Origin of the sequence: Cyclobacterium lianum (assembly GCF_900143075.1) — a bacterium.
Classification (GTDB): Bacteria; Bacteroidota; Bacteroidia; order Cytophagales; family Cyclobacteriaceae; genus Cyclobacterium; species Cyclobacterium lianum.
Genome location: NZ_FRCY01000002.1, coordinates 519,041 through 576,711 on the forward strand (window position 1 = coordinate 519,041; position 57,671 = coordinate 576,711).

Annotated in this window: 51 protein-coding genes and 3 tRNA genes (2 of these 54 running past the window's edge); 30 read left to right on the forward strand and 24 right to left on the reverse strand. The window is 45.7% G+C overall.

Annotation, left to right across the window (positions count from 1 at the left end; translation table 11 throughout):
• A protein-coding gene (locus BUB19_RS04845) for a ribonucleoside-diphosphate reductase subunit alpha (protein ID WP_073092909.1) crosses the window boundary here: on the reverse strand, positions 1-823 show its start. 1,571 nt of this gene lie to the left of the window's left edge; the window shows 823 of its 2,394 coding nt (coding positions 1-823); the start codon lies at positions 821-823; its stop codon lies beyond the left edge, outside the window.
• A gap of 33 nt (positions 824-856) precedes the next feature.
• Positions 857-1,843, reverse strand: coding sequence for a ribonucleotide-diphosphate reductase subunit beta (locus BUB19_RS04850; protein ID WP_073092912.1), 987 nt, complete (start codon positions 1,841-1,843; stop codon positions 857-859).
• A gap of 575 nt (positions 1,844-2,418) precedes the next feature.
• On the opposite strand from BUB19_RS04850, the gene rplU reads away from it, so the two are divergent.
• The 3 genes from rplU (at position 2,419) to BUB19_RS04865 (ending at position 3,473) form a co-directional block, all read left to right on the forward strand.
• Positions 2,419-2,730, forward strand: coding sequence for a 50S ribosomal protein L21 (gene rplU, locus BUB19_RS04855; protein ID WP_073092915.1), 312 nt, complete (start codon positions 2,419-2,421; stop codon positions 2,728-2,730).
• A 32-nt stretch (positions 2,731-2,762) separates the two neighbouring features.
• Complete coding sequence (gene rpmA, locus BUB19_RS04860; RefSeq protein ID WP_073092918.1) at positions 2,763-3,023, forward strand: 50S ribosomal protein L27; 261 nt, start codon at positions 2,763-2,765, stop codon at positions 3,021-3,023.
• A gap of 138 nt (positions 3,024-3,161) precedes the next feature.
• Positions 3,162-3,473, forward strand: coding sequence for an HPF/RaiA family ribosome-associated protein (locus BUB19_RS04865; RefSeq protein ID WP_073092921.1), 312 nt, complete (start codon positions 3,162-3,164; stop codon positions 3,471-3,473).
• A gap of 20 nt (positions 3,474-3,493) precedes the next feature.
• Here BUB19_RS04865 and BUB19_RS04870 read toward each other — a convergent pair whose 3' ends face one another.
• The 5 genes from BUB19_RS04870 to lipB all read right to left on the reverse strand — a co-directional run bounded on the left by BUB19_RS04870 (position 3,494) and on the right by lipB (position 8,951).
• A complete protein-coding gene (locus BUB19_RS04870) occupies positions 3,494-4,123 on the reverse strand; it encodes a rhomboid family intramembrane serine protease (protein WP_073092924.1) in 630 nt (209 codons plus the stop codon).
• A gap of 7 nt (positions 4,124-4,130) precedes the next feature.
• Positions 4,131-5,117, reverse strand: coding sequence for a polyprenyl synthetase family protein (locus tag BUB19_RS04875; RefSeq protein ID WP_073092926.1), 987 nt, complete (start codon positions 5,115-5,117; stop codon positions 4,131-4,133).
• A complete protein-coding gene (gene rnr, locus BUB19_RS04880; protein ID WP_073092929.1) occupies positions 5,107-7,284 on the reverse strand; it encodes a ribonuclease R in 2,178 nt (725 codons plus the stop codon). Before rnr ends, BUB19_RS04875 begins: the two co-directional genes overlap by 11 nt.
• Before the next feature lie 43 nt (positions 7,285-7,327).
• Positions 7,328-8,077, reverse strand: coding sequence for a 3'-5' exonuclease (locus BUB19_RS04885; RefSeq protein WP_073092936.1), 750 nt, complete (start codon positions 8,075-8,077; stop codon positions 7,328-7,330).
• Between the two features lie 127 nt (positions 8,078-8,204).
• The gene (gene lipB / locus BUB19_RS04890) at positions 8,205-8,951 is read right to left on the reverse strand and encodes a lipoyl(octanoyl) transferase LipB (protein ID WP_073092943.1); all 747 of its coding nucleotides are present in this window, start codon (positions 8,949-8,951) and stop codon (positions 8,205-8,207) included.
• A 41-nt stretch (positions 8,952-8,992) separates the two neighbouring features.
• On the opposite strand from lipB, the gene BUB19_RS04895 reads away from it, so the two are divergent.
• Positions 8,993-9,349: a YraN family protein gene (locus BUB19_RS04895; protein ID WP_073092949.1), complete on the forward strand. Its 357-nt coding sequence runs from the start codon at positions 8,993-8,995 to the stop codon at positions 9,347-9,349.
• Here BUB19_RS04895 and BUB19_RS04900 read toward each other — a convergent pair whose 3' ends face one another.
• The gene (locus tag BUB19_RS04900) at positions 9,350-10,201 is read right to left on the reverse strand and encodes a toxin-antitoxin system YwqK family antitoxin (RefSeq protein WP_073092955.1); all 852 of its coding nucleotides are present in this window, start codon (positions 10,199-10,201) and stop codon (positions 9,350-9,352) included.
• 237 nt (positions 10,202-10,438) lie between these two features.
• On the opposite strand from BUB19_RS04900, the gene BUB19_RS04905 reads away from it, so the two are divergent.
• The 3 genes from BUB19_RS04905 to BUB19_RS04915 all read left to right on the forward strand — a co-directional run bounded on the left by BUB19_RS04905 (position 10,439) and on the right by BUB19_RS04915 (position 14,039).
• Positions 10,439-11,641, forward strand: a complete 1,203-nt coding sequence (locus BUB19_RS04905; protein WP_073092961.1) for a pyridoxal phosphate-dependent aminotransferase — start codon at positions 10,439-10,441, stop codon at positions 11,639-11,641.
• A 45-nt stretch (positions 11,642-11,686) separates the two neighbouring features.
• Positions 11,687-12,397: a glycosyltransferase gene (locus BUB19_RS04910; RefSeq protein WP_073092966.1), complete on the forward strand. Its 711-nt coding sequence runs from the start codon at positions 11,687-11,689 to the stop codon at positions 12,395-12,397.
• A gap of 625 nt (positions 12,398-13,022) precedes the next feature.
• Positions 13,023-14,039: a DUF4421 domain-containing protein gene (locus tag BUB19_RS04915; RefSeq protein WP_073092970.1), complete on the forward strand. Its 1,017-nt coding sequence runs from the start codon at positions 13,023-13,025 to the stop codon at positions 14,037-14,039.
• Between the two features lie 318 nt (positions 14,040-14,357).
• Here the strand turns inward: BUB19_RS04915 and BUB19_RS04920 are convergent.
• From BUB19_RS04920 to mutS, 3 genes are all read right to left on the reverse strand, one after another.
• A tRNA-Leu gene (locus BUB19_RS04920) sits at positions 14,358-14,441 on the reverse strand.
• A 90-nt stretch (positions 14,442-14,531) separates the two neighbouring features.
• Positions 14,532-14,607, reverse strand: a tRNA-Gly gene (locus BUB19_RS04925).
• Between the two features lie 137 nt (positions 14,608-14,744).
• Positions 14,745-17,345, reverse strand: coding sequence for a DNA mismatch repair protein MutS (gene mutS, locus BUB19_RS04930; RefSeq protein WP_073093215.1), 2,601 nt, complete (start codon positions 17,343-17,345; stop codon positions 14,745-14,747).
• Between the two features lie 132 nt (positions 17,346-17,477).
• Between mutS and BUB19_RS04935 the strand changes: the two genes are divergently transcribed.
• Positions 17,478-18,017: an RNA methyltransferase gene (locus BUB19_RS04935; RefSeq protein WP_073092976.1), complete on the forward strand. Its 540-nt coding sequence runs from the start codon at positions 17,478-17,480 to the stop codon at positions 18,015-18,017.
• 100 nt (positions 18,018-18,117) lie between these two features.
• On the forward strand, positions 18,118-18,888 hold the full coding sequence (locus BUB19_RS04940; RefSeq protein WP_084096967.1) for a copper resistance protein NlpE N-terminal domain-containing protein: 771 nt from the start codon (positions 18,118-18,120) through the stop codon (positions 18,886-18,888).
• A 121-nt stretch (positions 18,889-19,009) separates the two neighbouring features.
• Here the strand turns inward: BUB19_RS04940 and BUB19_RS04945 are convergent, their stop codons facing one another.
• The 5 genes from BUB19_RS04945 to BUB19_RS04965 form a co-directional block, all read right to left on the reverse strand.
• Positions 19,010-19,498, reverse strand: coding sequence for a DUF4252 domain-containing protein (locus BUB19_RS04945; RefSeq protein ID WP_073092982.1), 489 nt, complete (start codon positions 19,496-19,498; stop codon positions 19,010-19,012).
• A 37-nt stretch (positions 19,499-19,535) separates the two neighbouring features.
• Positions 19,536-20,063: a DUF4252 domain-containing protein gene (locus tag BUB19_RS04950; protein WP_073092987.1), complete on the reverse strand. Its 528-nt coding sequence runs from the start codon at positions 20,061-20,063 to the stop codon at positions 19,536-19,538.
• Complete coding sequence (locus BUB19_RS04955) at positions 20,060-20,488, reverse strand: hypothetical protein (RefSeq protein ID WP_073092992.1); 429 nt, start codon at positions 20,486-20,488, stop codon at positions 20,060-20,062. Before BUB19_RS04955 ends, BUB19_RS04950 begins: the two co-directional genes overlap by 4 nt.
• Positions 20,469-20,966, reverse strand: a complete 498-nt coding sequence (locus tag BUB19_RS04960) for an RNA polymerase sigma factor (protein WP_073093003.1) — start codon at positions 20,964-20,966, stop codon at positions 20,469-20,471. The genes BUB19_RS04955 and BUB19_RS04960 overlap by 20 nt, the downstream gene beginning before the upstream one ends.
• Positions 20,967-21,232: 266 nt before the next feature.
• A tRNA-Phe gene (locus BUB19_RS04965) sits at positions 21,233-21,308 on the reverse strand.
• Between the two features lie 88 nt (positions 21,309-21,396).
• On the opposite strand from BUB19_RS04965, the gene BUB19_RS04970 reads away from it, so the two are divergent.
• The 6 genes from BUB19_RS04970 to BUB19_RS04995 all read left to right on the forward strand — a co-directional run bounded on the left by BUB19_RS04970 (position 21,397) and on the right by BUB19_RS04995 (position 28,734).
• Entirely contained in the window at positions 21,397-22,734 is a 1,338-nt protein-coding gene (locus tag BUB19_RS04970) for a 4Fe-4S dicluster domain-containing protein (RefSeq protein ID WP_073093006.1), read from the forward strand.
• A 10-nt stretch (positions 22,735-22,744) separates the two neighbouring features.
• Complete coding sequence (locus BUB19_RS04975) at positions 22,745-23,542, forward strand: (Fe-S)-binding protein (protein ID WP_245802772.1); 798 nt, start codon at positions 22,745-22,747, stop codon at positions 23,540-23,542.
• A gap of 168 nt (positions 23,543-23,710) precedes the next feature.
• Positions 23,711-24,199 carry a hypothetical protein gene (locus BUB19_RS04980; RefSeq protein WP_073093009.1) on the forward strand — a complete coding sequence of 163 codons (489 nt, stop codon included), beginning with the start codon at positions 23,711-23,713 and terminating at the stop codon, positions 24,197-24,199.
• Positions 24,200-24,221: 22 nt separating this feature from the next.
• A complete protein-coding gene (locus tag BUB19_RS04985; RefSeq protein WP_073093012.1) occupies positions 24,222-26,171 on the forward strand; it encodes a CHU_0125 family OmpA-like outer membrane integrity protein in 1,950 nt (649 codons plus the stop codon).
• Positions 26,172-26,216: 45 nt separating this feature from the next.
• Positions 26,217-27,386 carry an AIR synthase related protein gene (locus BUB19_RS04990; protein ID WP_073093015.1) on the forward strand — a complete coding sequence of 390 codons (1,170 nt, stop codon included), beginning with the start codon at positions 26,217-26,219 and terminating at the stop codon, positions 27,384-27,386.
• Between the two features lie 16 nt (positions 27,387-27,402).
• The gene (locus tag BUB19_RS04995) at positions 27,403-28,734 is read left to right on the forward strand and encodes an alkaline ceramidase (protein ID WP_073093018.1); all 1,332 of its coding nucleotides are present in this window, start codon (positions 27,403-27,405) and stop codon (positions 28,732-28,734) included.
• Here the strand turns inward: BUB19_RS04995 and BUB19_RS05000 are convergent.
• Together BUB19_RS05000 and BUB19_RS05005 are read right to left on the reverse strand one after the other, a co-directional pair.
• On the reverse strand, positions 28,683-29,354 hold the full coding sequence (locus tag BUB19_RS05000) for a class I SAM-dependent methyltransferase (RefSeq protein ID WP_073093020.1): 672 nt from the start codon (positions 29,352-29,354) through the stop codon (positions 28,683-28,685). The two genes, BUB19_RS04995 and BUB19_RS05000, sit on opposite strands and share 52 nt — an antisense overlap.
• A 3-nt stretch (positions 29,355-29,357) precedes the next feature.
• Positions 29,358-30,212 (reverse strand): UbiA prenyltransferase family protein, encoded by an 855-nt coding sequence (locus BUB19_RS05005; protein ID WP_143155911.1) that lies wholly within the window; start codon positions 30,210-30,212, stop codon positions 29,358-29,360.
• A 102-nt stretch (positions 30,213-30,314) separates the two neighbouring features.
• On the opposite strand from BUB19_RS05005, the gene BUB19_RS05010 reads away from it, so the two are divergent.
• From BUB19_RS05010 to BUB19_RS05035, 5 genes are all read left to right on the forward strand, one after another.
• Positions 30,315-30,947 carry a GDSL-type esterase/lipase family protein gene (locus tag BUB19_RS05010; protein WP_073093026.1) on the forward strand — a complete coding sequence of 211 codons (633 nt, stop codon included), beginning with the start codon at positions 30,315-30,317 and terminating at the stop codon, positions 30,945-30,947.
• Between the two features lie 302 nt (positions 30,948-31,249).
• Entirely contained in the window at positions 31,250-33,139 is a 1,890-nt protein-coding gene (locus BUB19_RS05020) for a CBS domain-containing protein (protein WP_073093032.1), read from the forward strand.
• Positions 33,132-34,289 (forward strand): succinylglutamate desuccinylase/aspartoacylase family protein, encoded by a 1,158-nt coding sequence (locus BUB19_RS05025; protein WP_073093035.1) that lies wholly within the window; start codon positions 33,132-33,134, stop codon positions 34,287-34,289. Before BUB19_RS05020 ends, BUB19_RS05025 begins: the two co-directional genes overlap by 8 nt.
• A gap of 80 nt (positions 34,290-34,369) precedes the next feature.
• On the forward strand, positions 34,370-35,143 hold the full coding sequence (locus BUB19_RS05030) for an alpha/beta fold hydrolase (protein WP_073093039.1): 774 nt from the start codon (positions 34,370-34,372) through the stop codon (positions 35,141-35,143).
• Between the two features lie 104 nt (positions 35,144-35,247).
• Positions 35,248-37,677 carry a hypothetical protein gene (locus BUB19_RS05035; RefSeq protein WP_073093042.1) on the forward strand — a complete coding sequence of 810 codons (2,430 nt, stop codon included), beginning with the start codon at positions 35,248-35,250 and terminating at the stop codon, positions 37,675-37,677.
• A 498-nt stretch (positions 37,678-38,175) separates the two neighbouring features.
• Here the strand turns inward: BUB19_RS05035 and BUB19_RS05040 are convergent, their stop codons facing one another.
• Positions 38,176-38,910, reverse strand: a complete 735-nt coding sequence (locus BUB19_RS05040; protein ID WP_073093044.1) for a ZIP family metal transporter — start codon at positions 38,908-38,910, stop codon at positions 38,176-38,178.
• Between the two features lie 22 nt (positions 38,911-38,932).
• On the reverse strand, positions 38,933-39,991 hold the full coding sequence (locus BUB19_RS05045) for an FAD:protein FMN transferase (protein ID WP_073093048.1): 1,059 nt from the start codon (positions 39,989-39,991) through the stop codon (positions 38,933-38,935).
• Positions 39,992-40,148: 157 nt separating this feature from the next.
• Between BUB19_RS05045 and ruvB the strand changes: the two genes are divergently transcribed.
• The 4 genes from ruvB (at position 40,149) to BUB19_RS05070 (ending at position 46,928) form a co-directional block, all read left to right on the forward strand.
• The gene (ruvB, locus tag BUB19_RS05050; RefSeq protein ID WP_073093051.1) at positions 40,149-41,186 is read left to right on the forward strand and encodes a Holliday junction branch migration DNA helicase RuvB; all 1,038 of its coding nucleotides are present in this window, start codon (positions 40,149-40,151) and stop codon (positions 41,184-41,186) included.
• Positions 41,187-41,218: 32 nt separating this feature from the next.
• Positions 41,219-42,145, forward strand: coding sequence for a tRNA epoxyqueuosine(34) reductase QueG (gene queG, locus BUB19_RS05055; protein WP_073093054.1), 927 nt, complete (start codon positions 41,219-41,221; stop codon positions 42,143-42,145).
• A gap of 416 nt (positions 42,146-42,561) precedes the next feature.
• Complete coding sequence (locus BUB19_RS05065) at positions 42,562-45,531, forward strand: SusC/RagA family TonB-linked outer membrane protein (protein WP_073093060.1); 2,970 nt, start codon at positions 42,562-42,564, stop codon at positions 45,529-45,531.
• A 20-nt stretch (positions 45,532-45,551) separates the two neighbouring features.
• Positions 45,552-46,928 carry a RagB/SusD family nutrient uptake outer membrane protein gene (locus tag BUB19_RS05070; protein ID WP_073093063.1) on the forward strand — a complete coding sequence of 459 codons (1,377 nt, stop codon included), beginning with the start codon at positions 45,552-45,554 and terminating at the stop codon, positions 46,926-46,928.
• A 148-nt stretch (positions 46,929-47,076) separates the two neighbouring features.
• Here BUB19_RS05070 and BUB19_RS05075 read toward each other — a convergent pair whose 3' ends face one another.
• The 3 genes from BUB19_RS05075 to gltX are packed head-to-tail and all read right to left on the reverse strand — an operon-like array spanning position 47,077 to position 49,518.
• A complete protein-coding gene (locus BUB19_RS05075; protein ID WP_073093066.1) occupies positions 47,077-47,715 on the reverse strand; it encodes a porin family protein in 639 nt (212 codons plus the stop codon).
• A gap of 29 nt (positions 47,716-47,744) precedes the next feature.
• Entirely contained in the window at positions 47,745-47,942 is a 198-nt protein-coding gene (locus BUB19_RS05080) for a hypothetical protein (protein WP_073093225.1), read from the reverse strand.
• A gap of 40 nt (positions 47,943-47,982) precedes the next feature.
• Positions 47,983-49,518 carry a glutamate--tRNA ligase gene (gene gltX, locus BUB19_RS05085; protein WP_073093070.1) on the reverse strand — a complete coding sequence of 512 codons (1,536 nt, stop codon included), beginning with the start codon at positions 49,516-49,518 and terminating at the stop codon, positions 47,983-47,985.
• Between the two features lie 128 nt (positions 49,519-49,646).
• Between gltX and BUB19_RS05090 the strand changes: the two genes are divergently transcribed.
• The 3 genes from BUB19_RS05090 to BUB19_RS05105 all read left to right on the forward strand — a co-directional run bounded on the left by BUB19_RS05090 (position 49,647) and on the right by BUB19_RS05105 (position 51,361).
• Positions 49,647-50,255: a hypothetical protein gene (locus tag BUB19_RS05090; RefSeq protein ID WP_143155912.1), complete on the forward strand. Its 609-nt coding sequence runs from the start codon at positions 49,647-49,649 to the stop codon at positions 50,253-50,255.
• Positions 50,256-50,411: 156 nt separating this feature from the next.
• Positions 50,412-50,867 (forward strand): hypothetical protein, encoded by a 456-nt coding sequence (locus BUB19_RS23940; RefSeq protein ID WP_143155913.1) that lies wholly within the window; start codon positions 50,412-50,414, stop codon positions 50,865-50,867.
• A 50-nt stretch (positions 50,868-50,917) separates the two neighbouring features.
• Positions 50,918-51,361 (forward strand): hypothetical protein, encoded by a 444-nt coding sequence (locus BUB19_RS05105; protein ID WP_073093085.1) that lies wholly within the window; start codon positions 50,918-50,920, stop codon positions 51,359-51,361.
• Between the two features lie 120 nt (positions 51,362-51,481).
• Here BUB19_RS05105 and BUB19_RS05110 read toward each other — a convergent pair whose 3' ends face one another.
• A complete protein-coding gene (locus BUB19_RS05110; RefSeq protein WP_073093089.1) occupies positions 51,482-51,790 on the reverse strand; it encodes a hypothetical protein in 309 nt (102 codons plus the stop codon).
• 376 nt (positions 51,791-52,166) lie between these two features.
• On the opposite strand from BUB19_RS05110, the gene BUB19_RS05115 reads away from it, so the two are divergent.
• The 3 genes from BUB19_RS05115 to radA all read left to right on the forward strand — a co-directional run.
• Positions 52,167-52,805: a hypothetical protein gene (locus BUB19_RS05115; protein ID WP_073093092.1), complete on the forward strand. Its 639-nt coding sequence runs from the start codon at positions 52,167-52,169 to the stop codon at positions 52,803-52,805.
• A gap of 745 nt (positions 52,806-53,550) precedes the next feature.
• Complete coding sequence (polA, locus tag BUB19_RS05125; protein WP_073093099.1) at positions 53,551-56,361, forward strand: DNA polymerase I; 2,811 nt, start codon at positions 53,551-53,553, stop codon at positions 56,359-56,361.
• A 57-nt stretch (positions 56,362-56,418) separates the two neighbouring features.
• Positions 56,419-57,671, forward strand: the 5' portion of a protein-coding gene (gene radA, locus BUB19_RS05130; protein WP_073093103.1) for a DNA repair protein RadA. 121 nt of this gene lie beyond the right edge of the window; only the first 1,253 of its 1,374 coding nucleotides appear in the window; it begins with the start codon at positions 56,419-56,421; its stop codon lies beyond the right edge, outside the window.

The following is a 57,671-nucleotide window of genomic DNA, read 5'->3' on the forward strand; positions in this document are numbered from 1 at the left end:
TGGGCACAATGCCATTGGAAACCCCGTTGGTACCTCTTATATAAGAGCCCTTGGCCCGCACATTATGAATGGAAAGACCGATTCCTCCGGCCGACTGGGATATTTTGGCACACTGCTTTAGCGTGTCGTAGATGCCATCTATGCTGTCATCTTTCATGGTCAGGAGAAAACATGAAGACAATTGAGGTTTTGGCGTACCAGCATTGAACAGTGTAGGGGTGGCGTGGGTAAACCACTTCTGAGACAGCAGGTGGTAGGTTTCTATAGCAGCATCTACATCATCTTTGTGTATACCTATGGCCACACGCATGAGCATGTGCTGCGGACGTTCCACTACTTTGCCGTCCAGCTTGATCAGGTAGCTCCGCTCCAGAGTTTTGAACCCAAAAAAGTCATAGTCGAAATCCCGACTGTAATCGATTACCTCATCCAGCTTGGCAGCATGTTTTTTTACGATGCCATACACATCCGGAGCGATCAACGCCGCATTTTCATCTGTTTTGGGGTTGATATAAGTATACAACCTCTTCATGGTATTAGAAAAAGACTGGCTGGTCGTTTTGTGAAGGTTTGAAATGGCAATTCTGGCCGCCAGAATTGCGTATTCCGGATGCTTTACCGTCAATGAAGCACAGACTTCTGCCGCCAGGTTATCCAATTCAGCCGTGGTGACCCCATCATACAGACCGTCAATTACTTTTTTGGCTACGTCGATCGGCTGGATGTACCGGGCATCCAATCCATAGCAAAGATTTTCAATTCTTGTGGTGATTTTGTCAAATCTTACAGATTCTCTTCGGCCATCTCTTTTAATTACTAACATACTTACACAGTTATTAAGGTGGTTAAAAAATGCTTAAAAGTCTTCTTCAACGGAAAATTTCCCCGGACCGCTGGCGGCATCCCTGTTTTTCATTACGCCCGCTTTCTGATAATCACCAACCCTTTTCTCAAAGAAATTGGTTTTCCCCTGAAGGGAAATCATGTCCATGAAATCAAATGGATTGGTGCTGTTCCAAACTTTGGCACATCCCAATTCCTGTAGCAACCTGTCGGCTACAAACTCTATATACTGACACATCAATGTGGCATTCATACCGATCAGCCTCACCGGTAAGGCATCAGTGACAAACTCTTTTTCAATCTCTACGGCATCCTTGATAATGCCGGTGATGGTTTCCTCCGGCAATTTGTTAATCACGTGATCGGTGTACAAATGACAAGCAAAATCACAATGCAACCCTTCATCCCGGGAAATCAACTCATTGGAAAAAGTCAAACCTGGCATCAATCCCCTCTTTTTCAGCCAGAATATAGAACAAAAAGAACCCGAGAAGAAAATGCCTTCTACGGCAGCAAATGCGATAAGTCTTTCATGGAAACTTCCATTGTCAATCCACCTCAATGCCCACTCAGCCTTTTTCTTGACGCAATCCAGGTGTTCTATCGCATTGAGTAACCGCTCCCTTTCGGCAGCGTTTTTAATATAAGTATCAATCAGCAGGCTGTAGGTTTCGCTGTGAATATTTTCCATGGCTATCTGAAATCCATAGAAAAACTTCGCCTCTGTATATTGTACTTCAGACACAAAATGCTCGGCCAGGTTTTCATTGACAATCCCATCACTGGCAGCAAAAAATGCCAGGACATGAGAAATAAAATGTCTCTCCCCGTCACTTAAATTTTTCCAATCATTGAGATCCTGTCCCAAATCAATCTCTTCTGCTGTCCAAAAACTAGCCTCAGCCTTTTTGTAAAACTCCCAGATATCGTCGTGCTGAATAGGAAATAATACAAAACGACTGTTGTCTCCCTGTTCTAAAATAGGTTCTGGCTTCATTATTTAAATTGGTTTAATCTTTTGAAATGTATATTCTTTGCAAGGTATTTACACCACTGCTCGTTACCGGTTTGAGGTCAGGTCATGTATCGGTAACAAACCCTTAACAAATATGGCCAAGAAAATCGGAAAAGAAAAGCTGAAAAAGGTATCAAAACTCATTTTTTTGACTCATAGTCAATACATTTTATATAACTGTTTTTCAATATTTTAATTAGATTTAATAATAGTATTACTTTAATCACTAATGGCTTTATTTGGGGATCGAAGTTTTTTTAAAAATTTTCAGTTCGTCGAGAATAGTGCCTTTTGTCCTATTTTTTTGACTCTCGGTCAACTGAAAAAAATCTACCCCATTTTTACAGGGTTGATTACCAATGAGATGGAGCATTAATTTTATTTTTATCACCGCAAAAATGAATATGGCTGCCAAAAAGCTGCTTTTGATGGGAAAAGGCCACTATACCCACCGCCGTACACAAAGAACAGACCATTTATAATGGAAATTTATTTTAAGTATTCCTGGATTTTCTCTATATTTGCACCTCATTTTGATAATTGTAATATATCAAACCATTATGTACGCAATAGTTAACATTTCCGGTAAGCAGTTCAAAGTAACAAAAGATCAGCATGTCTTTGCACCAAAAATGCAGGGCGAAGTTGACGCTTCCGTAGAATTCGATCAGGTACTGTTGGCAGACGACAACGGTACTATATCGGTAGGCGCTCCACTGTTGGACGGGGCAAAGGTATCAGGAAAGATTCTTGATCATGTCAAAGGCGATAAGGTGATTGTCTTCAAAAAGAAAAGAAGAAAGGGTTACAAAAAGAAAAACGGTCACCGACAGCAGTTTACGAAAATTCTAATAGAAGATATTGTATTGTAAGTTTCCGCAAGGAAGCACTAAAAAAACAAGTTATGGCACATAAAAAAGGTGTAGGTAGTTCCAGAAACGGTAGAGAGTCGGAAAGTAAGCGGCTCGGTATAAAAAAATTTGGAGGTGAATCCGTAATTGCCGGTAACATCATCGTGAGGCAACGCGGCACAAAGCACCATCCCGGTGACAATGTTGGTTTGGGCAAAGACCATACTATATTTGCTTTGGTACCCGGAAAGGTAGCTTTCAGGAAAAAGCACGATGGCAAGTCATATGTAAGTGTATTGCCAGCCGAAGCATAACTCCTTTTCAAGAGAAAACAGAAAAAGGCCTTTATACTCTTAAAGGCCTTTTTCTGTTTTGATGACTTATCAGCCCATTATTTTACTTGTTTCAATTACATACGGCTTCCCTCAAGTAGCTGAAATTTTGTTACCCCTATGAATTACACAGAAAACTATAAAGGAATAAAGATTGATGTACAGTCCGTACACCTCGATATTAACGAAAGTACACAGCAGGAAATCCGATCTGCCATTGACAAATTGTCGAAGTTTACGCATGATATCAACGCTGTTGACGTTTATTTCAAAACCGAAGGCTCCGGTGGGACAGCGGTAAGTGTGGTCGGTATGCGTGTGGGCATACCAGGACCTGATGTTTTTGCAGAGGAAAAAGGTGAACATTGGATTCCCCTGCTGAAAGACGTGACAGACAAGCTGGTAAGACAGCTAAAAAAATTAAGACAATAACTTTAAAAATGCTTTGGTCTTTAAAAAAGACTGAAGCTTTTTATTTCCTCCCAGAAATAGATCGCATTTTGGGGCGAGATCAGCAATATGACGGCGATGCCAAATACGGCACCGAAGAAATGGGCGTCGTGGTTGATATTGTCATTGGCCAGTTTTCCCTTATAATAGGCATAGGCCAGGAATAGCATACCAAGGATAAAACCAGGCAGGCAAAAGATCCCGAATATACAAATATCTGATAGTGGCATCAATATTATGCTCGCAAACACCGTAGCGGAGGTCCCGCCGGAGGCGCCTAGTGCATGGTAGGAGGGGTTATTTTTTTCTTTCAGGTATGTGGGGATATCTGCTATCACTATGGCCAGCAGATAAAACGCCAGAAAGGCCAGCAGTCCTGCCTCGGGGCCAAACGCGTAATACATGTATTGCTCCACCACAGTTCCGAAAAAATAAAAGGTAAACATGTTGAACAACAGGTGAGTCCCGTCTTTATGGATAAACCCAGAAAGCAAAAATCTCAGGTAGTCACCGTTTCTACTTATGATGTAAGGCGAAAAGAGCCAGCGTTCGATAAACTCCGGGTTTTTCCAGGCATAATACGATATCAGGGAAGTAAGGATAATGATGATCAGGGTAAGGCTTAACTCCATAGCATTCTCAATTTTCCCGATTAGCCAGATTGTGGGTCAGGTGCCACAACATTTTCAATCCCTCAGGCCTTTCGACCTTTATATCTGCCAATTGATTAAATCCCCTTTCAAAAAAATCAGCCATAAGTGCCATTGTTTTTTCTTTGACCTGAAGCTGATCGTAAATCGCCGTCACGGCCTGTACTTTTTCTGTCGGTTCGAAATCTTCAGCCGACAGCCATTTTTCGAGTTCCGCCTTTTCTTTTCCACCAGCCAATTCAATTGCCTTGATCAACAGGTAGGTTTTCTTGTTGGCCAGGATATCACCACCGACCTGTTTGCCAAACTTTTCCTTATCGGCATAGACGTCAAGCAGGTCGTCCTTTAGCTGAAAACCAATGCCGATATTTACACCAAAATCATATAAATGCTGCGCATCTGATGCGCTTGCTCCAGCCAGCACCGCTCCCAGCTGCAGGGAAAACCCCAATAGTACAGCAGTTTTCAGGCGGATCATGTGCAGGTACTCCTTTTCTGAAACCTGACCCAGGCTTTCAAAATTCATGTCCAGTTGCTGTCCTTCGCAAACTTCTGCCGCTGTTTTGCTGAATAATTTCAGCGCTTGCTGCAGTTTATCAGCATCCACATCCAGCAGCATCTCATAAGCCTTTACCAGCATGACATCTCCGGAAAGAATGGCCGTATTTTCGTTCCATTTTTCATGAACGGTGGCTTTGCCCCTGCGTAAGGGAGCATTGTCCATGATGTCATCATGCATGAGCGTGAAATTGTGAAAAACCTCAACCGCCGCGGCTGGTGTAAGTATCTTCTGGTAATCCTCTTTAAACAGGCCGTAGGACAGCAGGGCCAAAAGTGGCCGTATGCGCTTCCCCCCCAATTGCATCAGGTAGCTGATCGGATCATACAGTTCTTTGGGTTGCCCTTCAAAGTTGAGGTCGAGGATATGTTTTCGCAGAGAATCCCTGATTGCCTCGAGTTGCGGTTCATTTATCATCGTATACAAATTCCAAATCTATGGTTCTCCTGTCTATATCCGTACGGGTAACCCTGACTTTTACCTTGTCTCCAAGGGTGATCATCTTTTTATTTCTGGAGCCGACCAGCCGCATGTTTTTTTCATCAAAATCGTAATAATCATCCGTCATGTCCTGAAGCCTGACCATGCCTTCACATTTGGTCTCGGTAATTTCGACGAATACGCCCCACTCGGTCACCCCGGTAACGATTCCATCATAATCTTTCACCTCCGCCAGTTTCATGTATTCCACCTGCTTGTACTTGATGCTAGCTCTCTCGGCATCTGAAGCCCGCTTTTCTCTTTCCGAAGAATGGAGGCACTTCTCTTCCCAGGCCTGATTTTCCGGTGGTTTCCCCCCATCAAGATAGTGCTGCAGGAGTCGATGCACCATCAGATCGGGATATCGCCTGATGGGGGAGGTAAAGTGAGTGTAATGGGCGAAGGCCAGTCCAAAGTGCAACTTTGGTTCCGTGGTATACTTGGCTTTAGCCATGCTCCGGATGGCCAGTTGTTCCAACACATTCTGCTCTGGTTTACCGGCGATTTCATCCATCAGTTGGTTCAGGCTGCGTGACACCTTTTTTTCGTCCGTAATTTGCATGTCATGACCAAATTTCCGGGCAAAATTGGCAAAAGTAGTAAGTTTCTCCAGATCCGGGTAATCATGGGTCCGGTATACAAAGGTGCTCTTACCTTTATTTTTATCGAAGATAAATTGAGCTACCGTCTTGTTGGCCAATAGCATAAACTCTTCAATCAATTTGTGAACGTCTTTGCGTTCCTTAATAATGAGCCCCACCGGCGTCCCGGCTTCATCCAGCCGAAACTTAACTTCAACCGTTTCAAAATTGATCGCTCCTTTTTTGAATCTCTCTTTTCTGAGTTTGTGCGCAAGATCATTGATTTTTATCAGTTCGGATGCAAAATCTCCATCTCCGTTGTCCATATTTTCCTGCGCCTCCTCATAGCTAAACCTGCGGTCTGAATGGATCGCTGTGCGACCAATCCAGAAACCTTTGACCTGAGCCTGCTCGTCCATTTCGAATACGCAGGAAAAGGTCAGCTTATCCTCATTGGGACGGAGTGAACACAGCCCGTTACTTAGTCTTTCCGGCAGCATAGGTATCGTCCTGTCTACCAGGTAAACGGAAGTAGCCCTGTCGTAAGCTTCTTTTTCCATCAGGGTTTTGGGCTTTACATAGTGACTTACGTCTGCGATGTGCACCCCAATTTCCATGTTCCCGTTGTCCAGGTAGCGGAAGGAAATGGCGTCATCAAAATCCTTGGCATCAGCCGGATCTATCGTAAAGGTGCTCACAGCCCTGTAGTCTCTTCTCTTTTCCAATTCCTGTGAAGGGATCTTTTCGGATATGGCATCCGCCTCAGCGATGGCCTCGTCCGGATATTCAAACGGAAGCCCGAATTCAGCCATGATGGAATGTATTTCCACCTCATGGTCACCGGCTTCACCCAATACCCTGATGATGGTGCCTGTCGGGCTTTTGTCTCCTTCCTTCCAGTCGGTAAGTTTGACCACGACTTTCTGGTTATGTTGCGCCCCTGCCAGGTCTGATTTCTTTACAAAGATATCCTGATGCATTTTTTTGAAATCAGGTACGACAAAAGCGAAACGGGGAGATATTTCGACCCTTCCCACAAATTCGTCCCTGCAGCGTTCAATTATCTCAAGCACCTTCCCCTCTCGTTTGCCGCCTTTACCTCTTTGGGGCAACACCATAATTCTAACTATGTCTCCATCCAGGGCCGTTTTCAGGTTGGCCTCTTTTACCATGATGTCATTTTCCTTTTTCTCCTGATCTTCTGGGATGATAAACGCAAAACGCGCATTCACATAATCTACTTCACCTGTGATAAAATCCGGATCTGCCGCGGAGGAATACAGGTTTCTGGGATTTTTAGAAATCTTCCCTGCTGCCAAAAGTTCTTGCAGCCCCTCTGACAACAACCGTTTGGTCGCTGCATCCCTGAGGGATAATTTTTTAATAAGTTGTTTTTCAGCAAATTCCTCTCCGAAATTGCTGTCAAAAAACTGTGTCAACTGGTGTTTTAAACGTGACAGATCCGAGGATTTGTCCCCTTTATTTTTAAATCTTGAGTTTTTTCTTCCTGAGTTTCTTCCCATAAAAATTTTTTAATCTTTTAAAGGTAATCATAATAATTTGAAATCATTCTCCGGCGTCCTCCGGCGCTGCTTCGTCCAGATTGATGATGTCAAATTCGAGGTCTCCAGGCAGTCCCTGATAGGCAAGGTAAATCCTGGCAGTGACCTCTACATCCCTCAGGCAATACCTGCGGATATTTTCCAGATCCTTGTCTTTATAGTACACCGTATTTACCATGCTCCCGTCTATCCCTTCCTTGGAACTAGGGATGTTAAATATCGCTGCCAGCAGGTCCAGTCTGGTGTAATGTTTGTAATCGCCGAATTTCCAGAGTTCAAGTGTGTCAAGGTGCCGTATTTCCCATGGACGCTTTCCTGCCAATTGCAAAACATCAGGTAAGGGAATTTTGTTGACCAGCATTCTTCGGCAAAGGTAGGGGATGTCAAATTCCCTGCCATTGTGGGCACAGATGATCCAGTCCTTTTTGCATAGCAAATCCCGGAAAGCCAAAAGTAATTCGTGCTCGGTTTCACCGTAAAATGATTTGGTTCGGTATTGAAGCTGATCTTCCGTCCTGATATAGGTAAAATATCCAACTCCTATACAGATAATCCTGCCAAATTCTGCATAGATCCCTGCCTTTTCGAAGTAAAGCGCGGCAAGGTCCCGATCCTCCTGCTGCTGAAATTGCAGCGATTTCTTCCGCCACTCTTCCTGCATTCTCGGAGATAATGCTTCCAGATTTTCAGCTCCGGATATGGTCTCCAGGTCCAAAAAAAGAATCTCGTTCAGTTGTTCAAAAAAATTGGCCATAAGCTATAGGTCAATGTCCTGGTTTCACGCTTTGCCAGGCATATCAGCTATTTTACGTGCTACCTTCTCTACAAAGATAAACTTTTTATCAAAAAATTAATTCGCGAAGCCTCAGCAAACGCGCTTTTCAAATATTTTTTTCCGGCATCTGATAATTCTCCTCCAATTTCATTTCAAAAAGCCTGGCCAGATGCGATTTTACCTTTTGTTTTACCTCTGCTTCCTCCACCGGATGGCCGAGCTCGAGATGCAGGGAGGTGACTGCCTTGTCACTGATCCCACAGGGCACAATATGACCGAAGTAATTGGTATCGGTATTTAGATTGAAAGCAAATCCATGCATGGTGACCCACCGACTGGATTTTACACCCAAAGCACAAATCTTTCTGGGATGCCGTTGATGAATATGATCTATCCATACACCGGTAAGTCCTTCAATTCTCCCGGCGGCTATATCATATTCTTCCAGTGTGGCGATGATGGCCTCCTCTAAAAACCTCAGGTACTTGTGTATATCCGTAAAAAAATTGTCCAGATCCAACACCGGGTATCCTACAAGCTGGCCCGGACCGTGGTAGGTGATGTCTCCCCCGCGATTGATGGGGTAATAACTTGCTCCGACCCTCTCTAATCCGGCGTTATCAAGAAGCAGGTTTTCGGGTTTGCCGCTTTTCCCAAGTGTATATACGTGAGGATGTTCTACAAAAAGCAGGTAATTTGGTGTCTGCTGCTGGGAATGAGGGGGGACATTTCTGTTGTTGATTTTAATTGAAACGGTATCGGCAAAAAGCTGCTCCTGCAGGTCCCATGTCTCGCGGTAATCTTTTCTTCCCAAATCTTTAAAATATACTTTTTTATTGATAAATTGATTCACCTTTCCGCTTTAATTTTTTCAAATATAAACAATATTACCATATGGCTGTGCACAACGATCTGGGCAAAGAGGCTGAACAACTCGCAAAGAGCTGGTTAGAAACGAAGGGGTATGCCTTTGTGGAGGCCAACTACCGTTACAAACATGCCGAAATTGACCTGATCATGACGCACAATGGAATTATGATCTTTGTAGAAGTCAAGTTTCGCAGCGGGACGGGTTATGGCTATGCAGAAGAATTTGTAGATTATAGAAAAAGACAACTGATCATCCGGGCAGCTGACCACTATATTTTTGCCAAAGACTGGCACCAGGATATCCGTTTTGACATTGTGGGTGTGTACAGGGACCGGCGGGGCCATATTGCCTTCAGGCATTTTGAAGATGCATTTTACTGATTAATTGTGTCGGTATATCAAGTTACCCTCTTTATCCCATTCAGCGCGAATATAGGGTTTATAGCCATTGGTGAAGGCTTCTGACTGGTATTGGATTTCCCGCTTTTTTACGGTTTTTTCAGTTTCGGTGGGCCAGTATTCCGTCCATAAACCTACTTTTTCTCCATAGCTGTACTCTCCGGTGACGGCCACCTGACCATCGGGGTAAAAATGATAAAAATTACCTTCTTCCAATTCGTACTCTATGGGCGTAAGTTTTTCGATTTTCCTTTCTCCTCTGTTGTAATAGGTAATCCGGGAATCCTTGGGCCAGCCCTCATCATAATGGCGCTTGTCCTGAAGGATGTTTTTCCCGTCAAACGTCATCCAGCGTCCGTGTTTGGTGCCATAATAATACATGCCGGTCTCTACGACCTGCTCGCCGATGCGCCTCTCGTAAGGCCCGTGCAGCAGGTATCCCCGCGAGGGATTGTACCCGGATTTTTTTACAGCCTTATTTTTCGAATCATACCAGTAAATGTCGCGAATGTAAGGGTCAGGCTCCTTTTTGGTGAGGGTAAAATGAAACACCTGGTAAGTGACCTGGTCCCTGAAGCTGCTTTTGATCAGCGTTTTCTTTGTCCGTTCTCCGAAATATACGTTTTTCTTACGCTTTTTCTTTTTCGATTTTTTCTCCTCTTTCAAATCATCTTCAGCATCAGAAAAAAGCAGTACCGGGGTAGAAGTAGGTAGTAGCCGGTTATTAACTACACCTGAAGAGTCCGGATCGCTGATACTCTCTTCCTCCTGTGCCTGGCCCTGCCCGACGGAGATCCATACAAGTGCGGGAAGCAGCGCTAAGTATTTTCTCATGGATTGTAAAACGTTTCTATTCTCACTTTATTTTTTTATAAACCTTGCAGCAGCAAAATTCCTTCTGGTGTTTTCAGTCAAAGCGACTTTCAAAACTCTTCAAAGATTTAGGAAAGATTGGCATTATGGTTAATTTTGCAAACTAAAAAAAAACTGGGTGCGCTACCCCGCCTTTTTTCGGGCTGCGGTACAAAATAAACGCATACGTTTCTGATTGTCAAACAAAAAAGACCATACATGAATTCCATTCTATCTGATCGCATCAACAATATGGAAGAGTCAGCTACGCTGGCCATGGCAAAAACTGCCAGAGAATTGAAAAATCAGGGTATTGACATTATTGGGTTGAGCCTTGGAGAGCCGGACTTCAAAACCCCGAAACATATCCAGGAGGCAGCCAAGTCGGCCATTGATGAGGGCAAATATTTTTCCTACCCCCCTGTAGCAGGGTATCAGGATCTTCGGGAGGCCATCGCCAAAAAGTTAAGGGAACAAAATCATATTTCCGAAGCGAAGGCTGAAAACATCGTAGTTTCTACCGGCGCTAAGCATTCGATTGCCAATGTTTTTATGTGTCTGATCAACGAAGGAGATGAAGTGGTGATCTTTTCGCCATACTGGGTATCCTATTCTGAAATCATAAAATTGGCTGGTGGCGTACCTGTATTGATTGAGGGAAACCTGGAAAACAATTTTAAAGCTACCGCAGAACAACTTAAAGCGGCCATAACCGATAAAACCAAGGCGGTAATATATTCTTCGCCTTGCAATCCTTCCGGATCGGTATTCAGCAAGGAGGAATTGAAAGCCATCGCAGAGGTGGTGAAATCCAAAGAGGACCTGGTGGTGATAGCAGATGAAATATACGAATTGATCAACTTTACCGGTCAGCAGGCAAGCATTGCCTCCTTTCCGGGAATGTTTGAGCGGACCATCACGGTCAACGGTTTTTCTAAAGGTTATGCCATGACAGGATGGAGGGTAGGGTACATTTGCGCTCCACTTCCCATTGCCAAAGCTTGCGAAAAAATTCAGGGACAATTTACTTCCGGAGGTACAGGTATTGCACAGAGAGCGGCACTGGCAGGGCTTACCGGTGATCAAACACCCTCGCAGGAAATGGCAGCAGCTTATCTGAAGCGGAGAGATCTGGTTTTGGAATTGCTTAGGGATATACCGGGGATCAAAACCCACGTTCCTGAAGGTGCATTTTATTTCTTTCCGGACGTATCTTCCTTTTTCGGTAAATCTGCTGGTGACTTTAAGATCAATACGGCTGGTGATTTCTGTCTCTACCTGCTGAATGAGGCCCATGTCTCTTTGGTCACCGGTGAGGCGTTTGGTGCGCCGAATTCCGTCAGGTTGTCCTATGCCGCTTCCGAGGAAGAATTGAAGGAAGCATTGAAACGCATAAAAAATGCGCTGGAGAACGTAAAATAACAACAATATAGCCCTGGAATTTTCCAGGGCTTTTTTGGTAAAATCATGCAGGCAATTGTCGTCACACCCGTAAAGAATTCCCTTGTTTCCACTTTGGACACCATTGGTGCGATATTTGAATCCCGGGGAAATTTTTCATATTGGGTGTTCAATGATTACTCTACACCCCACACCAAAAGGGGATTGGAAGATGCGCAATCAAAACTGGGGTTCGAACTGGTACATCTGGAGGATTTGACCTCTAACCCATCACCCAACTACAAAACAGTCTTGCAGTTTTCTCAAAAAAAAGCCATTGAGGCAGATGTACCCTTGATCATCGTCGAGTCTGATGTAACCGTACAGCCCAATACCTTACAGCAACTGTTGCTATTTGCTCAATCCAATCCGCGCATCGGGATGGTAGGTGCAATCACGCACGACAAGGATGGAAATATCAATTTTCCCTACCTCAAATTTAAAAAATATAGCAGCAAAGCTTCGGTAAAAACGGATAGGAGTCTCAGTTTCTGCTGTACGCTGATTAGCAAAGATTTTCTCAAAAAATACGATTTCAGTCAGCTTGATAAAAGCCGGGATTGGTACGATACCCACATCAGCAGAAAATCACTGGAATTGGGCTTTGACAACCATGTGCTCATGAACCTTCCGGTGCAGCACAATCCCCATGGTAGTCGCCCATGGAAACAGTTAAAATATAAAAATCCGATTCTGTATTATTTTAAAAAATGGTTTTCCGGAAAAGATAAGATTTAACTTTTTTACAGTTTGTTTGTAGTATGAAAAATCCCATATCTCATATTTCAAGTTTTTAAGAGCTACCTATAGGTGCCATAGAATACGCTATTACCATCGAGTAGCAACATTTTGTGATCTTGTAAATATAATTATTTAAAGAATCATTTTATAATGCCCTCCTCTGAAAAACGGACTGATGGATAACACCCCTATTGTATTCGGTGTCAACTTCTTGATTGTTAAAGTAATATCTTTACAAAAATGAGGTCTAGAAATTGATATTGTTTAACAAAGCAACTATAAAATATAATTTAAATCACTTTTAAGCCGATAAATCTTATCATATTTGTGGGGTGAGGAAAACTTTGGATTATTTCTATAAAACAGCAGTGCAACGATGGCAGGCAAAAGGATCTGACACCGCGCGCACCATTGTAATTATTTCTTTATAATAAAGAAAAATACAAAGAATGAAATTTTGTTTTATTTCCATAAATTTGATTACCTTTGTTATGGGTGATTAAGCAACTTTTTGTACTTGTCTTTTTCTTATACTTAAAAAGGAGGTTATTTCGAAATCATTTTTACTAACCTCCTCTTTGCGAAAATCTGATGTTAAAATGCATCCTGATAAAACAAGTGCATGAGATTTTATTTGCCTTTATTTTACTTTTGTTTTTTTTTCGCTGCCAACGCTACGGGACGTCAGGAAGCTGATAGCCTTCCCTTTTATGAGGCTTACCCGGAAAAACTTACGGGCAGATTTTATTTTTCCAGAAAATACACCGGGATGGGCCTCCAAAATGAAGACAGGAAATATTTGTACATGCCCAACTCTACTTTAAATATGGGTGTTGGACTCACCTATCAGAACCTCACATTGAATCTGGCTACGGGGTTTGGTTTCCTGAATCCGGAAAGAGGGAGAGGAGAATCCAGTTATCTGGATTTACAGGCCCACGCCTACCCTAATAACCTGGTGATTGACCTTTTTGGACAGTTTTATAATGGGTATTTTCTACGCCGACCAGACAACCTCTCCGGGAGGGATGGTCCTATTGTATTTCCCTCCATGAAAATGAGGAAAGTAGGTACTTCTGTTCAGTATTTGTTTAATGGCGACAAATTTTCTTATCGGGCTGCATTCCTTCAAAATGAATGGCAGCAAAAATCCGCTGGTTCCCTATTGGCAGGATTTGAAATCTACGGTGGACAGGTGCGCAATCAGAATGGCATTCTGCCTCCGGCAGAACAGGGCATTTTTTTCGATCAAATCAAATTTCTTGAGTTTGGTCCCAATATTGGCTATGCACATTCACTGATCATTATGCGCCACTTTTTTATCACTTTATCCGCTACATCAAGCCTTGCATTGGGGAGAACGGTCATGGAATTCCAGCCAGTGGGCCAAGAAATCAAGTGGGGCCTGCGCCCCAATTTATTCCTCAGAGGGTTTACCGGATACAACTCTAAAAACTGGTCAGTAAATATCAATTATGTTTATAATCAGGTAAATATTGCGCCTGTGGCGGGTTATAAAGTAAATGCAGGTACAGGCAACTACCGTTTAAACATCATTTACCGCTTTAGTCCCGGACCAAGACTTGCCCGCAGACTTAGCTGGGTAGATGAGCTCAAGGACCATATACTCGGTCGCTGACAGCCGTACAGCTGCTCATTCTGCCCCCGTATTGAATCTGGCCAATTCCATTTTGGTTTTGTGGGGAAACGGGAGTAGGTTTTGGGAAAACGAAGGCATCTTCCCTTATCGCCCTTCTGATTTTTTCCCGTTATATGTATTCAAACACCCGCTTTTCCATACCCATTAGGTGGCGAGGATTCACTCCAAAGCGGGTGAAGCCGGGTTACATCTGTAGTTTTTTCAGCGAGACCAAAACAAAATCATTCTATCCCGGGCCATGGCAGGTCGGAAAAATCCAAAAAAATAAAAGCCACTCAAAAAGCAGCTTTAAATTTGTACCAGGAGCGGGAATCGAACCCGCACGGCCTAATGGCCACAAGATTTTAAGTCTTGCGTGTCTACCTATTCCACCATCCCGGCATACCTTTAAAACCCAAAGTTAGCTAAAATTGACGATTTTACCTTTAACCCGAGCCCCTAAAAAAGAAAGCCCTGATTCAGGGCTTTTCTTGGAGCGAAAGACGAGATTCGAACTCGCGACCCCGACCTTGGCAAGGTCGTGCTCTACCAACTGAGCTACTTTCGCTTATCAACTGTAAATACCAAAAGGCTTTTCTTTCCGTATTTGTGAGTGCAAATTTACGCTATAATTTCTATTCTCCAATATTCCAAAGGAAATTTTTACGCTTTCAAAGCTAGTCTCCTGAATGTAAAGCGACTAGCTTACTCCAAAATTTTCTTTACTTCATTCAACTTCAATAATGCCTCCACCGGAGAAATGGTGTTGATATCCAGAGATTCCAGTAAGTCCTTCGCTTCCTTAAACTTGGGATCGATTTCAAACAGACTGAGCTGATAATTGTTTTTCGGGATGTCTTTCATTGTATCCTGATGCTGCTTCAATTGCTTGTCCTTTTCCAGGTACTTCATGATCTCTGCCGCCCTTAAAACCACCGGATTGGGCATTCCTGCCATCTGCGCCACATGTATGCCAAAACTGTGCTCACTGCCGCCTTTTTCCAATTTACGCATAAAAATGACCTTGTTGCCAACCTCCCGTACGGAAACATTGAAATTCTTTACTTTCGGGAAGTCATGGGCAAGTTGATTCAACTCATGGTAGTGGGTGGCAAACAGGGTTTTGGCCTTGCACCTGGGATGGTTATGCAGGTATTCTACTATGGACCAGGCAATGGATATACCATCGTAGGTAGAGGTACCCCTTCCGATCTCATCCATCAATACCAGGCTGCGATCCGACAGGTTGTTCAATATGCTTGCCGTCTCGGTCATTTCCACCATAAAGGTAGATTCTCCTTTGGACAGGTTATCCGAAGCCCCCACCCGGGTAAAAACCTTGTCTACCATGCCTATGCGTGCAAATGAAGCCGGTACAAAACTACCCATTTGTGCCATCAGCACAATCAGCGCAGTTTGCCGCAACAACGCCGACTTGCCAGCCATGTTGGGCCCCGTAATGATAATGACCTGCTGCGAAGAATTATCCAGATAGATGTCATTGGGCACGTACTCCTCTCCTATGGCCAGTTGCCGTTCTATCACTGGATGCCTGCCATCCCTGATCTCAATAGCATCTGAGCTCGCAATTTTGGGCGCACAATAGTTGTTTTCTGCGGCTACCTCTGCAAAACTCAACAAACAATCCAGTGCTGCCAATACCCGGGCATTTTGCTGTATCTGTGTCACATAATCTCCCGCATCCTGTACCAATAGCTGGAAATATTTTTGTTCCAATACCAGCAAGCGCTCTTCTGCATGCAGGATTTTTTCCTCGTAAGTCTTGAGCTCCTCGGTAATATACCGCTCGGCATTGACCAGGGTCTGCTTTCGGATCCACTCCGCGGGTACCTTGTCCTTGTGGGTATTGCTCACTTCCAGGTAATATCCAAACACCTTATTAAAAGCCACTTTCAGGGAGCTGATGCCTGTTTTCTGCACCTCCCGCTGCTGGATCTGCACCAGGTAGTCTTTTCCGGAGGTGGCCAGCTTGCGGTACTCATCCAAATCAGGATCCACACCATTCTTAATGATACCCCCCTGATGGGTGAGCATGGGTGCATCCTCCATCAGTTCCTTTTCGATTTTCTCCAGAAGATAGGCGCAGGTATTCAATTGATCTGCCAGCTTCTTAAGCGCAGCATGGTCTTGTCTGCCCAGCAAGTCCTTAACCGGGAGTGTGCTCTTCAGAGCTTTTTTCAGGTGGTTCATTTCCCTGGGATTGATCCTCCCCACCGCTACCTTGGAGATGAGCCGCTCAAGGTCGCCTATATGCTTGAGATGAGAAGATAGCTCTTCTCTCAAATCAGACTCTTCATAAAAATAACTGACAGATTTTTGCCTTTCGACTATGGGTTCCTTTTCCTTTAATGGCAGCACCAGCCATTTTTTCATCATCCTGCTACCCATTGGAGTCTGGGTCCTGTCGAGGATCTGAATGAGCGGAATGCCTCCCTCCTGCTGGGAATAGATCAATTCCAGGTTGCGGATGGTAAATTTATCCAGCCAAACATACTTTTCCTCCGCAATTCGTGAAATAGAGGCGATGTGCCTGACCTCCTTGTGCTCAGTTTCTTCCAGATAGTACAGCACCGCACCTGCTGCAATGGTACCCAACACCATGTTTTCGATACCGTAGCCCTTCAGGTTGTTGGTACCAAAATGGTTGACAAGTTTTTCGTAGGTATAATCCTGCTGGTAAACCCAGTCTTCACAGTGAAAAGTGGTGAAATCGTTTTTGAGCAAAGCTCCCGCCACTGTACGCGAACCCTTGGAATGGATTACTTCAGAAGGATTGAAACTTTGCAGTAATTTTTCTATGTATGACTGGTTCCCTTCCGCACACATGAACTCTCCGGTGGAAAGGTCCAGAAAGGCAATGCCCATCTGGTCTCCCTGAAAGTGTATGCTGGCGAGGAAATTATTCCTGCGCTTATCCAACACATTGTCATTGTACGCCAGTCCGGGTGTTACCAGTTCGGTCACTCCACGTTTTACAATGCCCTTTACTTCTTTGGGGTCTTCAAGTTGATCACAGATGGCCACCCGATTTCCTGCCCGGACCAACTTGGGCAGGTAGGCATCCAGGGAATGGTGTGGAAAGCCCGCCAGCTCAATGTGGGAAGCGGCGCCGTTGGCGCGTTTGGTCAGCACAATATCGAGAATTTTGCTCGCCTTGATGGCATCTTCTCCAAAGGTCTCATAAAAGTCCCCTACCCTGAACAGCAATATAGCTCCGGGATGTTTTGCCTTGATGGCATTGTATTGTTTCATCAGGGGGGTTTCCTTCACTGCCGGTTTAGCCATGTGAGCTTCATGTTTTGTCAAATAAATCCTGAATTTACCTCTTCCTTGGGATAAACAAAAATACAGCAAAAAATAAGGGCTTTCTAATTTTTCAGGCAACACTTATCTTTACTGACCAAATCCCTTTTGAATATGAAAAAACTTAGTTTAGATGAACTCAACCGCCTTTCCGTTGAGGCATTTAAAAAGGCCGATAAGAACCCGATAATTCTTATTTTAGACAACGTTCGCAGCCTGAACAATGTAGGCGCGGCTTTCCGTACAGGTGATGCTTTCCTGGTCGAAAAAATTTACCTTTGTGGCATTACCGGTACGCCTCCCCACCGGGATATTCACAAAACGGCACTGGGCGCCACCGAGTCAGTAAGCTGGGAGTACCGGGAAAGCACCCTGGACCTGATCAGACAACTTCAGCAGGAGGGATACAAGGTATGCGTATTGGAACAGGCGTCTCACAGCATTGCGCTACATCGCTTTCAGCCCAAACCGGGCCAACCTTATGCACTTGTTTTTGGCAATGAGGTCTTCGGAGTCCATGAGGATGTGTTACTCGCAGCTGATCATGTACTGGAAATCCCCCAGTTAGGTACCAAACATTCACTAAATATTTCAGTTTCTATTGGTATAGCCCTGTGGGACCTGGTATGCAAAACAGAGGGTCTCAATCAGTAAACAGACCTATACCGGATAAAGGGTGCAATCAGCCCTTTCAACCTTACCTCAATTATTCCGTTATAAGCTAAAGTTATCAGGCTAAAATTTAACGAAAGTCATGAGAAGAAAGCTTTCCCTAATGGCATGTTTCTGTTTTGCAATCCTGCTCAGCAATTGTAAAACCAGTCAACCACTGCCCATAGGAGATACCAGTGAAAACGCCCTGGATTGGGAGGGAACTTATTCTGGTGTGCTGCCCTGTGCAGATTGTGAAGGCATCGCCATCTCCATCAGCCTGGACAGGGAAGGGAAATACGTAAAAAGCAGCCGCTACCTGGGAAAAAGTGAAGAAGCATTTCGCCAGGAAGGACGTTTCGAATGGAACTCAGCCGGCAATACCATTACATTGGCCGGTATATCGGATTCACCCGACCGGTATTTGGTAGGCGAAAACCAACTTTTCCACCTGGATCAGGAGGGCAACAGGATCAGGGGAGCCCTGGCCGATAAGTATGTATTGAAAAAAGTCGTTGACAAAGCCGGACATCCCTTGCTTAACAGCAAATGGGTACTAAAAGGAATGGAAAATTATCCGCATGAGGACTGGAGTCCCGGGACAATCTTTGTTTTTCTGGAGGAGGATAGTAGTCGCCTTCACGGTTTTGGAGGCTGCAATAACTTTTTCGGGGTGTATACCCTGAAAGCAGGAGACGGACTGGAACTTGGAAAAATAGGCAGGACCCAAAAATTTTGTCAGGATGAAATGCAAGCGGAAAACATCTTTTTTGAATCCCTTGAACAGGTCCGAAATTACCAATTGATGGAGAATGTACTGGAATTAAGAGACGAAAATGGCACCTTGCTGCTCACCTTTGGCCGGGATGTCTGAAAAACTCCTTAAATCATTAGGAGATTTGTCAGAATAGGTATTACCTGGTGAAAGGAGGCATACCCCCGGTACCTTCTGCAAAGGCCGGAGGTATGCACCCACCGGTTTTATATTGATACCATCAAATTCCTTTACCTACTTTGGCCAGCGCTTTCTGGTCAAACTGACCTTCCAGCTCAATAACCATATAGTCCGAATCGGGCCCGGAATGGATCAGTAATACCAGACCCTTCATGCTGCGCTCTCCCAGGGAATAAATGGACACCCCGCTATCTTTCTCTTCTGCCTCCATCATGAGTTCGTAATTTTCCCGCCGCAGGCCCTGCGACAGCTTTTTAAAATCAGACCGGGCCTGATCACCATTCACCGGCAGCTTAAAAAGCTTTACCCGGTCAATGCTTTCTGTAATGGCAGACAAATTGGCTTCCTCTATGTCAATGTCCCAACCTTTGGCAAAATCGAGAAAGTTGCCTGCCAGATCCAGGTGGAAGAATGCGTCATTATCCTTGTATTGCTGATACAGCCGGTCAACACTTTTGCTCTGGCCAAAAAGACTCAGTGGTAAATAAAACAGAAGCGACAGTAATGTGATGTTCAATGCATTTTTCATAATGGTGTTTCGTTTATTTTCAAATGGTAGATATTGTTCATTCCTTTTTTGCCTGGCCGTATTCCTTCATTCCGGGCAGGTTGGTCTTTTCAGAAAGCATGTTCAGGTCCTGGTAGGTAAAATCGCCCAACATACTCATGAGTGTAAATTCATTTGTTGCACCGGAAATCATCAATAACTCTTTGATACGACCACGCTCTTCACGCACCATAAATTTAAGCGAGCTACCCTTGTCCCGGATATCCATCAGCTCCTCGTATTGGTTGCGGTTGAGTAGACCAATCGCTTCATCAAACATACTCAGTCCGGTCACCTGCTCCCCGGAAAGTATGCGGATTCCCCTGACTTTGGAAATGAGACTGAAAAGTTCTTCTGCGTCCTCATCTCCCTCCGGGCTATTGGCATTCAGAAATCCGCCTGCCATTTGCATCATTTTGGGGCTGATAAACACCCGTGAAAAGCGCTCGTCGTCCATGTATTTGCTGTAAAAGCGCTCAATGGCGTCCTCCTGCGCCTGTACCAGTACAGGGACAAGCAAAACGATCAGTAATAGGATTTTTTTCATCTTTGATGTTGGTTATTGATTTCATACCAATCTGCTCCTGTGTTGAGGTATTTCAGATTTTCCACATTTTCAAGTTCTTGACTGCCTCTTTGCAGCTGCTCCTGTATCAGCTCCATCGCCGCCACCACCTGCAGGTAAGCCTGCTTTCTTTGTTGCTCCCTGTAGCTTTCATACCCCCACCAGCACGCTGCAATCGTACACAGCAGGGCTACTCCCGCTGCCAGACGCTGCCAGGGCAATCCCGCATATGGTTTGGGGATGGCTTTAGGCTTTTCCCCACGCAAAGCGACTATTCCTTTTCTAAAGGATTTTTCCGGACCAGCTACCGGCAAGTCCCCGGGATTGCCAAAGAGCAAGTTTTCTTCTTCCAGGCTGCTCTCGCCGCTCCAATATTTTTCCCACAATTCAGATTTGTCCTTTTTCATTGTTTTGCAGATAAGTTTTTAACTTTTTTCTCGCCCGATGCAGGTTTACTTTCACCTGTGCTTCAGATATCTCCATATAGCCCGCAATCTCCTGATGCATTAGTCCTTCTACTTCCCGCAGGAAGAATATTTCTCTTTGTTTGGCCGGGAGAAGGTCCAGAAAGCGGTAAACCATTTTCACTTCATGAGAAAAATCGGCTGATTCAAGATTCCCATGCATTTCTACTACCTGCGCTTCGTCCAATACCTCATATCTCCCCTCCCGTCTGATTTGCATCAGCGATTCATTTTTCAGCGTTCGCATCATCCACCCTTTCGGATTATCCATTTTCTCCAGGGCTCTGGCATGCACAAATCCCCTGGTAAGGGTTTCTTGTACAGCGTCCTGTGCTTTATCTCTGTCCTTTAACCAAAGCAGGGCAAAACGGTAGAGTTTATTTTTCAGGGGCCAGATTTCGCTTTCAAAAAAGGACTTCATACAGGTAGGTGATGCTTGAAAAATAGAAAGGTTACACTTTTTGGAAAAATATTTTAGAATTTTTGGTTTTGAAGGCGCAGTGCTACCAATCCATTCGAAATTTTAAACAAGCGCCTCAAGACGGGGTTTAAACCTAAATTAAAATAGTATGCCTCCTTACTATTTATTAATTTGCCGCTGCAAAGCATACCCTTTCAATATGGAAATAATTTTCAGGCAAACGGAAAAAAATGGACAAAAAAAAGCCCCGACAAAGTCAGGGCTGCTGGTGGTGATGAGTGGGCTCGAACCACCGACTCACGGATTTTCAGTCCGATGCTCTACCAACTGAGCTACATCACCGCCGAAAGTGATGCAAAGGTAGGTATTTGTTACTTTTGTACAAATGATTTGGCTAAAAAAATAGAAGGAATAGAACAATCAATTCAATATGAGCAGCTTACCACAAATCCTTTTTTTACTGGTCTTGGGCGGGGCAGGATACCTGCTGTACAGACGCATCAGTTTCCTCCGGAAGACCATCATGCTGGGAAAGCAGGTCTCACGGACCGATCATCCGAAAGAAAGGTGGAAAACGATGATGTTGGTAGCTTTTGGGCAGAAAAAAATGTTTAAAAGACTGGCCCCTGCCTTGCTTCACCTTGTTATCTACTTTTCGTTTATCGTCATCAATCTGGAAGTTTTGGAATTTATCATTGATGGCATTGCAGGCACCCACCGTATTTTTGCGCCGGTTTTGGCAGGCTTTTATACAGTAGCCATCAATATTTTTGAAATCCTCGCCATGGGCGTGTTGGTCTCCTGCGTGTTTTTCCTCCTCCGAAGAAACATTACCAAGGTTCCCAGGCTGAGCTCCTCCGAATTAAAAGGTTGGCCAAAATTGGATGCCAACCTTATTTTGTGGATAGAAATCCTCCTTATGCTGGCGATACTCACGATGAATGCTACCGACCAGATACTCGCTTACAGGGGTGTAGAAAAATACATACCCCTGGGCGGGCTCTGGATAAGCGGAAGCATGCAATGGATCTTTGACGGGCTGAGTAACAATGCCCTCCTGACTTTGGAAAGGTTTGCATGGTGGTTTCACATCATTGGTATTTTGGCTTTTGCGGTTTATGTGACCTACTCGAAGCACCTGCATATCTTTCTTTCGTTTCCCAATACCTGGTATGCCAATCTGGAGCCCAAAGGCAAAATGCCAAACATGGATGTGGTCACCAGAGAGGTGAAACTAATGCTAGGCCTGCAGACGGAGCCATCTGCAGATGAACCCGCAGCGGCTGAAGCGGGTCGGTTTGGTGCAAAAGATGTCAATGACCTTACCTGGGTAAATATCATGAATGCTTTTTCCTGCACGGAATGCGGCAGGTGTACTGCCGAATGCCCGGCCAATATTACAGGCAAAAAACTATCCCCGAGAAAAATAATGATGGATACCAGGGACAGAGCTGAAGAGGTCAGTATCAATATGCAAGCCGGAAAGAAGGGTTTTGACGATGGCAAGTCATTGCTGGGCGATTATATCAGCCAGGAAGAAATTAACGCCTGCACGAGTTGCAATGCCTGCGTAGAAGCCTGTCCCATCAACATTGATCCTCTGGCAATTATCCTGGAAATGCGGAGGTATACAGCCATGGAGGAAAGTGGCAGTCCTGCCCAATGGAATGCCATGTTTCAGAATGTAGAAACCAGTTTTGCGCCCTGGAAGTTTGCCCCTTCAGATCGCTTTAACTGGGCATCAGAAATCAATAAAGACGCAAAGTAAGCCAAGAAAAATGAGTGAAAAAACCTATCAAGTCCCTACCATGGCAGAAAAATCTGCCTCCGGCGAAAGTCCGGAAGTCCTTTTTTGGGTAGGATGTGCCGGATCTTTTGATGAACGCTACAAGGCGGTGACACTGGCCTTTGTCAAGATACTCAATAAAGTTGGGATCAATTTTGCCGTACTGGGGGAGGAAGAGACCTGTACCGGCGATCCGGCAAGGAGGGCTGGCAACGAATTTCTGTTTCAGATGCAGGCCATGAGCAATATTCAGGTATTGGATAGCTATCAGGTCAAAAAGATTGTTACAGCCTGCCCCCATTGCTTCAACACGCTGAAGAACGAATATCCCGCTCTGGGGGGAAATTATGAGGTCATGCACCATTCCCAGTTTTTGCAGGGCCTGATCAATGAGGGCAAAATTGTGATGAAAGGTGGAGGCGGATTCAGGGGTAAAAAAATTACTTTTCATGACAGTTGCTTTCTGGGACGGGCAAACAACGTATATGAGGCACCCCGGGAAGTAATCCGTGCCCTGGACCTGGAACTGGTAGAAATGAAAAGATGCCGGACAAAAGGCCTCTGCTGCGGTGCCGGTGGCGCACAGATGTTTAAGGAACCGGAAAAAGGCCGTAAGGATATCAATATCGAAAGGACCGAAGAAGCACTGCAAACCGGGGCCGGGACAGTGGCCGTGGGTTGCCCCTTCTGCCTGACGATGATGGCAGATGGCGTCAAGAACAAAGAAAAGGAAAAGGAGGTCAATGTGCTGGATCTCGCCGAACTGATCGCCAAAGACCAGGGTCTGTAGGAAAAAGTCTGAATGCCAGGCATCCTGACTTTTGGTAATTTGGTTTTTTTAAAGGATCTTAAAGCATATTATGTATCATAATAAATTCAATCTACGTTAATACGTTGGTAGCCTGACAGCATTGCAGGTGTCAATATACGTTTCTAACCAATAAAAAGGAACCAAAGCATGTACATACCTTTTGAAGAAATGCCGGAAGAGGCAAGAATTTGGGTGTATCAGGCAGACAGGCCATTCGATGAGCAGGAAAAAACCTGGATCATATCCAAACTGGTCACTTTCTGCAATCAATGGAATACCCATGGTAGCCTGATGCCCAGTTCTTTTGATATCAAATACGATCAATTCATTGTACTTTCTGTGGATGAAAGCCAGCTGGGAGCAAGCGGTTGTTCTATCGACAGTTCGGTAAAGGTACTGCGGGAGATCGAAACCAAACTGAACGTCAATCTTCTGGACAATGGGAAAGTGTCTTATCTGGATAATAACGGAGTGAAAGTAGCCTTTCTTCCCGAAATCAGGCAACACATCGACGAAGGATCTTTGCAAGCCCGAAGCAAGGTATTCAACCCGGGTGTAAATAAAATTTCCGATCTGGAGAAGCAATGGTTGATCCCGGCAGACGACAGTTGGTTAAAAAAATATTTCTCCAAATAAACCTGAGGGAGAAGCCATTCATATGAAAAAAGCAACGTATTTAGGTTATTTTAACGCCATTCTTGCCCTCGCAGGCATACTGCTGCTCCAGGTCTCGTGTACCAGCCTGCAGCAGAAAGCACAGAACCAATTTAGTGCCGGAGAGTATCAGATGGCCATCAATTCCTTCGCCAGACTGCTGGAAAAAGAACCGGACAACAGTGAAGCCAATTTTTACATGGCAGAAAGTTACCGGCTTTCAAATAGGGTAGAAAAAGCAACAGAATACTACAAAAAGGTCACTGAAAAGGATGCTACTTTTGAGAGTCAGTACTACAAAGGAAAAAGCCTGAAGGGGCAGGGGGATTATGAGGCAGCAAAGGAAGCATTCGAAGCAGCCAAAACCCTGACCATGGATGACGAAAGAATTGCCCTTGCCGAAAAAGAAATCAAAAATATTGAAGCCATTTCGTCCATTGAGCCAATATGGCCAAATCACGAATTGGAAAACTACGAACTACTGAATACTTCCGGAATAGATTATGCACCGGTATTGAGTGAAAACTATCTTTACTTCACCAGCTCCAGGGGGTCCGGGGACATGTATCCGGCTACCGGTCAGGGCTATACCCGTCTGTTTCGCGCCAGGGCTGAGGGAGTCAATGTGGACGTACAGAATGTACAGACGCTCCCTGAGTTTCGCAACGAAAGCGGATTGAATCAGGGGGCCATTGCCATCAGTCCCGATGGCAATACCATTATCTATGCGAGAGGAAATGCCGGCTCAAAAAATGACCTCCCCGACGTAAGCCTTTTTGCCTCCTACTTTCGGGGCGGAGGTTTCACAGAGCCGATATTTATGCCGGTAAATGGTGAACCGGAATACTGGAATTCCACTCCCGCATTTAGTCCGGATGGAGAAGTGCTTTATTTTGCTTCTAACCGGCCCGGGGGCTATGGGGGCACAGACCTCTATCAGTCTACCAAACTGGCCAACGGAGACTTTGGAAACGTGGTCAATATGGGGCCTGAAATCAATACGGCAGGCAACGAAATGTTTCCGCGGCCCATGCCCAACGGGGAGTTTTATTTTTCCTCTGATGGCCATCCGGGTTATGGGAAACTCGATCTCTTCGTCCTCAGGGAGGATGAGGACAGTACCGGAGTTCGAAACCTTGGTCCCAATTTCAATTCTCTGGCAGATGATTTCGGCATTTTCTTTACCGATTATCCCAAAGAAGGCTTCATCACTTCCAATCGCGAGGGTGGAAAGGGCGATGATGACATTTACTATTTCAAAGACATGACGCCCCCGCCAAAGGTGGTCAATGTACTGTTGAATGTGCAGACAAAAGAACGGCTGGAAAACGGAGAAGAACAAGTGCTACCCCAGACCCGCGTGGTGCTGTATGATGAAAACAACCAAACGATCGATGGAAATTTCTCCAGTCAAAATGGAAGGCTGAGATTCCCGCTGGAGCCAGATAAAAACTACTCGATGATCGCTTCCAAGAACGGGTATTTTACCAAAAGTATCCCCTACAGCACCGTGGGAAAAACCCCCGCCAGAGAAGACCTTGTGGAGCAGGTTACCAATGTGACCCTGGACACCACCATAGTTTTGGAACAATTGGTACTGGAGCGGGCCATTGTACTTGAAAACATCTATTACGATCTGGACAAAGCCGACATTCGACCCGATGCTGCAGCAGAATTGGACAAACTCGTCCAGATCCTGAAGGACAATCCGGGAATAAGGATCGAGCTCAGCAGCCATACCGACGCCAGGGCCAGTGATGCGTACAATGATGACCTGTCACAGAGAAGGGCAGAATCTGCAGTAGAATATATCGTATCGCAGGGAATCGACAGTGACAGACTGGAGGCCAGGGGATATGGCGAAAGGCAATTGATCATTGAAAATGCCCAAACCGAGGAAGAGCATCAGACCAACAGAAGAACGGAATTTAAGGTAATAGAAATCACCGACTAAAATCCTTATCTTTGCCGCCTAACTGTTTTTTTCAAAACCAAGGTTATGAGCGAAAGGTACATGCAACGGGGGGTCTCTGCCTCCAAGGAAGATGTGCACAGTGCGATTTCCAATTTGGATAAGGGACTATTTCCCTACGCATTCTGTAAAGTAGTGGAGGATGTTCTCGGCAATGATCCGGAATACTGCAATATCATGCATGCTGACGGGGCGGGCACCAAGTCCTCCCTCGCCTATCTCTACTGGAGGGCTACGGGTGATCTTAGCGTGTGGAAGGGAATAGCCCAGGATGCCATCATCATGAACATCGACGACCTGCTTTGTGTGGGGGCTGTAAACAACATTTTGGTTTCCTCTACCATAGGGAGAAACAAAAATCTTATTCCGGGTGAAGTCATATCCGCTTTGATCAATGGTACAGAAGAAGTCCTGCAGATGCTTCGGGATCATGGGGTCAATGCGCTACTAACGGGTGGAGAGACGGCAGACGTAGGTGACCTGGTTCGCACCATTATCGTAGACAGCACCGTCACCTGCCGGATGAAAAGACAAGATATCATCTCCAATGACCGGATCCAGGCCGGAGACCTGGTGGTGGGGCTGGCCTCTTTCGGTCAGGCCAATTATGAATCCGAATACAATGGTGGCATGGGAAGCAATGGACTTACCTCCGCTCGACACGATGTCTTCAATAAAGACCTCATGACCCGCTACCCCGAAAGCTTCGACCCTGCAGTGCCAGAGGAACTGCTGTATTCGGGAAGTTTTGGCTTGACAGACCCGGCACCTGGTACGCCGCTTGACATGGGAAAACTGGTACTTTCGCCTACCAGAACTTATGCCCCGGTGATCGCCGCCATACTGAAAGACTACCGGTCTGCCCTTCATGGGCTGGTCCATTGCAGCGGCGGCGCGCAAACCAAGGTATTGCATTTCATACATGACCTGCACGTGATCAAAGACCAGCTTTTTGACACCCCTCCACTGTTTTCTATCATACAGAAAGAAAGCGGCACGGACTGGAAAGAAATGTATAAGGTTTTTAATATGGGGCACCGCATGGAAATATATCTGGAAGAAAAGTATGCTGAGGAAGTTATCCGGATAGCGGCATCTTTCGGTGTGCAGGCAAGAATAATCGGACGGGTGGTCCCCCATGAGGGAAAGAAAGTAACTGTAGATGGACAGCATGGTGTTTTTAGCTACGAAGGATGATGCTGCTCAGCAATAAATGAGAAGGTTTCTGAGAATATCCATCGGTATCGTTGTATTTTTTCTCCTGGTAGCGGTAGCTACCATTACCAGCGTGGACTGGACACCGCTGAGAGAAACAACTTACTACCAGGAAACCAGGCGGCATTTAGACAGCCTTTCCCTCCGTGGTAGCGATCATGGAGTGCTATTAGGCGGCTGGTCCAGGGAAAACATTACTCCGGACGCACCCGTACCATTACTGGCTTATCGCCCCAGAGGAGACTACGAGTTTGTCCAGGACAGCAGCTTTGTCAAAACCATCATTCTGGGCAACACTGATTTCAAAGTCGCCTTTATCAATTACGAACTGTTGATTGTCCACCCTGAATTGGCACGGGCGGTTTCGACGGCAATCCGGCAACACCAACTGCCTGTAGACCACCTTTATTTTACGGCCACCCATACCCATAGCGGCATGGGAGGAACCATTCCCGGCCCTTTGTCTCATTTTGCTCTTGGCGGTTGGGACCAGTCACTGGTCAACCTAATTGCAGGCAGCACTGTAAAAGCTTTGCAGCAGGCAATTTCTCAGCTGGATACTGTCAATGTATCATTCAAAAAGAGTCATGCCGGACAATTTGTCTCCAACCGCCTGATAGCCGATGACCCTGTTGACCCCTATCTGAGGCAGCTTATCATCCGCCAGGAAAACGGCAATACAGCGAGTCTGCTTACCTACAGTGCACATGCGACCTGCCTGAGCAGCCGGTTCATGGGCCTGTCCGGAGATTACCCCCATTACCTGTCAAAAAAATTGGAGAGCAATCATGACCTGGTGCTCTTTGCCGCCGGAGCAGTGGGCAGCCATCGCCCAAAGCTACAGGGAAACGACATTACAAGTGTTAAGAAATATGCGAATCAACTTGATTCTGTTGTGATGCACTCTCCTGCCGCCCCTTTACCCTTACAGGGCCATGCTGTATTTGCCGGCAAGCTTCCGGTCAAACTCCGGGAACCACATTTTCGGATCAGCGACAATTGGAGACTAAGACCCTGGCTGTTTGATTGGGCCATAGGGAATTATCCGGCGCATTTTGACCTGGTAAGGATTGGCAATATGGTATTCATTTCTTCATCAGGTGAGGTGTCAGGTGTGTTTTATGAAAACTGGGAAAAACAGGCAGAAGAAATGGGCCTGAACCTGATGGTGACCACCTTCAATGGTGGCTATATAGGTTACATCACACCCGACAAATACTATCATAAAGCACTCTACGAAGTCAGGGACATGAACTTTTATGGCCCGTACAACGGTGCCTACTTCAATGAGTTGGTTTCGGGCCTGATAGATCTGGGATCCAAACTATAAACCCTCGCCTGGTAGAAACCCCGGCAAAATTCCTTCCTGCTCTTTTCGAACCATCCCCAATTGCTGAAAAAGGTATCATAATCCGGAAGGTCGTTTCTCTGATGGCCTGTCAGCAAGCTAAAGGCGACGATCATGGCTTTAAGCTGTAACCGTTTTGCTGCCAAAGGAAAGAAATCCGCAAAAATCCACCGGCTGTGTCTGTCTATCCTGGTATGCACTGCAGCAAAAATCTGCGTGATTTTTTCGTCTGGCAAAACATCCAGAAAATACTGCGTAATGACCACATCAAAGGTAACTTCAGGCAATATATCCGGGGAATCCGCATGTACAAATGAAATCCGTTTCAGGAGATCATCGCTCAGCCGGCTTTTGCATTTCCGAATCATGGATGCAGATGCTTCCATATAGGTCACCTTGCCCTTTTCTCCACACCTCTGCAGGACATCCGGTATATTTATGCCGGCTCCCCCTCCCAGTACCAACACCTGATCCCCACTGGAGACCTCCTCCAGAAAAGCCATTTTGCTGGAAGGAAAATCCTGCCCCAAAATCAGGTGGCCCAGCTTTTCGTAAAAAGGGGCCAGCAGGCGATAATGATCCGGAAACTTTTCCTTTCCCATGATTTATCCCAATAGAATTAAAAGGAAGGGTAGAGAAAAGGAAAGTTCCAATCGTTTTCTTGCCTGCGCTATATTGGCAGGGTGCTCCATAAAGCTTATGGCATGCACCAATACCATTATCCCCCAAATCAGCGTATAGCGATGATAAAAAGAAGGCAGAGCAAAGAAAAGTACGAGCATGTAAATCAATGCCAGGGCCGTTAGTCCCCAAAGCAATAGGCGGGTTTTTTTCTTGCCAAGGACTGTCATGATGGATTGATGGCCCTGGGCTTTATCCAGTGCAGCATCCAGATAGGACAAAAATACCAGATTATACCAGGCAAGTATAAAATAACCGGGCAGGTAAAAAAGCCAGGCGTACGAGCCAAATCCAAAATCCTGTTGCCAAATGGGTACCAGGGCAATACCACCGACATACAAAAAAGCGATAGAAGCCTCTTTCAAGACGGACAATCTTGCCGGGGCGTAGCGCAAGCCAATGATGACTACCAATATGATTCCACTCAATAGCAAGCCGCCTACCATCAAGCCATTCCAGGAAAGCCATTTCAAGGCAAACCCCCATCCCAGAATTACCACAAGTAACGTCATCAAACTTAACTTTCGAAAATGCTTTTGGTGGTAGCGATGACGGCGGGACAATGCCTTCTGGGGAATTTTCCTGGCATCCAGCAGGTGATCAAAGGTATAAATGGACCAGACGGCCATGCCTAGAAGCAGGTAAATAGAGGCAGACAATTCCAATCGCATCATGTCGGCAAAAAAAAACAAGCCGGCGCAGGCACCGGCTACTACATCCAGTGAGAGCAGATTAAAGATATCGAAAAATTTTACGAATATTCTTTGAAACAAATTCACCCATTCATTTATTTGGCTGCAATTTAATTAATTGATTCGTCCAAATCATTTAAAAATTTCCGTAATTTCCCATTCGACACCGCTTCATCTACAATCATTTTCATGAGAAAAGTTATTTATGCCCTATTATTTTTTCTGGGCCATGGGGCTTTTGCCCAGCAGCCTGTAAAAGTAGCCTGTGTGGGCAATAGCATTACCGAAGGTCCGGGCCGAAAGCATCGGGACAGCTACCCTATGCAACTCCAAAGAAAACTAGGCGACGCCTATCTGGTCAAAAACTTAGGGGTAGGAGCCAGGACCTTGATGAAAAAGGGAGATTTTCCGTTCTGGAGGGAGCCGCAATTCAAACAGGCAATGGTATTCAAGCCGGATATCCTTATCATCAAGCTTGGCACAAATGATTCTAAACCGCAAAATTGGATACATAAGGAAAATTTCATAACTGACTATGTAGAAATGGTCGAAATCCTAAAAAATAACATGCCGGAAAATGGGAAGATATACCTGTGTCTGCCCGCTCCGGTTTTTGAAGACAACTACGGGATAACCGAAAAAGTCATCGTCAATGAAATGACGCCGATGATCAGGGATGTGGCAAAAAAAACCGAATCAGAAATCATCGACCTTCACGAAGCCCTGAAACCGTATGGCGAGTTGTTCCCCGATGGCGTACACCCCAATAGGGAGGGAGCCGGAGTGCTCGCAGATGCCATAAAGCGGCACATTCAGAGATAATAACAACAATCAGTTAGCTGGATAATTGGATCGATAATCTACCGCCTTTTTCCTACCGTCAAGATCAGCCAGATTGGTTTCTTTACCCGGAACGATATCAGTGTTTTGTGCGGCAGCACAGCGCCATTCTTCCTCCTTCTTGGGCACAAAGAAGCGGAATAGGTCTGTCGGGAATTTACCCCTCTGACCGGAAGGTTTGTCCGCCCTACCAGCTTTAACCTCGCCTGAACCAGCATCAATCCATTAGAAACTTCTTCCCTTGTTTTCAAAATCCTTGCGCCTTGTGTAAATTGATGGCATAGATGGGAGAACTGGCGAAAAATACCAATAAAAAGAGCGCTGAGAGAAGAAAATTTCTCAAAAACCTAATCCATGACATCGAGGCATTGGACAGCATGATCCGTGACGGGATGATAGAAGAGGATGTTCAGCGAATAGGAGCCGAACAGGAATTTGCACTGATCAACAAGCACTACAAACCCTCCAAAAACGGGCCTTTGATCCTGGGAAGATTGGACAACAAACACTTTACTTCAGAATTGGCCATGTACAATCTGGAGCTGAACCTGGACCCGCAGGAATTGCAGACCGGCTGCCTGTACAAGATGGAAAAACAATTGAGAAAATACCTCAGGCAAGCCGAAGGAGTAGCCGCCGACTTTGGCGACGAGGTAGTCCTGACCGGGATCTTACCTTCCATAGACCTTCGATCCGGACAGATGGATTACATGACCCCAAATCCCCGCTATCAGGCCCTGGACGAAATCATCAAACAGCTCCGGGGTCAGGATTTTGAATTGAACATATCCGGAGTCGACGAATTGATTCTGGCCCATACCAATATCCTCTTCGAAGCATGCAATACCAGCTTCCAGTGCCATCTTCAGGTAAGCGCAAAAAGTTTCGTGGACCAATACAACTGGGCACAAATGATCTCAGGACCAGTGTTGTCTGTGTGCACCAATTCCCCCCTGCTTTTCGGCAGGGAACTATGGTCCGAAACCAGGATCCCTCTTTTCCAGCAGAGCATCGATATTCGCAGCAAAGGCTATCATTTGAAAGAAAAGGAACAGCGGGTTTCTTTCGGCAATCAATGGATCAGAGAGACCACGGAAATCTACAAGGAAAATATCGCCCGGTTTCCACTTATTCTTACCCATAAGTCTACAGATAATTCCCTTTCGGTACTCGAGGACGGCGGCATCCCCAGGTTACAAGCGCTACAGTTGCACAATGGCACCATATGGAGATGGAACAGACCATGCTATGGCACCACGGACGGCAAGCCCCATTTAAGAATTGAAAATCGCTACCTTCCTTCCGGACCCACCATCATGGATGAAATGGCCAATCTTGCATTTTGGTTGGGACTGATGAGAACAATGCCGCCGGCACACTGCGGCAACTGGCAGCGAAAATCGTTTGAAGACACCAAAGGCAATTTCTACCGGGCTGCTACTTCCGGAATTTACAGCAGCATGGTATGGAACGGCCGCATGATTCCGGCGCAGAAACTCATACTCGACCAGCTTCTTCCTCTCGCAGAGAAAGGCCTCAGCAATGCCGGTATTCCGGAAGAAGAATCCCACAGGTACCTGGATATCATCCGGAAAAGAATCAAATCAGGTCAGACTGGCAGTTCCTGGCTAATTAAGAGTTATCGTAAGATCAAAAAGCACATGAGCAGGGATGAAGCAATGGTGACCCTCACAGCTGCCATGCAAAAGCGCAGAAAGACAGACCAGCCTGTGAGCGAGTGGCTGGCAGCCACAAAGGCCGAACTGCAATCCATACCCATCCAATATGACTGGATAGGTAATATCATGACAACCAACCTGATCACTGTTCAGGAGGATGACCTGATAACGCTGGTGAAAAAAATCATGGAATGGAAAAATATCCACCACATTCCTGTCGAGAATAAGGAAGGAAAACTTAGGGGACTGATTACCGGCAGCACCCTCCAAAAATACGCGGAAAGTGCGGATGGACTGGAGATTGCCAAAGACATCATGATCACCCACATGGTTACTACCGGGCCTGAGACCGACATCAAGTATGCCATGCTTTTAATGGTAAACAAAAGCGTCAGTTGCCTGCCGGTAGTGGATGGAGACAGGCTTATCGGATTGGTCACCGACAAGGATGCCAAAATGGTCTGGGAAAAGCTTTATCAAAAAAACAATGCCTGAAACACTGCTCACTACGGACAATTCCAGGGTTATTTTTACCAACCACCAGGGGACTGACCTCCCTACCCTGGTAGCTATCGTCGGCATCCACGGTAATGAACCCGCATCCATTCAGGCCATGGAAGCGCTTTTCGAGCCAAAAAACAAAGGAAATTTTGATTTTAAAGGCAATGTATTCGTGCTAAAGGGAAACACCCGGGCCCTGGAGTCACGACAGAGATACATTTCCAGGGACCTGAACCGGATTTGGACCCACGAAAACCTCCACCTGGTCCGGATGAAACATGAGAAAGCACCGGGGTTCAGTTATCCGGAATTGAGGGAAATGGCACTGTTGGATCAATTGATCAATTCCATCATTGCGGTCTATGGCTCTGGTAAAATTCTGTTTGCAGACTTACATACCACTTCTGCTGACAGTTGTGCTTTCCTGCCCTTCAACGATACTTTACCCAATCGCGCCATGGCCAGGCATTTTCCCGTACCGTTGATACTTGGAATAGAAGAATACCTGGACGGACCACTGATGAGCCACATCAATGACCTTGGCTATCCCGCGTTGGGTTTTGAAGCCGGAAAACACGATGATCCCCAAAGTGCCAGACGGCACCAGGCCTTTATCAAACTTTGCATGCACCACCTGGCAATAATACACTTATCGCCCGCCGATGTCCTTGCTGAGGAAGGGCTATTGACAAATGATCTCGGGATTAAAAGCGGTTTTTACGAAATCTTGTGCCGGTACCCCATCGGTCCGGATCAGAAATTTGAAATGAAGCCTGGGTTTTCCAACTTCAAACCTGTGAGAAAAGGCCATGAACTGGCCATAAATAACGGCATTCCAGTGCGAAGCCAATATAAAGGAATGGTCTTTCTGCCGTTGTACCAAAGCCAGGGCGAGGATGGTTTTTTCATTGTTAAGCCGGTCTCATCCTTTTGGATGGGGCTATCAAAATGGCTCAGAAAGACATTTCTACCAAAGCTCCTGCCGCTGCTACCCGGAATCTCCCAAAAATCTCATTCCGAAAACAGGTTCCTTGTGGACCCGAGGATCGCCCGCTGGCTGAATAAGGAAATTTTTCATGTGTTAGGTTTTAGAATATATTATTCCTCTCCGGGCAAAAACTGGGAGATTATTAAAAGAGATTGATGTATATTCGCAGGTACTTTTTTTAGTATCCATTGCCCCTGGCAAAACTTTAAGATTCAATTTACAGTTTATAAGCTATCATGCTTCATTATACCACTTATCAGCTTGATCCGGAAGCCCCATGGGTTACTTTTGTCCATGGCGCAGGTGGCAGTAGTGCCATTTGGTTCAGACAGATCCGGGACTTCAAAAAGTCCTTCAACGTTTTGCTCGTCGACCTGAGAGGACATGGCAAATCAAAAAACCACGTATACCAAAAGCTAAAGCGGTATTCTTTTGACGTCATTGGCGATGAAGTCATAGAGGTACTGGATCACCTGAAAGTTAAAAATTCCCATTTTGTAGGAATTTCTCTGGGTACCATCATAATCAGAGAAATCACAGAAAGGCATCCGGACAGGGTGAGCAGCATGATTTTGGCAGGTGCCATCATGAAACTGAATATCCGTGGTCAGATCCTGATGCGTCTGGGAATTTTGCTAAAGTCCGTGATCCCCTATTTGCTGTTGTATAAATTGTTTGCCTTTATTATCATGCCGAAAAAGAATCACAAAGCATCCAGGAGCCTTTTTGTGCAGGAGGCCAAAAAGCTTTATCAAAAAGAGTTTATCCGCTGGTTTACTCTGGCCTCAAAAGTCAATCCTTTATTGGCATTTTTCAGAATCAAAGAAACCCCAATCCCCACGCTTTATGTCATGGGCGAGGAGGATTACATGTTTTTACCCTCCATTGCCAAGCTGGTGAAAAACCACAGTTCTGCAAAACTGGAGGTTGTTCCTGCCTGTGGGCATGTAGTCAATGTGGAAAAACCCGAAGCGTTCAATCAAATTGCATTGAATTTCCTTAAAGAATAATGGCTTAGCGCGAAGCCAATTTTTAAACCTTTTTAGTAATCCCCTGAAATCAAATAATAGTACCAATAAGCCAGATTCAGGTATAGATGTAAAACTTTGGTTTTATGAACAGGCTAATCTACTTCAGCTTAGTATTTACAATAGTTACCTCGGTGCCTGTTTTTGGGCAGGCACTTGATTTTTCTGATGCAGTAATTATGCAAAATAGTTCTGGCAAAAGAGCAGGCCATTTTGCCCGTATTTTACAGGAAGAGTTGGAAAAAAGGGTGGGCAAGCCCTTCCTCATTCAAACTGATACCATCAGCGAAAATAGGTCGCAAATTGTGCTGTCCTTGTATGCCGACAGAAAGAGCCTGCCCAATCGCTACATCAAAGGACTGGAAAATCTTCAACCACAATCACCTGAAAGCTATCAGATAATCCTCCAAAAAGATAGTTTATCGACCTCTTTTTTGATCATTGGCCAGGATGAACGTGGGCTCTTATACGGTATTGGACAGTTGCTTCGAAAAATGGATTGGGCAATGGGCAAATTAAACCTGCCGGAATCACTGGTAGGTAGCTCCTCTCCTGTCTATCCCATTCGGGGCCATCAATTGGGCTACAGACCAAAGACCAATGCCTATGACGCTTTTACGGTAGAAAGATTTGAACAATACATTCGTGAGTTGGCACTTTTCGGTACAAACAGTATTGAAATAGTACCTCCTCGCACAGACGATGATTCTAGCAGCCGGCACATGACGCTTCCGGCCATTGAAATGATCAGCGAGCAATCGCGGATTGCGGACGAATTGGACCTGGACCTCTGGATGTGGTATCCCAATATGGGAGAAGATTACCAAAATCCGGATTCCCAGGTCACTGAATTGGCAGAAAGAGAGGAAGTTTTCGCCGCTCTGACCCGTTTAGATCACCTGTTTGTACCCGGAGGAGATCCGGGTGACCTGGACCCTGACACTTTATTTGCCTGGTTGGAAAAAACCGCTGAACTGCTTCTAGAATACCATCCCGGAGCAAAAATCTGGGTTTCTCCACAGGTTTTCAGACCTACCCAGGTCTGGTTTGACAGGTTTTTTCACCATATCAACAAAGGTTACCCCTGGTTGGGTGGCGTCGTTTTTGGCCCATGGGTGAAAATACCTTTGCCGGAGCTTAGAAAATTGGTACAGGAGGGTATACCCATTCGCAGGTATCCGGATATTACCCACAGTCTGAGTTCACAATACCCCATCGCAGATTGGGATCTCGCACTTGCCATGACATTGGGCAGGGAATGCATCAACCCCAGACCGGTAGATCAAAAGACAATACACAATGCGCTGGACCAACTGGCAGTGGGTAGCATAAGTTATTCGGAGGGAACAAATGACGATCTTAATAAATTTGTCTGGACAGATCAGGACTGGGATCCTGACAGGAAAGTTACTGAAACAGTCCGGGATTATGCCCGCTTTTTCTTCGGATCAGAATGGACAGAACCTGTCACCCAGGGTTTGTTGGCTGAAGAGGCCAACCTGAAAGGATCTTTGTTGACCAACAACCAGGTACCGCAAACCTTGCTTCAGTGGCAGGAGATGGAGGCGCGGGCCAGCTCCGAAATGCTGGGTAATTTCCGGTTCCAGATGGGCCTGATCCGTGCCTACTTTGATGCCTACATCCAACAAAAACTACTTCACGATACCCAGCAGGAACAGCTTGCCAGGAATATACTTGATCTGGCCAATCAAATGGGTAGTCGATGGGTAATCGATACCGCCATGCAAATCCTTGAAAACCCCTGGAAGGATCCCGGAGCAGCCCGGTTGAAAGAAAGGTGTATCGAATTGGCAAACTCCCTTTACCAAAGCATTGGTGCCCAACTGACCATAGTGCCACATGGCGCGGCGCCCGGAAGGGGCAACTTCATAGACAATTTAGACGCTGTTCTGAATGATTCACCCTGGCTTATGGACAACCTCCGGTCTATTGCCACCATGGAACCAGAAGAAGCAAGGCTCAGGGAATTAAAGCATTTAATCCATCGGACCAATCCCGGACCCGGGGGTTTTTATGACAATTTTGGCACCCCCGGGAGTTGGGGAAAAGTGGTGCATGGCAAAGCACTGATAGAAGACCCGGGAAGTCTTTACGGGCCAAGGGTAAGTTTTGGAGTTGGACTTATCGGAGAAGAATGGGTTCATGAGGTGCAAGCTGTGGGCTTTGAGGGAAAAGCTACCCCGAAGGCCTGGATGACACAAATCAACACGCTGTTTGATACGCCGCTGCAAATCAGGTACGAAGACCTGAACCCCGATTTAAAATACCGGCTTAAGGTCGCATATACAGGAAGGTTTAGATCAAAAATGAAACTATCAGTTGATGAGGATATTTTAATTCATGATTTTATTGAGACCGGTCAACAACCTGTTTATTCTTTCCCTCTGCCACAAAGTGCCTACCGGGATGGAAGTCTTACTTTTACCTGGACCTGTGGTGAAGGAGAAAGAGGTTCACAGGTTGCTGAAATCTGGATCATCCCAGAAACAGAATAGTAGTGAAAAGGAATCTCTATGATAAAACAAATTTTCCTTTTGATAGTGACCCTTTTAAAAAAAACAATCTTTTTTCAAGAATTATTGCACATATCATAGCTAATACACTGAAAAAGAAGCCATTGAATTTTACTAACTGAATTTTTTCCAGGGCCAAAAACAATATTTTCAGTTTATAATTTTTCCATAGCTATAATAATGTATTTCAGAACAATTAAAATATTTTGTATATTTTTACGATAATTTATTTGTTAAAATATTGGTTTTATAATTTTTTACGCAGTAATTTTCGAATGTTAAAGAAATGAAGAGCGGATAAGAGAGCTAAGTGAAGTGGGATATCCGTAAGGGAAGTTGGTTATTTTTTAATGTAGGGTTTGTCCGGGGTCTTATGGCGACATAAGGCTCCGGCATTTTTTTTATTGGAAAGCAGCCTCCGGGATTATCCGGTAGTGCGGCATCTGGAGGTTGGGTATGGCGAGCTGCAGTGAGGGTGTTTTAAATGAAAAACTCTGTTAAGATGGCTATTCCCGAAGCGAGAAGAATAATCAGCAGCTTATGCAGGTTGAATCGGTGCTGGGGAGAACTTTCAAAGAAAATGATGGTAGAAATATGAAGGAATCCCCCGGCTACAAGTCCAAACAGAATATTCAGCGTACCCCTCCCGATCAATTGTTGGTCATACAGCACATCTGTAGACACCATTCCCAAAGGTGAAGCCATAGAAAACAATACCAATAGCAGGATTACTCCCCACTTGCTCAACCTGCTCATCAGTACTGCTACCAGGGCAAAGGCCTCCGGCATCTTATGCAGGATCATCCCGATTAAAAGCGTTTCGCTGCCATGATGATGACCTGCCAGCATGGGCTGCTTTGAAAGCAGGGTACCTTCCAGGAAAGCGTGTAAAAACAGGCCTATCATCAGCGTCCATACACTATTTCCCCTGCCATCTCCCCCATGATGATGAATATGACCATGCTCAATTCCGGAGGACATAAAATCCAACACCTGTTGCAGCAAAAATCCAAGCAGGATATAAAGGCCCATGTAGTAGGCCGATTGCTGGTCTGCAAACAACTCAGGAAGAATATGTAAAATGGTAATCGCAAATAGGTAAGATCCTGCAAATATCAAGGCCAGTTTGAAGCTCTTTTCTTTCCATTCGGGTATTATCAAAGCCAGCAAACCCGCTCCAAATGCAGCGAAAAAAAGTAAAATAAAATGCATCATCTTCTAAATCGGGTTTTCGGAACTATTCCTTTTCCATCACAGTAATATACGGAATCAAGCCCTCACTTACAAAGGACTGCAACCGGCCCTGTTCATCGTTATAGATAAGAAAAACCTCCAACGTTGGCATCGATTCCGTAATCTCCCTGGCCTTCTCCACTCCCAATACCATAAATGCTGTGGCGAAGGCATCGGCGGTCATGCAGTCTTCGGCCACAACGGTGGCACTCAAAAGCGAATGTTCTACAGGATACCCTGTGAAGGGACTGATGGTATGGGAGTATTTCACGGAATCTTTGATATAAAAATTCCTGTAATTTCCGGATGTAGCCATTCCCTTGTTATCCAGGGCCAGGATGCTGTACAGGTCGTTGGCCTGCCCTTCTATTTCGGGTCGGGAGATGCCCACCTTCCACAATTCACCTTTTTCATTCAGCCCACTGCTCACCAGCTCCCCTCCTACCTCTACCAGATAATCCCGGATGCCTTTTTCGCGCAATAACTCTGCAAGCTTATCTACCCCGTATCCTTTGGCTACAGCACTCAGATCGAGGTAGACATCACTGTTGATTTTGCTGATCCTATTCTCGTCAAAAACAAGCTGATCAAAACCCACCTGATCCAGAAGCTGGCGCACGCCAGTGCTGTCTTGCAGCGATGCCCCCTCCGGCCCGAAGCCCCAGGCGTTGACCAGAGGGCCTACAGTAGGATCGAAGGCTCCATTTGTGGCCTCATATACTGCCTTGCTCTTTTGCAGCACCGGATAAAAGTGGCTCGATTCAAAGTCCAGGGTATCCATTCGGTTAAAACGACTGATTTCTGACTCGGGTATATAGGTCGACAATGCATCATTTATTTCCATCAGCAAGGCATCTACTTCTTTCTTAAAGTCCCGTCTCCCTTCATCCAGGTAGACGATTCTGTAGCTCGTTCCCATGGTAGGTCCTGAGATAACCACCTTTGGTCCCTCATCAAGGACCGGCATCGGGCTCTCTTTATTTTGCCTGTACAGGTAAACCATGAATACCACCAGCAACAACAAAATGCTATAGATGATATTTTTCTTGGCAGATTTTTGCATAAAACCAGGCTGTTTTAATTTTCCGAAAGTTAAGTCTTATTTTTCAATTGCTCATCGTTTTTACCCCCTTATGCTGAGCAGACCGTTTGCCCGGCATGGGTGCAACACTGCAAAGCTGGGATGAATTTTCTATATTTGTACTTGTTAGAAAGATCATATGAGAGAAGACTATCTGCGTGGAGACCCCGAAGGCATGGCCCCCGGAGACAAGGAAATTGAAAAGGCGCTACGGCCATTGAGCTTTGCCGATTTTACCGGTCAACAGAAGACCGTAGAAAACATAAAGATATTTGTGTTAGCGGCAAAAAAACGTGGAGAATCGCTGGATCATGTCCTGCTGCATGGCCCCCCCGGGCTGGGAAAAACCACGCTTAGCCATATTATCGCAAACGAACTGGAATCCAGCCTGAAGATCACATCCGGGCCCGTACTGGACAAACCTTCAGACCTGGCGGGTTTGCTGACCAACCTGGAAGATGGTGATGTGCTTTTTATTGATGAAATCCACCGGCTGAATCCGATTGTAGAGGAGTACCTTTACTCTGCCATGGAGGATTTCCGCATCGACATCATGCTGGACTCAGGTCCAAATGCGCGTTCAGTACAGATCAGCCTCAACCCCTTTACACTGGTAGGGGCCACTACCCGATCAGGTCTGCTTACGTCTCCGCTTCGTGCCCGCTTTGGCATCAATGCCAGGTTAGAATATTACGATGCCGAATTGCTCAGCACCATCGTCAAAAGATCTGCCTCCATTCTGGGTACTCCGCTTGATGATGAAGCTGCTTTTGAAATCGCACGGAGAAGCAGAGGTACTCCCAGGATAGCCAATACCCTGCTAAGGAGAACCAGGGATTTTGCTGAAATCAAAGGTGATGGCCGCATCAATCTGGACATCGCCAAAATAGCCCTGGATGCATTGAATGTGGATGAGAATGGGTTGGATGAAATGGACAACCGTATTTTGCTGACCATCATCAGGAAGTTTGCCGGAGGCCCGGTAGGCCTTTCCACCATTGCCACTGCCTGCGGGGAAGAGGCTGAAACAATAGAAGAAGTCTACGAACCATTTCTCATACAGGAGGGCTATCTCAAACGAACAAGCAGGGGTAGAACTGCCACAGAAGCCGCCTACAAACACCTAAAACTGAAGCCGGATTTTGGTGGTCAATCTGGTAGTCTTTTTGATTCATAGCCCGGCCTGGATAATATTCAAAAATTTAGCCGATGAGTCAGTTGGAGAAAAATACGCTTTTGGTAAAAAAAACTGCCCAACACCTGGGGTTTGATTATTGCGGAATAGCAAAGGCGGAATTTCTGGAAGAAGAAGCTCCGAAACTGGAGGCCTGGCTGGCGAGAAATTATAACGGAAAAATGGCCTATATGGCCAATCATTTTGACAAACGACTGGACCCTACCAGGCTGGTGGACAATGCCAGATCGGTGGTAAGCCTGGTGTTTAATTATTACCCGCCAAAAAAGCTTCCCGAGGGGAAAAACGATATTAAGATCGCAAAATATGCGTACGGAAAGGATTACCATTTCGTGATACGGGAGAAACTCAATCATTTTCTTGAAATCCTGAAAGAGGAAATCGGAGAGATCAACGGGAGGGCATTTGTGGACAGCGCCCCGGTTATGGAGCGCCAATGGGCGCAGAGAGCAGGACTGGGCTGGACAGGAAAAAACAGCCTTTTGCTCAACAAAAACATGGGTAGTTTTTTTTTCCTGGCCGAATTGATCATTGATCTACCCCTTCATCATGACAATCCGGTCGAAAGAGATTACTGTGGCACCTGTACCCGCTGCATTGATGCCTGCCCCACCGATGCCATAGTAGAAGCAAACCTGGTTGATGCCTCCAGATGCATTTCCTATCTGACGATCGAACTGAAAGAAGAAATTCCCGCTGAATTTAAGGGCAAAATGGAAAATTGGGCCTTCGGTTGTGACATCTGCCAGGATGTGTGCCCCTGGAATCGCTTTTCTAGACCTCATCGGGAACCTGAATTTTTACCCCATACAGAGGTAGAATCTCTCGACTGGCAGGAAATGACCAAAGACACATTTGATCGGGTATTCCGGAAATCCGCTGTTAAGCGAAGCAAATGGACGGGAATGATGCGCAATATTCAGTTTATCCGGAAAAAATAGCCGCTTTCCTGATTGTTGTGAAAAGCTTACTGTGACCTTTCAGTTTTTTGTATTTCGGGCAGTATCCCCGGTTTTCTAAGGGCAAGAAATACCGTTTTCCTGCGCAATCACAGGTAAAAGATACCGCCCGGGGAGGAGCCAGTCCTGCTCCTCCCCCTCCGGATGGCCTGGTTCCGGGATTGGCAGATGAAATGTATCTGCCGAAATCAATGCCAATTAAAAAAAAAATTGCTTACCCCCAAAACAAATTGGAATATATCTGATTTTAAAAGAATATGTTAGAAAAACACCAGGAAGCTAAATTATATTATTAAATTGTTATTATTGTAAAATAATAATCATTTGCTAAAAAACACAAATTTATGATCTAAACTTTAAAATTCTAATAATAAAAACCGTAATCTAAACTTATTTCTATGACTAAAATTTACCAATTCTCATTGGTGCTGGTCTTTTCTACGCTCTTTGTAGGCTGGGCACATGCACAGTACAGCGTCTCGGGGACCATCACCGATCAGCGAACCGGGGAGCCCATGATCGGGGCCAGCATTTTGGTTAGCAACACCAGCAGAGGAACCGTAACAGACCTGGATGGCAGGTTTAACCTTAATTTTGACAACGATGATCCAGCCAGCCTGGTCATCTCCTCTTTGGGCTATCTCAGTCAGACGATTGAGGTAGGGCCCAATGAAAACAATAAATTGAATGTTTCTCTCAAGGAGGACGCTACTAATCTTGAGGAGGTAGTAGTAACCGGCTTGGCATCCTCGGTAAAAAGATCTAATCTGGCCAATGCCGTCTCCTCCGTTTCTTCCAGGGAATTAACCGGAACCACTACCATCCAAACTACTGATGGTGCCCTTTATGGAAAAATTGCTGGTGCAAATATTCGCTCAAATGGAGGTGCGCCGGGAGGAGGGCTATCCATACAACTTCGGGGGATCTCTAGTCTTACCGGCGCTTCTCAGCCGCTGATCATTCTGGACGGGGTTTATATCAACAATTCCTTTCAGCGAACTGGTCGTGCCACAGTCACCGGCGCAGGTGCTTCGAGCCAGGACGACGGGGCAAACAGGCTGGCTGACCTAAACCCCGCAGACATTGCAACCATTGAGGTCCTGAAAGGCCCTTCAGCGGCCGCCATCTATGGTACCAGGGCAAATGCAGGTGTAATCATCATCACCACCAAGCGCGGTGCTGAGGGGAAAACCAAAGTCTCCCTTTCACAGGATATCGGCTTTGCAAAACCCTTGCGCCTTCTGGGAGTAGATGACTGGAGTGAGGAAAAGATTAATGTATTTTTCCCGGAAAACAGAAGACCCATAGAGTTGGAACGCTTCCGGGAAGGGGTCAGAATAGATTATGAGGACTACTTCTACAACAATACGGCTTTGCTCAGCAACACCCGTCTGACCGTATCCGGAGGTAATGAAAAGACTAAGTTTTATGTTTCCGGCAACATCAATGCTGAAGATGGCACCGTGAAAAATACGGGTTTTGACCGATTTTCGGTCAGGGCAAATCTGGACCATAAAATAACCGATAAGATTAAATTGGGTGTTTCTTCCAATTATATCAAGTCTACTTCAGACAGGGGCTTCACAGGCAACCAGAACAACTCAGGTGCAAGCATAGGCTACAGCATCGCTTACATCCCGAATTATTTTGACATCCGCCCTGATGAAAACGGAAATTACCCGACAAACCCATATTTTAGCGAGAATCCCGCTGCAGTCACAGACAATGCTGAGAACAGATCCGATGTACAACGATTTGTACAGGCATTTACACTGGACATTGATCTTTTCAGCAACAGCAATAGTTTTTTGAAAGCCAATATAGCCGGTGGATTGGACTTCCTTCAAAATTCCACCCTGATTTATTTACCAGAATTTCTTCAGTTCCAGAGAGGTCAGGCCAATCCTGGTGACGTTTTTTGGGGAAAACAGGAAAGTTTCAACACCAACTTCCAGGCTGCACTGGTTTACAATTTTAATCTGGGCAAGGTCAACATGAATTCCCAGGCTGGTTTGGTGAGGCTCGACTTCAACAACAGCCAGCTATTTAACAGGGGCCGGGGTCTGGTACCTGGTCAAACGAACCTGCAGCAGGCATCGGTTCAGGAAATTGTCGAACAGTTTAATAGCGAAGTTCAGGAAGCGGGTATATTCCTCCAGCAGGAAGCTAATTTTGAAGACAAAATCATTGGCACAGTCGGGGTGCGGTGGGACAAGTCAACCTTAAATGGCGACCCCTCCCAATACTATACCTTTCCCAGAGCATCTGTAGCTTTTAATCTTGGGAATTTCGATTTCTGGAACTCTTCCTTTATCAATCAACTGAAACCAAGGATCGCTTATGGGGAAACAGCAGGGCCAGTCGCCTTTGGAAATACATTTTCCAGACTGGAGGGCGCCAATATTGGAGGCCTTTTGGGTTCGGTAGTAGGAACCCAAATCGGGAACACCCAAATCAGACCCGAAACGGCAACAGAGTTGGAATTTGGAGTGGACTTTGGTTTTCTGAACAACCGCTTTGCTCTGGAAGCCACCTATTATATCAAAAACACCCAAAACAATATTCAGGATCTTAACCTGGCTCCTTCCACGGGTGTAAACACCATACCCAGCAATGAGGCGGAACTGCAAAACAAGGGTTTGGAATTGAGTATCTCCGGAACGGTAGTGGGCCAGGCCAACTTCAACTGGTTTTCAAGAGTCATGTATTGGCAAAACAGGGTAAACATGACAAGATTGGGGATACCACAATATACCCTCGGTGCTTTCGGACCTGCCCTCGGAACTTTCTACTACGCGGAGGGCTTCGCTCCCACTACCATCGTGGGCACGCCTGCAAATCCTGATCATCCCAGTGGATTTACGGTTTGGGGAAATGCCCAACCCAAGTTCAATACATCCTTCTACAATACGATGAGAGTTTACAATAACCTGGAATTGTCCTTCCTGGTGGAATGGAGACAAGGAGGTGAAAACATCAATCTGACTTCTTTTCTTTCCGATTCCGGGGGGACTACCAACGGCTGGTTTGACGATGACAATGGAGATGGCGTTCCGAATGGAAGGCAGAGACCTCCGGAACCCTACAACAATGCCGGAAGATGGGTCCAGGATGCCTCATTTGTAAAAGTCAGAGAAATTGGCCTATACTATACCCTACCTAAGGCAACGGTCGCCAATACCTTCGGCGATGCCCTGGCAGGTGTGCGTTTTGGTTTATCGGTCAACAATGCCTTCCTTTTTACCGATTATGAAGGATACGATCCGGAGACATCCACTTTTGGTGCCCGGTCTGTAGACAACAACGTAGACATTGCACCCTACCCGACCCCAAGAAGGGTTTTCTTTCACGTAAATCTTGATTTTTAAATCCCTAATCGATGAAAGTTATGAAAATGATAAAATCATATATCGGATTTGCCGCCATTGCTGCACTTGCTATTGCGAGCTGCAACCCATTGCAACTGGATCAAATAGACGATCCAAATAACCCTTCCCTGGGGAGTGTAAGCGAAAATGCCAGTCGTTCTCAGATCCAATTTCTGGTAACCGGGCTGGAGTCTCGCCACCGGGACTATGTCACCAATGTATCCCGCGCATGGAATACCTTTGGGAGAGAAATATGGTACCTGAATGGTTCGGATCCTCGTTTTCAAACCGATTGGCTGGGACAAGCCGGACGGGAGCCTGACCGGATCTACTTTGGATTCGGCACCACAGGAGGTGGCTCCTGGGCAGATCCCTACCAGGCTATCCGGCAGGCAGAGGTGCTGATCTCTGCTGCAGAAAACACCAACGTCCTCACAGACGCCGAACAAGCTGCACTCTCCGGTTTCGGACGCATGATTCAGGGGTATCAGTTCATGATCCCTGCAAATTTTGTCTATGACAATGGTATCAGAATTGATGTAGAAGACCCGCTTAATCCCGGCCCTTATGTCAGCTATGAGGAAGCCATGCAGCATTCCCGATCCCTGTTGAATGAAGCCGATCAATTGTTTGCTTCAGCAAGCGGAGAGTTTCCTTTTACACTGACGCCAGGTTTTGAGGGTTTTACCTCCATTGATGCACTACAGGAAGTGACCAATGCCATACTCGCCAGAAACAATGCTTATCTCCAAGACTGGGAAGGCGTATTGAACGCTTTAGACAATTCCTTTATGAACCTGGAAGGTGACTTAGATGTAGGTCCGGCCCATCCCTACAACGGTCCGCCTGATGAATTTAACCCTTTATTTTATATCAGGGATGCAGCCATTAATACCATTATTGTCGTTCACCCCTCCGTGCTGGAAGACGCCACAGAAGGGGACGCCAGGGTAGCGGAGAAATTTTACGAGCGGGAAGATCCTGTAGTCGTCACTACCGATGCCACTCCGCTGGTAGGAACGCATCAGGACAACCGCTGGCCAAATAACACTACCTCAATTCCATTTATCAGAAATGAAGAATTGGTATTGCTCAAAGCTGAGGCCCATGCCCAATTGGGCCAGACAGAACTGGCGCTTGAAGCGATCGATATCATTCGAAATGCGGCGGAAATCGGGGATTATACTGGGCCTGCTGATCAGCAAAGCCTGATCGATGAAATCCTTTATCAAAGAAGGTACTCTCTCTGGGCAGAGCCCTGGGGGCATCGCTGGATTGATGCCAGGAGGTATGACCGTTTGGATGAGATCAATACCTCCTTTGACCAGGGATCTGTATTCCGGCAGTTTCCACATCCCCAATCAGAAGTAAACTGGGACATATATGTGGAAGATTGATATGACCTAATAGGAATTTATGATAAAAAGCCATTTCTGCTAGCCAGAAGTGGCTTTTTTGTTTGGTCTGGTTAGCGTTGTTGCAAACCTTACCCAGAATCATATTCAGGTTATAAATAGCCGAAAAAATTTACCAAAAAACCTGATTTCATTGAATGACCCTGAAAAGATAGGCCAGAGAAAACTCCAATTGGGTAAAATTAAGGTCAAAAATACGTTCCTGAGATTCCGGTCGCCCAAATTCATAAGAGTAGCGCACCTCTCCCTGAAGCGTATGCTTTCCAAACAACTTGGACAATCCGACACCCGCTGTGAGTCCATACATGATCTTTCTCGGCCGGTCAGCCGGCTGACCATAGGTTGGAATGACCAACTCTCCCTCTACTTCCCGCCTCAGGTCTCTGGCTTCAAGCAGATAACCCAGATGGGGGCCAAGTTTGATGTGAAATCTTCCTGAATTTCCCAGATAGAAATTGGATAAAATTGGCATTTTCAGGTAGTCAAAATGGGTTTCATTCCCGATATTGATCGTATCAGTGGCAGCATATCCGGTCGTCAGCCATTGAAACTCTATTTGCGCACCGGCATTTTTTTCAAAAAACTGCTCTATTACCAGTGAGTAGGAAGGAGCTGTGATTCCGGTCACGCTTCTTGGAAAACTGCCCAAAGTAACCCTGTAGGTGGCACTAGAGCTGGTGTAACCGGCCTTGATACCAATGCTGGTTTGGGCGCTAACCTGGCAGCAGCATAAAAAAATAATCCACAATAGTATCCACCAGGTTTTCATACAGGAAAAACAGAATCGTATTCGTTTTCTTAACCTTTCTTCTTTTTGTCGTTCCGCTCTTCCCGGTCCCGTAATTTCTTATCGTCTACATTTTTATTCAGGAATTCATTGATCTTGTCGATCGAAAAAGAACTGGAAATTTCGCCAAAGGAGTTGATATTCATGTTGAAGCCTTCCAACTCTTCATTTACCCTTGGCGTTTCTTTCTTCTTTGCCTTCTTTGCCATGACACTTTTCATTTTGTTTTTGACTTAGGAATCGGACGCCTTATCCGGCCTTTATATTCTCTAACGCAAAATCTATTCTTTTGATCAGTTCATCCTTACCCAATATCTCAAATATCTGCATCAGGTCGGGTCCAGCACCGACACCGGTAATGGCCAATCTTACTGCCTGCATTACTTTTCCCAATTTGATGCCCGCTTCCGCAGCGGCATGGCCCAGCATTTCTTTGAAGCCTTCCGCTGTTATTGAAGCCTCCGCGGCTAGCAATTTTTCTTTAAAGGCAGCCAACACGGTGATGGCGTCCTGGTTCCACCTCTTTGCTACTACCTGGTCGTCGAATGATTTCGGAGGAAAAACCATAAACTTACCTTCCTTCCATAAATCCGAAGGGAAAGTAGCCCTTTCCTTCATCACTGCCACAATTTTCTCGGCTTTTTCCTGAGATACAGTAATATTTTCCTTCCTGAGATCAGCCTGAAGGTATTCTGCCAGTACCTCGTCGCTTTTGTCTCTCAGGTATTGCTCATTGTACCATTTTGCTTTGTTGATATCAAACTTGGTTCCTGACTTGCCAATCCTTTCAATGGAGAAAGCCTCCACCAATTCGTCCAGGGTGAATAGCTCCCTCTGATCTCCCGGGTTCCATCCCAGAAACGCCAGGAAATTGAGAAATGCCTCTGGAAGGTAGCCCGCCTCCCTGAAACCATCTACCAACTCTCCCGAATTGGGATCGGTCCAGTCAAGGGGAAAAATGGGGAATCCATGCTTCTCCGCATCCCGCTTGGAAAGTTTTCCATTCCCGTCCGGCTTCAATAGAAGAGGCAAGTGTGCAAATTCGGGCATGCTTTCTTCCCAACCCAGGTATTTGTACAATAGCACATGGAGCGGAGCCGAAGGCAGCCATTCTTCGCCCCGGATCACATGGGTGATTCCCATCAGGTGGTCATCTACTATGTTTGCCAGATGATAGGTCGGCATACCATCGGACTTCATCAATACTTTATCATCCAGAGAATTGGAATGCACCATCACCCATCCTCTTACCATATCATTTAGCCTCACTTCTTCCTTTCTGGGTATTTTGACCCGGATTACGTAGGGTTCTCCGGACTCCAGTCTTGCCTTTACCTCATCTGCCGGCAGGGTAAGGGAATTCTTCATCTGGGTCCGCGTGATGGAATTGTACTGGGGAGATACCACCCTGGCCGCAGTCAGGCGTTGCCGCATGGCTTCCAGCTCCTCTGAAGTATCAAAAGCATAGTAGGCATGTCCCTTATCCAATAGGTTTTGGGCATATTCCATATATAATGGCTTCCGCTCCGACTGTCTGTAAGGACCACAATCCCCTGGTTTCCATGGGCTTTCGTCAGGAGAAATACCGATCCAGTCCAGCGAATTCCTGATATAATCCTCCGCGCCGGGAATAAAACGGTTTTGATCCGTATCTTCAATTCTCAAAAGAAATTTGCCCTGATGTTTGCGGGCGAAAAGATAATTGTACAAGGCAGTACGGACACCACCAATATGCAAAGCTCCCGTGGGTGAAGGGGCAAATCTTACGCGTACTTCTTTACTCATAAACAGCCATCAATTTCATTTAAGAGGGCAAAGATAAGCAATAAATAAGGAATTCGCTGGCTTCGAGGCCAAAGTCTTGGCCATTTTCAGGTAAACCTTCCCGGGCCGCGGTATGTTCTATATCATTGATGATGAAAGAAAATTCTGCCAATAAGGATCAAATGGGACGGGAAATGGTCCGGCTGTTAAAAATATTTGGTTTGGCCTCATTGGGCCTGGTCCTGTTGCTTTCTTTGTTTAATGAACGACGCGCCAATAATACAGGAGAGGACCCCAGCTTCAGGCTCAGTGACTCCGGAATGCTGTTTTTTAAAAACATCCGAAGAATCGATTATGCGGTAAGGAGCATGCCAGACGCAGGCATCGATATTTATACCCACAAAGGATTCGACAGAGACAGTACACAAAACACTTTGATTCTGGAAATAATTGTACACAAAAACAGGAATACGGCATCACCCTACCTCTTGTCTGCAGGGCAACTGAAGCGCCGGGAGCCGCTCCTGCTGCACGCCATCAAAAAGGACGACTTGTACGGGACACTGGAGATCTCTACCGGTGACCGCTATGTGCACCTGGAGCAGGCAGGTATCATTTTCAACTGGCTAAGCAGCGAGATAGATAGCCTTAAGGCCAACGTGGGTGAGCGCTGGATTCCGCTGTTGGACAGCAAACGTGAAAGGGAGGCCTTTGTAAACAGCTACAACGATTTTCTCAAAATTACCGGTCAGCTTTGAATTGCATTACAAGCTTTGGGAGCGTAAGGAAAAACACAACCGGCGGCATGTAAGCTTCCTGGCAAAATGGACAAAAATTACAATAATAAATTCTATCTTGTCGAAAGAGCCTGAGATAGCAAACTATCCTGCCGACAGACCCAAAATATACCTGAAATGGAGCTCAAGAAAATTGATACGATCTGGCATTTTTTTGCCACCCAAAACCAAGTATTTCTCAAGAAAGAGGTAAGCCAGGACGTACACTATATATTTAAGAAAAACGATATCCAGCTCTCCCATTTCTTTAATCCTAAATTTGTAGGACAATCCAGCCTCTGTATGGCCCCTGTGGCTTTCGAAATGGCAGTCCAATCTTATGCAGCGGGACAAAAAAAATTCGGATTTCCTGCTCCCCCCGTTAAAGTTCACAAAAAGCTGTTTTTCCCGAGAGACTTACTTAAACTGACAGCTAACTACAACCTTTACGTGGAAAAAGACAGATTTAACCATTTCAGGGTGACGCTGGATGGTTTTATTCCCCGAAACATCCGGCAAACCTATCAACCGATAAATTTTATCAGTCAAACCCTCTGGGGGTTCAGGTATTTTTCGGAAACGATAAAAAACTAATTTCAGCAAATCCTCTAAACTTTTTTCAAGGCGATCTGATTAGATACAGTATGAACAAACAAGCACCTGCAACCTCTTTTCCAAAGTTTACCATGCCACACCGGGGCTTACTCTTACTTTCGGGAATCTATGCCTTACTCTGGGGAGCATTTTTCAGATGGTTTGGACCAGCAGTCCTGGGCTGGCTCGCGATGGAGACTAGTGTTCCAGCAGATACCGGCACCTTGATCTATGGTTCGATCGGCATGGCCGCCGGATTATTGCTTTTTCTTTCGGCCTTTTATCCTATCAGCTGGATATACCTGATGGGCATTGGGATGCTGGGCAAAATAATCTCACTGTTAAGTTTTCTCAGCCTGTACCTGGGAGCTTTGGGGTGGAACAAACGGGTGGCTTTTCATTTGCTGTTTAATGAGGCCATCTGGTTGATTCCGTTGGCCATTATTCTATGGAGAGCCCTAAAAGTAAAAAAGTTTCTGAAAACACAATCCTGATCGGCAGGAAACAAAAAACAACCAGATTTCAACGCAATCTTTGCCCTTTTGCCGGCTTATTACTCACCGAATCAGAGATAAACTACCCCAATCTCCTTTACAAGATTGGGGTAAACTTTATCAGGTCAGAATGATCAATAATATCAGTATCACAATCAGTGCGCCAGCAGAGATGTAAACACCACCCCCCAGGGCTTTTGCTTCTTTGTTGATTTCCCTCAGTTCGTTTCGAATCTCTTTACGCTCTTCCTTGTCCATGGCTTTAAAATCCATGGCCTTAATTTCCTTCACCCGCTCGTCCAATTGTTCCAAACGAGCCTGTTCTTCAGGACTGGGTTCTTTGTCCGCCGGTTTATCGCTGGCAATGGCCACAGGAGCAATGGCGGTCAACAACATCAGCATGGATAAAAAGTAAGCGATCTTTTTCATAGGTACGTGTATTAAAGGTTAAACATAATTTATCAATTTTTTCAAATGAGAGATTCCACTGAGGTTGACTATTTTTCGAAATATACCAATAATCCTACCAAAATACGGAAATAGACAGCAATTGGAAAAAATAACTGCCATAGGTGCTTTAGCTGTTCCTGAGGTTTGGCGTCCTTAAGTTCAAAATAATTAATGCCTGTCAGGGGCCATAACAGTAAAAATTTCTACAATTATCCAGCCAGACTCCAGCAATTTACAGGAGTGCATATCAGATAATAGTTTATTTTTAATTTTGATTTATGTAATTTAATTTCTACATTATATCGGATTTTACCACTTTTTCAGTTGACGAAATGGTTAAACTGCTCATGGAAATATGGCTACTGAATTAAATGTGATTGCTCCCTACACAAAAGGATGGGACTCGCAAAATCAATACGGTCGTACTGAAGCCCGCATAGTCCGCAACGCACCAAATAGCTGGGAGGTAATATTAGGATATGATGATCTTCCGGATCTAATCAATAAAATCAATCAATTACTTACCATAGATCCTGATCATCCTTGTTTGAAAACTTTGGAAATTTATGCCCACGGCAATCCTGTAGCAATCAATGACTTGTCACGGTCTGATGTCAATTCCTGGGCCAGCCAGTTGAAAACCCTTAGCTGGTGTGACGAAGCCAGTATTTATCTTTCGGGATGCAACACTGGACTAATGCGTACAACACGAATAACAAACCCTTTGGTAACAGGCCCTATTGCAAAGTTACTTGCGGATGCCCTACAATTTAATGCTACGTCGTTTGCCCATAGAATCTGGGTATATGGATCCAAAGGATATCTATCAGGGTCTCATGTAGAAGGTAGCGAAAAAACTGTCGATACCTTCACCGAGCGGGAATTGGCCTTATCCATACCACCCTGGACGACAACGATCTGGGAAAAATTCCCCGGAGGGTCAAATGCAACCGGAAATGCATGCTGGATAGGCTTTAAGAATGGCAATTGGTGATGGCTACTACTGTTAAAATAATTGAGTATGGTACCCCAAACGAACTTACATTGGATTCGTACCAACGCAGTTTATTTTTAAACGAACTAAGACGTGTACAGGGGTCTGGCATTTCAGTTTTTTTTAAAAATCTCTTTGCCCAAATGCGTAAGCGCTCAAGACCAATACTTATTCGCCCGGATTGTAAAATCTTAGTAGAGACCAATGGTCATGTAACCGAGTATTTTTTACAGGGCAAGTTTGTATTGCGCAAGAAAGGAAGCCGTTTAACCCATCAATTCTATATGGGAGTTTTGCTGGAGCATTGGCTTGGAATGCTTACCTAAGGGGAGTGGGTTTATAAAAAATATCCATTGTAATCCTTACATTTCAGATAACGGAAAGGAAACTGCGGTTGTCTGATAGTTTTCCCCAAAGGTTTCTAATTAAAAAAATTACGCCATGAAGGGTCAATTTATTGAAATCCTTTTCCCTGATCTAGTCCACCAATTCGTTAGATAGCTTGAAAATAAATCGAACGGCAAAATCGCTCTCCTCAGCGGCGATGGACTGTTTACATTCATCTTTCCTGTTTTCCGAATGATTGTGAAAAGCGGAGTGCAGGATTGATCTCGCCAAAGACCTTTGCACAAATTCTTATATTTTTCCATCCTAAGCATTGCCCAAAAATCACTAACTTGTGCTCAATTTAGCTGAAATGATCTGCAAACCATTTCTGTAAAAACCTCAAAAACCAAATCCACAAATGGCCAAAGGCAGTAAAAAACTTTTTCTTCTGGACGCAATGGCCCTGATTTACAGGGCACATTTTGCCTTCAGCAAAAATCCCAGAATCAATAGCAAAGGCCTGAACACCGGGGTCATGCTTGGCTTTACCAATACCCTGCTTGAAGTCCTGGAAAAAGAAAACCCTACCCATATCGCCGTGGTTTTCGACACCAGTGCACCCACCTTTCGCCACAAGCAATTTGAAGCCTATAAAGCCAACAGACAGGAACAACCCGAAGACATTGAGGTGGGTATTCCCTGGGTCAAACAAATTGTGCAGGCATTCAATATCCCCACGCTGGAGCTTGATGGCTACGAAGCGGACGATATCATCGGGACGCTGGCCAAGAAGGCCGAAAGGACCAGTTTTACGGTGTATATGATGACTCCCGATAAGGACTACGGGCAATTGGTGGAAGACCACATCTATCTCTATAAACCGGCCTTTATGGGCAACGCAGTAGATATCATGGGGCCAAAGGAAATTTGCGAAAAGTGGGATATCGAGCATGTAGACCAGGTAAGGGATATTCTGGGGCTCATGGGAGATGCTGTGGACAACATACCCGGAATACCCGGCATTGGTGCCAAAACCGCTGTTAAGCTTTTGAAAGAATACGGATCGGTGGAAGAACTGGTCAAAAATACCGATCAACTAAAGGGAAAGCAGAAGGAAAATGTAGAAAAATTTGCCGAACAGGGTATTTTATCCAAGGAGCTGGCTACGATCATGCAGGATGTACCCATTGATTTTGATGAGAAAGCCCTCACACGGGACCCTCCAGATGAAGAAAAATTGAAAGCGCTCTTTGCTGAACTGGAATTCAGGACCCTTACAAAAAGAGTATTTGGAGAAGCCCTCAAAAAGCCGGCACTGAAAGTGGATGAACAGTTGGGTTTATTTACAGGGGGGGATGCTGCGGCCAGTGAGGATATGCCAGCTCCTGCGCCACCCATTACGAGCAGCAGCGGCCCGGGCAATCTTTTTACCCGGGACCATGATTACTACAAGGTCTCAGGAGAGTCCGCCATCAAAGATTTGGTGCGCTACCTCCTGATGCAAAAGGAGATTTGTTTCGACACAGAAACTAGCTCCATCAATCCCAATGAAGCCGAATTGGTAGGTATTTCATTTGCCTATTTGCCCGGTGAGGCTTACTACATTCCTTTCCCCGGAGAAATGAAGGCAGCAAAAGAAATTCTGGCCCTGCTGGAGCCGGTTTTTTCATCCGAACATATCCTTAAAATCGGTCAAAATATCAAATATGATATTCTGGTATTGATGAATTACGGGATGGAAGTGAAGGGTAAGCTATACGATACCATGCTTGCCCATTACCTGATCGAGCCCGAGGGCAAACATTCCATGGATTGGATGGCCGAACAGTACCTCAATTATAAGCCTGTTTCCATTGAGAGCCTGATTGGAAAAAAAGGGAAAAATCAGGGCAACATGAAGGATGTAGACCCGGACAAAGTCGTGGACTATGCTTCCGAAGACGCCGACATTACGCTTCAGTTAAAATCGGCTCTTGATCCCATCATCCGGGAAAATAAGCTGGAGCCTTTGCTTCACGAAGTCGAAAGCCCATTGATAGGCGTGCTCGCGGCCATGGAGTTTGAGGGTGTTCGCATCGATACCGATAGTTTGGCAGAGATGTCCAAAAGCCTGGAAAGTGAAAGCTGGGAGATAGAAAAAAAGGTCTATGAAATGGCGGGTGAAAAGTTTAATCTCAGCTCTCCAAAGCAACTGGGCGAGATCCTCTTCAACAAACTCCAACTGGACCCTAAGGCAAAGAAAACAAAAACGGGGCAATACGCTACCGGAGAAGAAGTACTGAGCAAACTTGCGATGGAGCATGAGATCGCTCAGGCAATATTGGATTACAGGCAGATGGTCAAGCTCAAGTCCACCTATGTGGACGCGCTGCCAGGTCTTATCAATCCTAAAACCGGCAGGATCCATACTACCTATAATCAGTTCGTAGCCGCCACAGGCAGGCTCTCGTCGATCAATCCCAACCTGCAAAACATTCCGATCCGGACAGAAAGGGGAAGAGAAATCCGCAAGGCTTTTGTCCCCAGGGACAAAAACCACCTGATCCTGGCGGCAGACTACAGTCAGATAGAGTTGCGCATCATGGCGGCTTTTTCTCAGGATTCATCCATGATTGAGGCCTTTAAAAACGGGCGTGATATTCATGCGACCACCGCAGCGAAAATATTTCAGGTGCCACTGGAAGAGGTAAGCGGGGACATGCGTCGGAAAGCAAAGACCGCCAATTTTGGCATCATTTACGGAATTTCTGCTTTTGGATTGTCACAACGCCTTCAAATTCCCCGGGGAGAGGCCAAAGATATCATTGATGCCTATTTCAAGGAATTTCCCTCCGTAAAAGCGTATATGGATGAGAGCATAGAAAAAGCCCGGAAAAATGAGTATGTAGAGACCATTCTGGGGAGAAGGAGGTATCTGAGGGATATCAATAGCCGCAATGCCACGATGCGGGGTTTTGCCGAACGCAATGCCATCAATGCACCTATTCAGGGTTCTGCAGCAGATATGATCAAAGTGGCCATGATCCATGTGCACGAATGGATGCTCCAACAAAAGCTGAGATCCAAAATGATACTCCAGGTACACGATGAATTGGTCTTTGATGCCCACAAGGAAGAAACGGACCTGTTAAAGACAGAGGTACCCAAACTCATGTCAGAGGCCATCAAAATTGCCGTTCCCCTGGAAGTGGAAGTGGGGATAGGAAATGACTGGCTCGAAGCACATTGAGGTTTTTATTTGTAAGCGCCCGATATACGCCATCTTTTAAAAAAACAGCCCATTTACATGGCCAAAATTAAAACTGCTTATTTCTGTCAAAACTGTGGGGTGGAAAGTGCCAAGTGGGTAGGAAAATGTCCTTCATGTGGGGAATGGAACACCTATGTGGAGGAAGTGGTGCAGAAAGATGAGGGCAAGAGAGGCACCTGGCAATCAGACCGGAGTCCTGCAAAAACCAGCAAACCCAAAAGATTGAGAGAGATCAACTATGAAGAACAAAGCAGGTTGGTCACGGGAGATGCTGAGCTGGACCGCGTCTTGGGAACTGGCATCGTTCCCGGCTCTCTTGTCCTGATCGGCGGGGAACCGGGAATTGGCAAATCCACGCTGATGCTCCAGATCGCCCTCATGCTCAATGGAACAAAAATCCTGTATGTTTCCGGCGAGGAGAGTGAAAGCCAAATCAAAATGCGCAGTGAGCGGATGAAATACCAATCCGACCAATGCTACATTCTCTCGGAAACCAATACCCAACAGATTTTTCAGCAGATAGCAGTGTTGGAACCAGACCTGCTGGTCATAGACTCTATACAAACCCTGCACAGCCAGTACGTGGCATCTGCTGCCGGATCGGTCAGCCAGGTCCGGGAATGCACGGCAGAATTGATGAAATTTGCCAAACAAACCGGTACTCCTGTGTTTCTAATCGGCCATATCACCAAGGATGGGTCGATCGCCGGACCGAAAATACTGGAGCACATGGTAGATACGGTGCTGCAATTTGAGGGTGACCGGCACCTGAGCTACCGCATTCTCCGAACCTCTAAAAATCGCTTTGGCTCCACCAATGAACTGGGAATTTATGAGATGCATGTAGATGGACTCAAAGCGGTAACCAATCCCTCTGAGATACTTCTGACACAGCGTGAAGAACAACTCACCGGAGTAGCCATCGGTGCAATGCTGGAAGGAAATCGCCCCCTTCTCATAGAAATTCAATCCCTGGTCAGCCCGGCCACCTATGGCACCCCGCAGCGGAGCAGCACCGGACATGACGCCAAACGACTCAGCATGCTTCTGGCTGTACTCGAAAAAAGGGGTGGAATGCGACTGGGACAGCAGGATGTGTTTCTCAACATTGCCGGAGGCCTCAGGGTGGATGACCCCGGCCTGGACCTGGCTGTATGCGCTTCCATAATTTCCTCCCATGAGGAAAGTCCCATCGATCCGGGCACCTGTTTTGCAGGAGAGGTGGGCCTGGGTGGAGAGATCAGGGCAGTAAACCGCATTGAAAGCCGGATAGCCGAGGCTTCAAAAAT

Excerpts from the sequence above, each read along its gene's own strand:
- rplU (WP_073092915.1), top strand. The coding sequence starts at position 2,419 with ATGTACGCAATAGTTAACATTTCCGGTAAGCAGTTCAAAGTAACAAAA.
- rpmA (WP_073092918.1), top strand. The coding sequence starts at position 2,763 with ATGGCACATAAAAAAGGTGTAGGTAGTTCCAGAAACGGTAGAGAGTCG.
- BUB19_RS04865 (WP_073092921.1), top strand. The coding sequence starts at position 3,162 with ATGAATTACACAGAAAACTATAAAGGAATAAAGATTGATGTACAGTCC.
- BUB19_RS04870 (WP_073092924.1), bottom strand. The coding sequence starts at position 4,123 with ATGGAGTTAAGCCTTACCCTGATCATCATTATCCTTACTTCCCTGATA.
- BUB19_RS04875 (WP_073092926.1), bottom strand. The coding sequence starts at position 5,117 with ATGATAAATGAACCGCAACTCGAGGCAATCAGGGATTCTCTGCGAAAA.
- rnr (WP_073092929.1), bottom strand. The coding sequence starts at position 7,284 with ATGGGAAGAAACTCAGGAAGAAAAAACTCAAGATTTAAAAATAAAGGG.
- BUB19_RS04885 (WP_073092936.1), bottom strand. The coding sequence starts at position 8,077 with ATGGCCAATTTTTTTGAACAACTGAACGAGATTCTTTTTTTGGACCTG.
- BUB19_RS04895 (WP_073092949.1), top strand. The coding sequence starts at position 8,993 with ATGGCTGTGCACAACGATCTGGGCAAAGAGGCTGAACAACTCGCAAAG.
- BUB19_RS04900 (WP_073092955.1), bottom strand. The coding sequence starts at position 10,201 with ATGAGAAAATACTTAGCGCTGCTTCCCGCACTTGTATGGATCTCCGTC.
- BUB19_RS04905 (WP_073092961.1), top strand. The coding sequence starts at position 10,439 with ATGAATTCCATTCTATCTGATCGCATCAACAATATGGAAGAGTCAGCT.
- BUB19_RS04910 (WP_073092966.1), top strand. The coding sequence starts at position 11,687 with ATGCAGGCAATTGTCGTCACACCCGTAAAGAATTCCCTTGTTTCCACT.
- BUB19_RS04915 (WP_073092970.1), top strand. The coding sequence starts at position 13,023 with ATGAGATTTTATTTGCCTTTATTTTACTTTTGTTTTTTTTTCGCTGCC.
- mutS (WP_073093215.1), bottom strand. The coding sequence starts at position 17,345 with ATGGCTAAACCGGCAGTGAAGGAAACCCCCCTGATGAAACAATACAAT.
- BUB19_RS04935 (WP_073092976.1), top strand. The coding sequence starts at position 17,478 with ATGAAAAAACTTAGTTTAGATGAACTCAACCGCCTTTCCGTTGAGGCA.
- BUB19_RS04940 (WP_084096967.1), top strand. The coding sequence starts at position 18,118 with ATGAGAAGAAAGCTTTCCCTAATGGCATGTTTCTGTTTTGCAATCCTG.
- BUB19_RS04945 (WP_073092982.1), bottom strand. The coding sequence starts at position 19,498 with ATGAAAAATGCATTGAACATCACATTACTGTCGCTTCTGTTTTATTTA.
- BUB19_RS04950 (WP_073092987.1), bottom strand. The coding sequence starts at position 20,063 with ATGAAAAAAATCCTATTACTGATCGTTTTGCTTGTCCCTGTACTGGTA.
- BUB19_RS04955 (WP_073092992.1), bottom strand. The coding sequence starts at position 20,488 with ATGAAAAAGGACAAATCTGAATTGTGGGAAAAATATTGGAGCGGCGAG.
- BUB19_RS04960 (WP_073093003.1), bottom strand. The coding sequence starts at position 20,966 with ATGAAGTCCTTTTTTGAAAGCGAAATCTGGCCCCTGAAAAATAAACTC.
- BUB19_RS04970 (WP_073093006.1), top strand. The coding sequence starts at position 21,397 with ATGAGCAGCTTACCACAAATCCTTTTTTTACTGGTCTTGGGCGGGGCA.
- BUB19_RS04975 (WP_245802772.1), top strand. The coding sequence starts at position 22,745 with ATGAGTGAAAAAACCTATCAAGTCCCTACCATGGCAGAAAAATCTGCC.
- BUB19_RS04980 (WP_073093009.1), top strand. The coding sequence starts at position 23,711 with ATGTACATACCTTTTGAAGAAATGCCGGAAGAGGCAAGAATTTGGGTG.
- BUB19_RS04985 (WP_073093012.1), top strand. The coding sequence starts at position 24,222 with ATGAAAAAAGCAACGTATTTAGGTTATTTTAACGCCATTCTTGCCCTC.
- BUB19_RS04990 (WP_073093015.1), top strand. The coding sequence starts at position 26,217 with ATGAGCGAAAGGTACATGCAACGGGGGGTCTCTGCCTCCAAGGAAGAT.
- BUB19_RS04995 (WP_073093018.1), top strand. The coding sequence starts at position 27,403 with ATGAGAAGGTTTCTGAGAATATCCATCGGTATCGTTGTATTTTTTCTC.
- BUB19_RS05000 (WP_073093020.1), bottom strand. The coding sequence starts at position 29,354 with ATGGGAAAGGAAAAGTTTCCGGATCATTATCGCCTGCTGGCCCCTTTT.
- BUB19_RS05010 (WP_073093026.1), top strand. The coding sequence starts at position 30,315 with ATGAGAAAAGTTATTTATGCCCTATTATTTTTTCTGGGCCATGGGGCT.
- BUB19_RS05020 (WP_073093032.1), top strand. The coding sequence starts at position 31,250 with ATGGGAGAACTGGCGAAAAATACCAATAAAAAGAGCGCTGAGAGAAGA.
- BUB19_RS05025 (WP_073093035.1), top strand. The coding sequence starts at position 33,132 with ATGCCTGAAACACTGCTCACTACGGACAATTCCAGGGTTATTTTTACC.
- BUB19_RS05030 (WP_073093039.1), top strand. The coding sequence starts at position 34,370 with ATGCTTCATTATACCACTTATCAGCTTGATCCGGAAGCCCCATGGGTT.
- BUB19_RS05035 (WP_073093042.1), top strand. The coding sequence starts at position 35,248 with ATGAACAGGCTAATCTACTTCAGCTTAGTATTTACAATAGTTACCTCG.
- BUB19_RS05040 (WP_073093044.1), bottom strand. The coding sequence starts at position 38,910 with ATGATGCATTTTATTTTACTTTTTTTCGCTGCATTTGGAGCGGGTTTG.
- BUB19_RS05045 (WP_073093048.1), bottom strand. The coding sequence starts at position 39,991 with ATGCAAAAATCTGCCAAGAAAAATATCATCTATAGCATTTTGTTGTTG.
- ruvB (WP_073093051.1), top strand. The coding sequence starts at position 40,149 with ATGAGAGAAGACTATCTGCGTGGAGACCCCGAAGGCATGGCCCCCGGA.
- queG (WP_073093054.1), top strand. The coding sequence starts at position 41,219 with ATGAGTCAGTTGGAGAAAAATACGCTTTTGGTAAAAAAAACTGCCCAA.
- BUB19_RS05065 (WP_073093060.1), top strand. The coding sequence starts at position 42,562 with ATGACTAAAATTTACCAATTCTCATTGGTGCTGGTCTTTTCTACGCTC.
- BUB19_RS05070 (WP_073093063.1), top strand. The coding sequence starts at position 45,552 with ATGAAAATGATAAAATCATATATCGGATTTGCCGCCATTGCTGCACTT.
- BUB19_RS05075 (WP_073093066.1), bottom strand. The coding sequence starts at position 47,715 with ATGAAAACCTGGTGGATACTATTGTGGATTATTTTTTTATGCTGCTGC.
- BUB19_RS05080 (WP_073093225.1), bottom strand. The coding sequence starts at position 47,942 with ATGGCAAAGAAGGCAAAGAAGAAAGAAACGCCAAGGGTAAATGAAGAG.
- gltX (WP_073093070.1), bottom strand. The coding sequence starts at position 49,518 with ATGAGTAAAGAAGTACGCGTAAGATTTGCCCCTTCACCCACGGGAGCT.
- BUB19_RS05090 (WP_143155912.1), top strand. The coding sequence starts at position 49,647 with ATGATGAAAGAAAATTCTGCCAATAAGGATCAAATGGGACGGGAAATG.
- BUB19_RS23940 (WP_143155913.1), top strand. The coding sequence starts at position 50,412 with ATGGAGCTCAAGAAAATTGATACGATCTGGCATTTTTTTGCCACCCAA.
- BUB19_RS05105 (WP_073093085.1), top strand. The coding sequence starts at position 50,918 with ATGAACAAACAAGCACCTGCAACCTCTTTTCCAAAGTTTACCATGCCA.
- BUB19_RS05110 (WP_073093089.1), bottom strand. The coding sequence starts at position 51,790 with ATGAAAAAGATCGCTTACTTTTTATCCATGCTGATGTTGTTGACCGCC.
- BUB19_RS05115 (WP_073093092.1), top strand. The coding sequence starts at position 52,167 with ATGGCTACTGAATTAAATGTGATTGCTCCCTACACAAAAGGATGGGAC.
- polA (WP_073093099.1), top strand. The coding sequence starts at position 53,551 with ATGGCCAAAGGCAGTAAAAAACTTTTTCTTCTGGACGCAATGGCCCTG.